Raw genomic sequence first — 56,096 nt, forward strand, 5'->3', positions numbered from 1 at the left:
CGGCTTCGCCGATTTCGACGTCGAAGCCGACGAGCTTGTTGCTGTCGTCATGGTAGGTGAAGGGCGCGTAGGTGCCTTCCGTGCCGATCTTCAGGACGCCAGCCGACTTGATGGCGGCGAGGTTTTCGCCAGCGTGAGCTGCGAAGGCTGCTGCGGAGATCAGGGCTGCGGCGGCAATGGTCTTCAGGATTTTCATTTTTCTGTTCCGTAAGGGGAGGAAATTCAATGCTGCATAGATCGCAGAAAATAGGGCGTGGCGAAGCGTAGAAAACTGCAAAGAAAATCGGCAACTGCGAATATTTTTCTCATTTGCCGCGTTTTTGGCGCGGCTTGTTTCAGAGCGTCAATAAACGTGTGCCGCACCCGCTATTGCACGCCTGCGATTATATGTTTATGCACGTTTCTATCTGTTTGTGCCGATTATTGTCTGGAGCAAGGATGAACGTGAACGAAATGTTGCTGCGCGAGCGGCAGGGAATGATTTCCGTCAAGCTGGAGACGCATGGACGCGTGCTGGCGGCTGAACTTGCGAGCGAATTCGGGGTGTCCGAAGATACAATCCGCCGGGATTTGCGCGAGATGGCCGCGGCCGGGCTTTGCGAGCGCGTCTATGGCGGCGCTTTGCCGGTTTCGCCGGCGGGCGGCAGCCTGAAGCAGCGAATGAGCGTCGCCTTCGAGCGCAAGCAATCGCTAGCGCAGGCCGCGGTTTCGCAGATCAAGGCGGGATCGACGGTGTTCTTCGATGCCGGCAGCACCAATCTGGCGATCGCCAATGCGCTTTCGCAGGACATGGCGCTGACGGCTGCGACCAATGCCCCGGCGATTGCCGCGGCTCTGCTCGACAAGGCGGGCGTCAACGTCATCCTGATCGGCGGCCAGATCGACCGCCAGGTCGGCGGGGCGCTTGGCGCCAAGGCGCTGCGCGACATGGAGCAGTTGTCACCCGATCTCTGCGTGCTCGGCGCCTGCGGCGTCGATCTGGAAGCGGGTGTCACAACCTTCGGGTTCGAGGATGCCGAGTTCAAGCGGTTTGCCGCCTCGAAAAGCCGCCGGGTGCTGGTGGCGGCGACATCGGAGAAATTCGGCACGGCTGCGCCGCATAGCGTGCTGCCGGTTGCCCACTGCGAATGCCTTGTCGTGGAGCATGATGCCGACGAGACCCTGCTTGCCGCCTATCGCGAGCGGGGTGCCGGACCGTGCAGGCGGCGGCGAACTGAATATGGAACGGCCTGCTGGCATGCAGGCGGTAATGGGATGAGACGGGATAATGGATAATCAACTACATGCGGCTGCTCAGGCGCAGCGCGGCTTCTTTCCGAAAAGCCGGATCGCGGTTTCGCTGCTGTTTCTCATGAATGGCTTCCTGGTCGGCTGCTGGGCGCCGAAGATTCCGGAATTTGCAGAGCGGCTTGCGATCACCAAGTTCGAGCTCGGACTGATGATCCTGGTCTTCGGTCTGGGATCGCTGACGATGATGCCGATCGCCGGGGCGAAGATCGCCAAGCATGGTTCGCGCGTCGTGACATTGGCCATGGCCGTCTGCCTGCTGCCGATCCTGCTCGCCTTGACCGTGGCGCCGAATGTCATCACCGGCGGTATCGCGCTCTTCCTGTTCGGCGGTTTCGTCGGCGCCATGGACGTCGCTATGAATGCCAATGCGGTTGCTGTCGAGAAGTCGATGCGCCGGGCGATCATGTCGTCCTGCCACGCGTTCTGGAGCCTCGGCGGCCTGATCGGCTCGGGGCTTGGCGGTCTCTTGATCTCCAAGATCGGCGTGCTCGGTCATGCGGGTCTTGCGACTGCTCTTGCGGTTGCCTTCCTGGCGATTGCCTGGCCGATGGTGCTTTCCGATCCGCCGCATCCGGATGAGAAGAAGGAAAAAACCCGGCTGCCGATGGTGCCGCTGCCCTGGCTGCTCGGCCTGATGGCATTGTTCTCGATGGTTCCGGAAGGTGCCGTTCTCGATTGGGGCGCGCTCTATCTGCGCCAGGAAATGGGCGCTTCCGTTGCGCTCTCCGGCTTCGGCTTTGCCGCCTTCTCGCTGACCATGGCCGCCATGCGCTTTGCCGGCGATATGGTGCGCGACCGCTTCGGCGGTGTGAAGACGCTGCGGGTCTGCACGCTGTTTGCGATCACGGGCATGCTGATTGCCGGTTTTGCGCCGAGCGCCGAGCTTGCCATTGTCGGCTTCGCTTTCTGCGGCATCGGCATCTCGAACATGGTGCCGATCGCCTTCTCGGCGGCCGGCAACGTGCCCGGGCTTAAGCCGGGGATCGGCATCTCTGTCGTCACCACGATGGGCTATTCGGGCATGCTGGTGGCACCCTCGGCGATCGGCTTCGTTGCCGAGCATGTCGGCTTCTCCACGGTGTTCCTCGCGCTGCCGGTGCTGCTCGTCGTCGTGCTGATCTTTTCGAAGCTGGCACGTTATGCCGACGGTGCTTCGGGCGGCGGCCACTGAGGCCGCCAAGCAAAAGTGAAGCGCGGGGCGGTTGACAAGGCAGCGGGCATGATCCACCTGAAAGGCACGATTTCCAAAGGGTTCAAGAGCTCTATCCATGTCTTCAGCTACGGATTTTGATCCGAAACCGCGCCGCGCCTCCGTTGCCGTCGATGTCGGTGGCGTCATTGTCGGGGGCGGCGCGCCCGTCGTCGTCCAGTCGATGACCAATACCGATACGGCCGATATCGATGCGACGGTCGCCCAGGTTGCCGCGCTCTTCAAGGCTGGTTCGGAAATGGTGCGCATCACCGTCGATCGCGACGAAAGCGCTGCCGCCGTTCCGAAGATCCGCGAGCGCCTGCTGCGTCTCGGCATGGACGTGCCGCTGATCGGCGACTTCCACTATATCGGTCACAAGCTGCTTGCCGATCACCCAGCCTGTGCCGAGGCGCTGGCGAAATACCGCATCAATCCGGGCAATGTCGGCTTCAAGGACAAGAAGGACAAGCAGTTCGCCGAGATCATCGAGATGGCGATCCGCTACGACAAGCCGGTCCGCATCGGCGTCAACTGGGGTTCGCTCGATCAGGATCTGTTGACGGCGCTGATGGACCAGAATGCCGAGGCGGGTTCGCCGCTTTCTGCCCGTCAGGTCACCCGCGAGGCGATCGTTCAATCAGCGCTGATCTCCGCCAATCTTGCCGAAGAAATCGGCCTGCCGCGCAATCGCATCATCCTGTCCGCCAAGGTCAGCCAGGTTCAGGATCTGATCGCCGTCTATTCCATGTTGTCGGAGCGTTCCGATCATGCGCTGCATCTCGGCCTCACCGAGGCCGGCATGGGCTCGAAGGGCATCGTCGCCTCGTCGGCGGCCATGGGCTATGTGCTGCAGCACGGTATCGGCGATACGATCCGTGTGTCGCTGACACCGGAACCGAATGGCGACCGGACGCGCGAAGTGCAGGTGGCACAGGAGCTCCTGCAGGTCATGGGCTTCCGGCAGTTCATTCCCGTCGTTGCCGCCTGCCCCGGCTGCGGCCGCACGACGTCGACGGTGTTCCAGGAACTGGCGCAGAATATCCAGAACGATATCCGCAAGAACATGCCGGTCTGGCGTGAGAAATATCCGGGAGTCGAGGCGCTGAACGTCGCCGTCATGGGCTGTATCGTCAATGGTCCGGGCGAGAGCAAGCATGCCGATATCGGCATCTCGCTTCCAGGCACCGGTGAAACGCCGGCCGCCCCCGTCTTTATCGACGGTCAGAAGGCGCTGACGCTGCGCGGTCCGAATATCGCTGCTGATTTCGAGGCGCTGGTGACGGACTATATCGAGAAGCGTTTCGGCCAAAAGACGGCCGCCGAATAGCCGCTAGATGCGGCTGGTCAGCAGCTTCAGACCCGCGAAGCAATAGAAGGCGGACATTGCGCCTTCTATCCAGCGGCGAAGGCTGTTGTAGATCCGGAGCGCGTGCGGCGTCGAAAACAGCACCGCATATCCCATGAAGATCGCAAAGCCCGTCGTCAGGCAGATGGCGACGATGAGCACGGCCACCGAGCCCGGTGCGCCCTGCGGCATGCCGAGCGCGATGATGGCGAGCCAGGCAAAGATCGCCTTCGGATTGGTGACGTGGATGCCGTAACCCTTCAGCAGCAGGGCGCGCGTCGAAAGCGGCTGGACATCCTTCGCCTGCGCAAGCTCGTTGCCTGCACGCATCGCCTTGAACGCCTTGTAGGCAAGATAGAGCAGATAGAGCCCGCCGAAGACCTTCAGAATCTCAAGGGCGATCGCGTAAGTATGCAGCAACGTTGCAAGGCCAAGCGCTGCAGCGCAGGCCCACGTGAACGAGCCACCGAAAATCCCGACACCGATCGTCATGCCCGCCTTACGGCCCTGCGTCATCGACGTCGCGACGATCGCCAGAATGGCGGGGCCAGGGCTGATGACCGCGATCACATAAGCGATATAGGCGGGCATGATGGACGGGAGATAGGATAGCGTATCGTGCATGGGGCTGCTCTTTGGCGGGAAAGCCTGAACCTGTCAGAGTTTTCGTCTGCTGTCACGCCGTCTCGATATTGTTTTCGGCGAGAGCCTCATCGGCCGCTGGCGCCGGACCTTTCCGGCGCTCTCCGTCAGCTCTTGCGGTTTGCAACGAAGCGCGCGGTGGCGGACAGCGTTGCTGCGGTGTTGCCGTAGGGCTCGAGCAGCGCCGTCGCGTCTTCGACGTGGCGGCGCAGTTCCGTTTCGGCCCATTCGATGCCGTTGAGGGCGACCAGCGTGCCCTTGCCGCGGCCGGCGTCCTTGCCTGTCGCCTTGCCCATGGTCTCGGCATCGGAGGTGATGTCGAGCAGGTCGTCGGCAAGCTGGAACGCCAGGCCGATCTTCTCGCCGAAAGCCCGCAGACGCTTGCGGTCTTCCTCGCTCGCGCCGGCAACGATGGCGCCTGCCTCGCAGGCGAAGCGAATGAGCGCGCCGGTTTTCATAGCCTGCAATGTAACGATGCCGGAGGCATCGGGTCCTGCCTTTTCGGCCGCGAGATCCAGCGCCTGGCCGCCGGCCATGCCGCCCAGGCCCGCGCCGCGGGCGAGCGCCAGGATCAGCGCGGTCTTTCGCGCGTCCGGCAGGGCGGTTTCGGGGGCTGCGATGATGTCGAAGGCGTAGGTCAGCAGGCTGTCGCCGGCAAGGATCGCCGTTGCCTCGTCAAAGGCGATATGGACGGTGGGCTTGCCGCGGCGCAGATCGTCGTCGTCCATGGCAGGCAGGTCGTCATGGACGAGCGAATAGCAATGTACGCATTCCAATGCGGCGCCGACGCGCAGTGCTGCCTGGCGGTCGCCGCCGAGAAGCAATGCGCTCTCGACGACCAGGAATGGACGCAGGCGCTTGCCGCCATTGAGCACGGCGTAATGCATGGCCGAGCGCAGGCTTTCGGGCCTGGCGATCTCGTCGGCCAGAACCGGCTTCGCAAGCAGCGCCTCGAGCAACGCTTCGATCTCTCGGGCGTTGATTTTCAACCGTTCGTCAAATGCAGCGGGGCTCTGGCTCATGGCCGCTGTTTGGCATGAGCAAAGCCCGAGGCGCAACGGAATTGTAGATGACGCGCCCAAGATTCCTTTGTGCTCTGGCCTTGGCCCTGCGCAAACGGTAAGGAGAACCAAGGGAACAGGTCTGGGCCAAACGTTGGACATCGCGCCGGAGAGAGAGGAAAGCATCGCCATGCCGGCTCATCGGCGGATGTATGCGTGGCTGCGCGGCCGCTCCTTGCTGGCGCGCATCGTGCTTGGCATCCTGGTGCTCTGCGTGCTGCCTTATGCGCTGATCTTCCTCTATCTCATTCCTTTCATCCATCCGGTCTCGACGCTGATGCTGCGCGATCTCGTGCTGTTGCGCGGCTATGATCGGCAATGGGTGTCGCTGGACGATATCTCGCCTGCGCTGGTGCAGTCGGTGATGATGTCCGAGGATGGGCAATATTGCTTCCATGGCGGCGTCGACTGGGGTGAGATGCGGATGCTGATCGAGGATACGCTCGACGGTGCCTCGACACGCGGCGGCAGCACGATCCCGATGCAGACGGCGAAGAACCTGTTTCTCTGGAATAGCCGTTCTTTCGTGCGCAAGGGGCTGGAGCTTCCTCTTGCTGTCGCCTCTGATTTCGTCTGGACCAAACGGCGGCTGATGGAGATCTATCTCAACATCGCCGAATGGGGCCCGGGCATTTACGGCATCGAGGCGGCGGCGCGCTATCACTTCAAGGTTCCGGCCTCCAAGCTGTCGCGGCGCCAGGCGGCGTTGCTTGCCGTTTCGCTGCCGAACCCGATCGACCGCAATGCCGGCAAGCCCGGCCGCGGCTTGCGGCGGCTGGCAGCGGTGATCGAGCGCCGTGCACAGGGCGCCGGCGACTACATCAAATGCATTTATGATTGAGGCCTGAACAATTCATTGGTGAGCCAAGCCCGCGGCCGGTAGAGAGAAAGCCTCACACAGCGGATGGATCGGACCATGGACAAGCTCACCCTCTATATCGGCAACAAGAACTATTCGTCCTGGTCGCTGCGGCCATGGATCGCCATGGAGGCGACGGGCATTCCCTTCGAGGAAGTCGTCGTGCCCTTCGATTTCGAGGCGGGCAATCCGCGCTTCAGGGAGTTCTCGCCGACCGGCCGCGTGCCGATGCTGCATCATGGCAGCGTCCGCGTCTGGGAATCGCTGTCGATCATCGAATATGTCGCCGAGCTCTATCCTGAGGCCGGTCTGTGGCCGAAGGACCGGGCGAGGCGGGCCATTGCCCGCTCGGTGTCGATGGAGATGCTCTCGGGCTTCCGGGCGATCCGCAATGCCTGCCCGATGAACATCCGCCGCCCCAAGGGCAAGATCGCGCTTGCCGATGGCGTCATGGCCGACGTCGTGCGCATCGAGACGATCTTCCACGACTTGCGCGAACAATCCGGCGGTCCCTTCCTGTTCGGCGGCTTCTCGGCTGCCGATGCGATGTTTGCGCCCGTCATCAATCGCTTCGATGTTTATGACCTCGTGACATCCAGCGAGACGCTGAGCTATATGGCCGCTGTGAAGGCGCATCCGGCCTGGGTGAAGTGGGAGGAGGCTGCCCGCGCCGAGCCCTGGGTCGTCCCTCACGACGAGGTTTGAGACAGGAATCAAAGGATTCTCAAAAAATGCGTTTGGGGACTGGTCAAGGCCATCCAAGGCATGTATAAACGCGCAAAATTTCCGAAATCGCGACATGTCCGTTTCGGCCGCCAGTCTGGCCGGGAATGTGTTGCCTGTGAAGTGGAGTACGAGAAATGGCTGTACCGAAGAGAAAAACGAGCCCGTCCAAGCGCGGTATGCGCCGTTCTGCAGACGCACTGAAGGCTCCGACCTACGTTGAAGACAAGAACTCCGGCGAACTGCGCCGTCCGCACCATATCGATCTGAAGACCGGTATGTATCGCGGCCGTCAGGTTCTGACGCCGAAGGAAAGCGCATAAGCTTTCCTGCTTCTGGTTTTCCCAGATCGAAGAGACCGGCCGCGCGCCGGTCTTTTTGCGTTTGCGCATGATTATATTCGCAAATGTCTTGAAGTGGCACGGTCATCTACGGCAGTATTCTACTGATCGAGGGAGAATAGACCGACATGCTCGCTGCAATGCCGCTGATGATCATTCCATTTATTCTTTACAACATGGCAATGCTCGGACTGATGGGAAGCGGCGGCATACCCGCGCTTCAGCATGACATTATTGTTCTCTCGATGATTTCAGGGGCGATCTGGAGCATGGCGCTCGGCGATCTCTTCATCGTCGTGGCGCTCGTCATTCTCTTCGTCGAAATATTGAAGGCGACCCGCAATGGCTCGGGCAGCCTGGTCAATCACATGCTGTCGATGCTGGTGTTCATTGCCTTCCTGGTCGAGTTTCTTCTCGTCCAGGATGCAGCTACGCAGGTCTTCTTCATTCTGATGACGGTGGCGCTGATCGATGTGATCGGCGGCTTCGCCGTGTCTATCCGGACGGCGGGCCGCGATGTTTCGATCGGTCTCTAGAGCGTTTCTGGAAACGCTCGGAGATCAGAGATTGTCGAGCTTGTTCTGAAGGGCGCGCAGCTGTTCCTTCAGCTCGTCGATATCCTTGGCTTCGGCCTTCTTCGTCTCCTTGGCGGGAGGCGTCATGAAGGGCGAGAACATCTGCATTGCCTGCTGGAACATCTCGGTGTTGCGGCGAACCTGATCCTCGACCATCTGCATCGGAAGCTGCAGGTTCTTGCCGAGCGGCGTTTCGCCGAAGGCCCGCGTCACCTGCTCGCGCATCTGCGACTGCTGCTCGGTGAACGCCTTCATCGAGTGCTCGAGAAAGCTCGGAACGACCATCTGCATCTGGTCGCCGTAGTAGGTGATCAGCTGGCGGAGGAAGGAGATCGGCAGCAGCGTGTTGCCGGTCTTCGATTCCTGCTCGAAAATAATCTGGGTCAAGACCGAGTGGGTGATGTCATCGCCGGTCTTGGCATCCTGGACCGTGAAGTCCTCGCCCTTCTTCACCATCTCTGCCAGGTCTTCCAGCGTCACATAGGTGCTGGTGCCCGTATTGTAGAGTCGGCGGTTGGCGTATTTCTTGATGACTATCTGACCCTCATTCTTCGCCATATCAGTCTCCTGAACCCCGTCTGATTATGTGGAATTTCCTCCAATATCGAATGTAGACGCAAAAGAACGCCGGTGACAATCTCTTTGTGCGATGCGGCAACCCCTTTTATTAGCGGCATAATTCCGCTCTTCGTAACTGCGGCCTAAAATTGCTCTGTGACAGTCTTGCCGTTTGACTCGGGCTAAAAGCTTTGCCAGTTTCGCCTTATATAGAGTGGTGAAAAAGCGAGGAGGCTTCCCATGAGCAACACATCCATCGTCATCGCCAGCGCGGCCCGTACAGCGGTCGGCTCGTTCAACGGCGCATTCGCCACTGTCCCCGCGCATGAACTCGGAGCGACTGCGATCAAGGGCGCGCTGGAGCGCGCCGGCGTCGATGGCGCCGAAGTCGACGAGGTCATTCTTGGCCAGGTGCTGCAGGCAGGCGAAGGGCAGAACCCGGTGCGCCAGGCAGCCATGAAGGCAGGCGTTCCCAAGGAGGCGACGGCCTGGGCCGTCAACCAGCTCTGCGGCTCGGGCCTGCGCGCCGTCGCGCTCGGCATGCAGCAGATAGCGCTTGGCGACGCCAAGATCATCGTGGCTGGCGGTCAGGAATCGATGTCCATGGCGCCGCATGCCGCGCATCTGCGCGGTGGCACGAAGATGGGCGACATGAAGATGATCGACACGATGATCAAGGACGGCCTGACCGACGCTTTCTACGGCTACCACATGGGTATCACCGCCGAAAATATCGCTCGTCAGTGGCAGCTTTCGCGTGACGACCAGGACCAGTTTGCCGTGTCCTCGCAGAACAAGGCCGAAGCAGCGCAGAAGGCCGGCCGCTTCAAGGATGAGATCGTGCCCTTCACCATTCAGGGCCGTAAGGGCGATACGATCGTCGATGCCGACGAATATATCCGCCACGGCGCGACGATGGAGGCGATGGGCAAGCTGCGCCCGGCTTTCGACAAGGACGGTTCGGTAACCGCAGGCAATGCCTCGGGTCTTAACGATGGTGCCGCCGCTGCCGTGCTGATGAGCGAAGCGGAGGCTTCGCGCCGCGGCATCCAGCCGCTCGTGCGCATCGTTTCCTGGGCAACGGCCGGCGTCGACCCGCAGGTCATGGGCACAGGCCCGATCCCGGCATCGCGCAAGGCGCTGGAGAAAGCCGGCTGGTCGGTCGGCGATCTCGATCTCGTCGAGGCCAACGAGGCCTTCGCCGCGCAGGCCTGCGCCGTCAACAGGGATCTCGGCTGGGATCCGGCGATCGTCAACGTCAATGGCGGCGCAATCGCCATCGGTCATCCGATCGGCGCGTCCGGCGCTCGCGTTCTCAACACGCTGGTTTTCGAAATGAAGCGCCGCGGCGCCAAGAAAGGTCTGGCAACACTCTGCATCGGCGGCGGCATGGGCGTCGCGATGTGCCTCGAAGCACTTTAAATAGCATGCGATCCATGCCTTAATGGCTTGCGATTGAAAGCGAAAACAAAGGGGAGCGAAACATGAGCAGAGTGGCTTTGGTCACCGGTGGCACACGTGGCATCGGTGCAGCGATTTCGATGGCGCTCAAGAACGCTGGCTACAAGGTGGCGGCGAACTATGCCGGTAACGACGAGAAGGCGCAGGCCTTCCACGGCGTAACAGGCGTTCCCGTCTTCAAGTGGGATGTTTCCGACTACGTTGCCTGCGGCGAAGGCATTGCCAAGGTGGAGGCGGAGCTCGGCCCGGTCGAGGTTCTCGTCAACAATGCCGGCATTACCCGCGACGCGATGTTTCACAAGATGACCCGCAGCAGTGGCACGAGGTCATCAACACCAATCTCACCGGCCTCTTCAACATGACACATCATGTCTGGGGCGGCATGCGCGACCGCAGTTTCGGCCGCGTCGTCAACATTTCCTCGATCAACGGCCAGAAGGGCCAGATGGGGCAGGCGAATTACTCGGCTGCCAAGGCTGGCGATCTCGGCTTCACCAAGGCGCTGGCTCAGGAAGGTGCTGCGAAGAACATCACCGTCAACGCCATCTGCCCCGGTTACATCGGCACGGAAATGGTGCTCGCAGTGCCGGAGAAGGTTCTGAACGAGCGGATCATTCCACAGATCCCGGTGGGCCGCCTCGGCGAGCCCGAAGAGATCGCGCGCTGCGTGGTGTTCCTTGCATCGGATGATGCGGGCTTCATCACCGGCTCGACCCTGACCGCCAACGGCGGCCAGTTCTTCGTCTGAAAGGCTAGCGGCCGCTGCGGTGATGGCCGTGGCTGCCATAGTTGTTAGGAAAGTTGCCGGCGTCATAGGGATTGGCGCTGGCGCTGAAGGTTGCGACGGCAACGGTTGCTGCGGCGATGACGATAATCTTGCGCATGGATAAATCTCCATTGTTCCCTGCCTCATTGGGCTGGGGTGTGAGGTCTTGCGAGTTGTTGAGCTGGGATCAGCGGGACGACGGGCGACGCTTCGCCTTGACCGGGACTTTCTGCATGGCAGCGCCACGATCACGGATGGCGGCGAGCGCTGTTGTCAAAGAGAGTGCTGAGATCAGGGTGGCGGCAGCGGAAGACAGAATGAGCTGAACCATCGGACATTCCTTTCTGGCCGGAAAGAAGCCGGCTTGTTGATAGGAATGTGGGGAGTGTCCTGGCGGTTCGCCAGATCGGCTTTGGGAACCGAGCGTCAACGCGGCGTTGACGAGGAGCACAAATAAAAACGGGCGCCGAAGCGCCCGTTGGCCTTATTCCGATCTTAACGGCAGCGTGCCCGGTAGGGGCCACGAGAATCGCGGTACCAGCAAAGACCGTTGCCTGCGTACTGGCCTTGGTAATAGCGGCCAGCATAGCGACCATTGCGCTGATCGACCGAGTTGCCGACTGCAGCACCAACCAGGCCGCCTGCAACGGCGCCGACGGCTGCGCCGCCCCAGCTGTTGGAAACCGCACCGCCAATAAGGGCGCCAGAGCCAGCGCCGATGGCGGTGCCCTGCTCAGTTGCCGTGCACGATGCGAGCGCACCTACGAGTGCTGCAACGAGAACAACTTTCTTCATCATGACTTACAACTCCCCAGTTACATGGCCTTTAGATGCGGCCCATCAGGACAAGGATAATGATAATAACGAGAACTAGCCCTAAACCGCCAGAAGGTCCATAGCCCCAGCCGCGGCTATAACCCCAATTCGGCAGTGCGCCGATCAAAAGCAGAATAAGGATAATGAGAAGTATCGTGCTAAGCATGTTTTCCGGTCCTTCAACTCACGCCGAGTTTCGAATGGACAATAAACACGCGTCCCGGGTTTTTGTTCCCGGCTAAACTTATTTATGTACGTGAACGGATTTCGCCTTATTTGCGATTGCAGATTTTATATTGGACGAAAAGATAATAACGCGGAAGCTAGGAAAAAGTTCCGTGCCTCGCTCTGTTTTTTAACAGGCAGTAAAATTGCGCCGGAAAACGTTAATGCGATCGGCCGCTACGAAAAAATATCTACGCGAGGCTTTCCGCATATAGTCGCTTGCCGCATCCGGCATCAACATCTAGCGGCGAACAAAGCACGAAACCTCGGAGGTCGGTGATTCGTCTGTGATTCGTTCCGGCTTTGGCCCGAAGGTTAATTTTCGCGGATTTTGCAAATTTCTTTGTCGGGCAATTGACAGGCGATTCTCGGCTAATGGGCCGTGGGCCCGGGTCAAAGTGCCTCCTGAACCGCCGGATTCAGCATCTAGTGGGAAAAACTGATTCAAAACCAATACTTAGCCGTGAACAAAAGCTGAATCAGCGCGAGTCAGCGATTCGTCGCCGATTCGTTCTCAAGCTGTTCCGAATCTAAAAACAGAGGCTTAGCGGCCGTCCTTGAATCAAAATAGCAGCGCATATCGGCGGCCCGGCTCTTGCGTTTGGTGGCCCGCCTGTCCATGTGTTGTCTGCCGACTTGACCCTGAGGCTCCCCCGCCTCACTTGCATGGACCATGACACAGAATTCGCAGCCCATGATCCTGAGCGGACGCGGCGTTACCGCGGTGCTCGGACCGACCAATACAGGCAAGACGCATTATGCCATCGAGCGCATGGTTGCGCACGGTACCGGTGTGATCGGTCTGCCGCTGCGCCTTCTGGCGCGCGAGGTCTATACGCGGCTGGTCGAGAAGGTCGGTGCGCATAATGTTGCGCTGGTGACAGGCGAAGAGAAGATCTCGCCGCCGAATGCCCGCTTCTCCGTCTGCACCGTCGAGGCGATGCCGCGGGAAACCAAGGCCGCCTTCGTGGCGATCGACGAAGTGCAGCTCGCCGGCGATCTCGAACGCGGGCATATCTTTACCGACCGCATCCTGCATCTGCGCGGCCGCGACGAAACCCTGCTTCTCGGCGCCGGGACGATGCGTCCGATCCTGCAGCAACTGTTGCCGGGGATTACCGTCGTCGAGCGGCCTCGCCTGTCACAACTCCTCTACGCGGGCCAGAAGAAGATTACCCGGCTGCCGCAGCGCTCGGCCATCGTCGCCTTCTCGGCTGACGAGGTCTATGCGATCGCCGAACTGATCCGCCGCCAGCGCGGCGGTGCTGCAGTCGTTCTCGGGGCACTCAGCCCGCGCACCCGCAATGCGCAGGTGGCGCTCTATCAGGCGGGCGATGTCGAATATCTGGTGGCGACCGATGCGATCGGCATGGGTCTGAACCTCGATGTCGATCATGTCGCCTTTGCGCAGGACCGGAAATTCGACGGCTACCAGTTCCGCAATCTCAATCCGGCCGAGCTCGGCCAGATCGCCGGCCGCGCCGGCCGCCATGTCCGGGATGGCACCTTCGGGGTCACCGGTCAGGTCGCGCCGTTTGACGATGAGCTGGTGCAGAGGATCGAGTCGCACGAGTTCGACAACGTCAAGGTTCTGCAGTGGCGGACCAAGGAACTGGATTTCACATCGATACAATCGCTGCGGGCAAGTCTCGAAAAGCCGCCGAGCGTCCAGGGTCTGACGCGGGCGCTGCCGGCCGTCGATCAGCAGGCGTTGGAACATCTTTCACGATATCCGGAAATTATTGACCTTGCGACAAAGCCCGAAAGGGTTGAAAAGCTCTGGGAGGCTTGTGCGCTGCCCGATTACCGGCGCATTGCACCGGCCCAGCATGCCGATCTGATCTCGACGCTCTTTTCCGATCTTGTGCGCTATGGCACGGTTAACGAGGATTTCCTCGCGGAGCAGGTGCACCGTGCGGACCGCACGGACGGTGAAATCGACACGCTTTCGGCGCGAATCGCGCAGATAAGAACCTGGACCTATGTGTCGAACCGGCCCGGCTGGCTTGCCGATCCGACACACTGGCAGGAAAAGACGCGGGAAATCGAAGATCGATTGTCCGATGCGTTACATGAAAGGTTGACGAAACGCTTTGTTGATCGCAGGACATCTGTGCTCATGAAGCGCCTGAGAGAGAATGCGATGCTGGAAGCTGAAATCAGTGTGAATGGTGATGTCTTTGTGGAGGGGCATCATGTGGGTCAGTTGAGCGGATTCCGCTTTACGCCCGTCGGTGGGACGGATGGACCGGACGCCAAGGCCGTACAGGCTGCTTCACAGAAGGCGCTTGCTCTGGAATTCGAAGCGCGCGCGGCGCGCATGCATGCCGCTGGCAATGGCGATCTGGCGATCAGCGCCGATGGCCTGATCCGCTGGCTCGGCGATCCCGTTGCCCGCCTGTCCGGCAGCGACCATGTGATGCGTCCGCGGGTGATCCTGCTCGCTGACGAGCAGCTGACCGGCAATGCGCGCGATCACGTCGCCGCCCGCGTGGAGCGCTTCGTCAATCATCACATCAGCACGGTTCTGAAGCCGCTCGACGATCTGTCGCGCGCCGAAGACCTGCAGGGCCTGGCCAAGGGTCTGGCGTTCCAGCTCGTCGAGAATCTCGGTGTTCTGTTCCGCCGCGACGTTGCCGACGACGTCAAGTCGCTGGATCAGGATGGTCGTGCCTCGATGCGCCGCTATGGCGTGCGTTTCGGCGCCTACCACATCTTCGTCCCGGCACTCTTGAAGCCGGCTCCGGCCGAGCTCATCACGCTGCTCTGGGCGCTCAAGAACGACGGCCTCGACAAGCCGGGTTACGGCGACCTCATTCCAGTGCTTGCCGCCGGACGCACGTCTGTCGTCACCGATCCGAGCTTCGAGCGCACTTTCTACAAGCTTGCCGGTTTCCGGTTCCTCGGAAAGCGTGCCGTCCGTATCGACATCCTCGAGCGGCTTGCCGACATCATCCGTCCGCTGCTGCAGTGGAAGCCGGGTCAGGCAAACCGTCCGGAAGGCGCTTACGACGGCCGCCGTTTCACGACGACGACTGCGATGCTGTCGATCCTCGGCGCGACGTTGGAAGACATGGAAGAGATCCTCAAGGGTCTCGGCTATCGCGCCGACGCCGTGAAGGCTGAGGAAGCGGCTGCTCATCTGGCTGTGCAGGACGCTTCGGCGGCACCTGCTGCAGCCGCCGAGCCGGCAGCAGAAGATGCTTCCGAGAAGGCCGATCACGACGACGCCGACCAGGCTGACGAAGCAACGGCTGAAACGCCGGCTGCCGAAGCGGCACCGGTCACGGTTGAGGTCGCTGCCGAGGCTGCTCCGGCCGCCGCAGACGGCGAACCCACCGAGCCGAAGCCGGTTCTCCTGTGGCGCCTTGGCGGCCGCAACGACAACCAGCGTCAGGCCCGCAATCATGGCGGCGAACGCCGTGGCGGTGGCAACAACGAGCGTCCGCAGGGCAACCGCCGTCATGGTGGTGGCGAAGGCGGCGAGAACCGTGAAGGCCGCGACAACCGCGACGGCAACCGCCAGCAGCGTGGCCGCGATGGCGGTAAGCCGCATCAGGGCCGTGGCGACCGCAACGACCAGCGTGGCGATCGTCAGGACCGTGGTGACCGCAAGGATCGCAACGACCGTAACAACAACCGCAGCGGCGCCCAGCCGCTGCGCTTCGAGGCCAAGCCGCCGCGCAAGGAAAAGCCGATCGATCCGGATTCACCTTTCGCAAAGCTCGCTGCCTTGAAGGAGCAGATGAAGAAGTAACCGATGGGCGGGGAGACACAGCCAGCAAGCGGTTCGCGTCAGCGTCTCGATAAATGGCTGTTCTTCACGCGCATGGTGAAATCCCGCTCCCTGGCTCAAAGCCATATCCAATCGGGACACGTTCGCATCAATGGCGAACGTGTTTCCCAGCCCAGCCAGACCGTGAAAATCGGCGACCGTATCGAGCTGCAGCTCGAGCGGCGTGACGTCGTCCTGGTGGTCAAGCAGCCCGGCGAGCGGCGTGGCCCGTTTGAGGAAGCCAAGCTGCTTTACGAAGACCTGACGCCGCCTGCGGATGAGACCAAACGCCTCACCCCCTATGAGCAGGCGATCCGCGCAGCGGGCGCAGGGCGGCCCACGAAGAAAGAGCGCCGTGCAATCGACAAGCTCCAGTCGGGCGAGGATTAGAAAACTCTATCCAAACCGGCCGCTTTTGAAGATCGATTATCCTTGAAATCGGCCTGTAAAGCCGGTAGGTCACATCAACTCGCCGGATAGCGTTCTAGCCTCCCAAGCCAGTACACGCTGCCCCTCCGGCTCAGGGAAAGACGCGACGTTCCAGGTTGGTCTGCCCCGCTCGCGTGAAATCCTGGAGTTCTTCATGACCTATGTCGTGACCGACAATTGCATTCGCTGCAAATATACCGACTGCGTGGAAGTCTGCCCGGTCGATTGCTTCTATGAGGGCGAGAATTTCCTCGTCATCCACCCTGATGAATGCATCGATTGCGGCGTTTGCGAGCCGGAATGTCCTGCCGAGGCGATCAAGCCGGATACTGAGCCGGGTCTCGACAAGTGGCTCAAGATCAACGCCGAATATGCCAGCATCTGGCCCAACATCACCGTCAAGAAGGACTCAATGCCCGAGGCCAAGGAGATGGATGGTGAGACCGGCAAATTCGAGAAGTACTTCTCCGAAAAGCCCGGCTCAGGCGACTGAGACCAAGCTGCTGAAATCCGCTTGAAATCGGGTTCAGATGGCGCTTAAACGTTTCAAGTGATGCTTCTCTAATATGTGAGCCATGTGTTGCCCGCATGACTCACACGCACCAAATTATTGATTTCCTCATATTTTTGTGATAGGTTCTGAACACTGACCCATTTGAGGCACGAAGCGTGCCCAAAACCATCACGAAAGCAAATAAAATCCGTACGCGGTTCCCGTGACATATCAACATCTTGAGCTGTCCGATCGTTGATCGCGCGCATGAATTTCTTTTGCTTCTGTCTGGTGGGACCAGAGTGAAGTCACCCGACGGTAATCAACCGTCTCATCCGGGCCTGACTGACCCGGCTCCGGCCGCCGCCGGAAGCGTAACAGGGAGTTTTTGATTAGAATGACGACCCAGCAGAAAAAACCTTCAGCAGCTCGCCACGGCTTCAAGACCGGTGAATCGATCGTCTACCCCGCTCATGGGGTCGGTACCATCAGCGCTATCGAAGAGCAAGAAGTTGCCGGCATGAAGCTTGAACTTTTCGTAATCGATTTCGAAAAGGACAAGATGCGCCTGAAGGTTCCGGTCGCAAAAGCGATGAGCATCGGCATGCGCAAGCTGTCGGAGACCGATTTCGTTGAGCGCGCGCTCAAGGTTGTCCAGGGCAAGGCACGCGTCAAGCGCACCATGTGGTCGCGCCGTGCGCAGGAATACGATGCCAAGATCAATTCGGGCGACCTGATTTCGATCGCGGAAGTCGTACGCGACCTCTACCGCGCCGAAAACCAGCCGGAGCAGTCCTATTCCGAGCGTCAGCTCTATGAAGCTGCCCTCGACCGCATGGCCCGCGAAATCGCCGCCGTCAACAAGATGTCGGAAACCGAAGCCGTCCGCCTCGTCGAGACCAACCTGAACAAGGGTCCGAAGCGCGGCAAGGCCATCGAAGAAGACGACTCTCAGGACGAAGCCGCATAATAGCGCTTTGTTTTTCCTTGCAAAAAACCCGGCCTTCGAGCCGGGTTTTTTATTGGAACTTTTTCCGCGCTGACGCGTTTAAACCTCGTAAGTGCGGACAAAAGCCAGGTGAACCCACCGATCGTCCGCTGTTGTAAACGTTCGATGAGGAGTGGGTCATGACTTCCACATATTGCCAGAGCGGCAACGTGAAGAAACAGATCCTGCTTTACCGTCTGACCGGTACTTGATGAAGAGATAGGGCCTCGTCCTGAAAAGTCCAGGAGCGGGGCCTTTTGCATTCGAGAGCTGAATTTGATCCGGACGGCGACGTTCCGGAAACGAACCTTCATTGTTTTTGTTTTGGGCGCGAGGCCTGATTTTAGGAGACCGATATGAAGAACATGTCTGCAGACCGGCGCATGATCAAAATAGCGATGGCGGCTCCCTATCTCGCCCGCGAGGAAGAACATGAACTGGCGATCCGCTGGAAGGACAATGAAGACCGCGGCGCCCGCAACCAGATCGCCATGGCCCATATGCGCCTCGTCATCTCGATGGCCGGCAAGTTTCGCAATTTCGGTCTGCCGATGAGCGATCTCGTGCAGGAGGGCTATGTAGGTCTCCTGGAAGCCGCTGCCCGTTTCGAGCCGGAGCGTGAAGTTCGTTTCTCCACTTACGCCAGCTGGTGGATCCGTGCGTCGATCCAGGATTATATCCTGCGCAACTGGTCGATCGTCCGCGGCGGTACGAGTTCCGCGCAGAAAGCGCTTTTCTTCAATCTTCGCCGCCTTCGCGCCAAGCTTGCCCGCGGCGATACGCAGCTGACCCTGCAATCCATTCATCAGGAAATCGCCGCAGCCCTCGGCGTCAGCCTTGCCGACGTTCAGACGATGGATGCGCGGCTTTCCAGCAACGATGCGTCGCTGCAGGCGCCGTCCGTCTCCGGCGACGCCGACAGTGCCGAGAAGATGGACTTCCTCGTCAGCGACGATCCCCTGCCCGATGAGCAGGTCTCCAACATGATCGATGGCGAGCGCCGCCGCGTGTGGCTCGCCTCTGCGCTGACGCATCTCAACGAGCGCGAGATGAAGATCATCAGCGCCCGCCGTCTCGCTGAGGATGGAGCGACGCTCGAAGAGCTCGGCGCCGATCTCGGAATTTCCAAGGAGCGTGTGCGCCAGATCGAAAGCCGGGCGATGGAGAAGCTCCGCAGCGCGCTCGTGAGCGCCGACCCGCACATGGCCGCCTACGCCTGAACGTTCTTACTCCCAGCAGCACAGACTGGCCCGGTTCATCCGGGCCTTTTTTATTCGGCGATGATTTTGACGCGGTCGCCGGGGGCGACGGTGGCGCCTGTCGGCAGCGCATTGATGAGCTTGAAGAGATCGAGCTTACGATCGGTGCCCATCATGCGGGCGGCAAGCGTCGTGATGTTGTCGCCCGGGCGGACGGTGACGACGCGGATGCGCAGCGGCTTCAGCGACGACATCTCATCCGGGGTCATGCGGCGGAAGCTGGCGCGCAGGACATCCGCCGTCTGCTGCAGGGCCGTGCTGCCCTTCGGAACGGCGGTCAGGAACCGGAAGATCTGCTGATTGTTGCGGATGACCGTGACGTCGAAATCCCAGCGGTCGGCACTGGCGCGGGCGGTTGCCGCTTCCATGCCGTTGATCGTCGTCGCCTGGATCGTCGAGGGATCGAGGCCGGTGACCCAGCCGCTCGAGATATAGTTGGTCAGGCTCTGGTTGTTGCTGTCGGCCACGCCATCGAAACGGATGGCGATATCGCCGGGGCCGGTCGCCATGACGGCTTCGACCTTGTTGTCGATGGTGAAATCGGGCGGTACGTCGAAGCGGATGCCGAGACCGCCATGCAGGAAGGTCTGGCCGCGCACATAGCCCTCTTCCGGGCTGTCGCCGTAGAGCAGACCGTCGATGCCGTCGAGATAGTAATCGCGGCCCTTGTCGCCGACCTTGCCTTCCTGGCCGAAGGCGCGGGCGTGGTCGCGGGCCAGTTCGATGCGCTGCGCGGAATTCGGATGGCTGGACAGGAAGTCCAGGCTCTGGTCGGCATCCGGATCGGCCGACATGAAGCGGCTGTATGCGGCCATGCTGTCGAGGAAGCGGCCAGCAGCATAGGGGTCGTAACCGGCTTCGCCGAGCATACGTACGCCGATGACGTCGGCCTGCAGCTCCTGCTGGCGGGAGAAGGCGGCGAGGCGCAGCTTGCCGCGGGCGAGCGCCTGCTTGCCGGCGATATCGCTGGAGAGAACTTCGGCAACAACGCGGCTGGCGATGACTTCGGCTTCTTCGCGCTTCTGGCGCTCGATGCCGTGATTGGCCGTCACGTGACCCATTTCGTGCGAGAGCACGGCGGCAACCTCGGAGGCATCATTGGCAAGCGCCAGCAGGCCGCGTGTCACGTAGAGATAGCCGCCCGGCAGCGCGAAGGCGTTGATCGCCGGCGAATTCAGGATTGTGATGCGATAGGACTGGCTCGGATTTTCCGAAACGGCCGTCAGCGCGCCGGCAATGCGGGCAACGAGGCGTTCGGTCTTGGCGTCCTTGTATTCACCGCCATAGCTCGCGACGATGCGCGGGTGTTCGCGGGCGCCCATCGCGGCGCGCGGATCGTTCTTCTGCACTTCATCGACGATCTGCGGATTGGACGAGGGCGAGACGGTCGGCTGGTAGGATTGCTCGATGATCGACTGGCAGCTGTTAAGCGCGACTGCGGCAGCAGTCAGCAGCAGCGCATGCCGTCCCCGGTGGCGCAAAGCGGAAAGCATAGTCCTGGAGGGCGCGGGTCTCGTCCACGTCTTCATGCTGTCCAGTCTGGCTCTCCGAGTCATCTTGCTTTTCAGCCGGTTCGCCGCTTTATCGATCCGGCCACTTCCAACGGGGTTCAACAGGCGCCCATCCTGGCTCTCGCAGTGCACAACGGATGGATACAGGTCATTGCTGTAGCTGATTTCCGCATCGGTTGCATAGCGAGACTCTGCTTAATTGTGGCGCCGTTGTAATTTAGCAAGCTTGGCGTGGTTAAGGAGTTCTTTCGCTCGGATGAAATTGTGGCGAAAGTGCCATCGCACCCTGCAGATTCGTCAACCGCGCAGAAATTGCCGCAATGCGGGCATATCTTTTCGCGCGAGATATTCATCGATCGGCGCGGCAAGCGCGATCGCGCCATGGTCGATGAAGACCCCATAGCTGGCGATGCGGCGGACTTCGTCCGGGTCATGCGAGACGACGATCACGGTGCTGCCGGTCTCGCGCTGCATCGTCGTCAGAAGCTCCACCATGCCGCTGCGCAAACCGGGATCGAGGGCAGCGAAGGGTTCATCGAGAAGCAGGATCGGGCGATTGCGGACGAGGGCGCGGGCGAAGGCGGCGCGTTGGCGCTCGCCGCCTGACAGTGTCGCCGGAAGCCGCTTCTCGAAGCCTGCAAGTCCGACCTGCGCCAGCGCCGCCGAGATGCGGCTACGGTCCGCCTGCGTGAGCTTCAGGGCCGGATTGATGCCCAGCCCGATATTGGTGAAGATATCGAGATGGGCGAAGAGATTGTTGTCCTGGAAGACGAGCGAGACCGGCCGCTCTGACGGATGGACGCCGGTGACGTCCCTGCCATCAAGCAGCACCTGGCCACTCTCCGGTATCTCGAAGCCTGCCAGCAGATTGAGGAAGGTCGATTTTCCGGCGCCCGAGGGGCCGGTCACGGCGATGATCTGGCCGCCGGGGAGTGCGCAATCGAAGTGAAAAGCATGGCTGCCAAGTGTCAGGCGGACGTTCTGCATAGCGATATCAGCGGCCGTCATCGGCACCATGTCCTCGCACCTGGCCGGATGTTCCGGCGATTGTCAGCAACAGGCATATCACGCCGAGGATCAGCGCAAAGCCATCGGCATCATTGGTTCTGTAGCTTCCCATGCGGCTATAGACTAGCCACGGCAGGGTGATGAAACCATCTGACCCAAAAAGAGCAACGGCGCCGAGATCACCGAGCGACAGCGCCATAGCGAAAGACAGGGCGGTGAGGAACGGCCTGCGCAGCCCCGGCCAATCGATAAGCCGCAGCCGCGCGATGCCGGCGATCCCGAGGCTTGCCGATAGCCGCGCCGTACGGCGCTGATGGACGAGATAGGCCGGTTCGAGCACGCGCATGACGAAGGGCAGCGCCATCAGCATGTTGATCAAGACGACGAGGGCAGGCGCGAAAATTTCTGCATCTCCGAACGGTCGCAGGGTCATGAACCATCCTGTGGCAAGCACGACCGGCGGGGCCAATAGCACCATCGAAGATGCGCCGCCCATCGTGGCGAAGAAGGCGCGGTTGCCACGGCCGGACTGCTTGCTGGTGGCGATGGTCTGGCGGGCGCGGATCAGGGCTGCCGATACCAGCAGCGCCAGTGTGGCGGCGGAGATGGATATACCGAAGCTCATCGCCGCGGCCTGCCAGAAGACGGGTTCGCCAAGCAGTTTCGGCAGGTCGGCTTTCAGGCCGGCGACGACGACCGAGAGAAGTGGCGACAGGAGAAAGGCTGCGACGACGATCAATAGCAGGCTGTCCAATAGCCTCGCTGTGGGCTTCCTGCCATCGAAACGCATTGCTCGTTGGCCCGTCGTCAGCCCCTCGTCAGGGCTCGCTGGCAGGAGCGACATGGCGGCGAGGACGAGGCCGGTCAGCGCGATCTGCAGCAGGGAAAGTGCGACGGCGCGGCCGGGATCGAAATCGAAGCGAAGCGACTGGTAGATCGCCACCTCGACCGTCGTTGCCGCAGGACCGCCGCCGAGCGTCAGCACCAGCGTGAAGCTGGTGGCACAGAGCATGAAGATCAGCCCCGCGATACCGGGGATCAGGCCGCGGATGGCGGGCCATTCGATGAAACGGAAGATGGCGCGCTGACGCATGCCGAGATTGCTCGCCATCAGCCAGTATTCAGAGGGCAGCCGTTCAAGACCGGCAAGCATCAGCCGGCAGGCGAGCGGCAGGTTGAAGAAGACGTGGGCAAGCAGAATGCCGGTCAGGCCATAGATGCTGACGGGTTCGGCGAGGCCGAGTTTCGTCAGCGCGCTGTTGAGCAGGCCCTGCCTGCCCCAGATGCCGATCAGGCCGAGCGCGCCGATCAGGACCGGCAGTCCCATCGGCACCGCCATCAGCCGGATGATCCAGATGCGGCCGGGAAATTGCGGCTGGCGGGCGAGCGACCGCGCGACAGGGATCGCCAGGAAAACCGATAGCAGCGTGGAGAGGACTGCCTGCAGCAGCGTGAAGCGCAGGACGCGGAGGATATAGGGATCGGAAATGATCCCGGCAAAGGCAGCGCCCCCGCCGGAGGCGGCAAGCGAAACGGCAGCGATACCGATGAAAAGCAGGATGGCGGCGAGCGCAATTGCGCCGCCCGCCAATGCATTTCGCCGTTCCGCCGCCGTCTGCAGCATCAGTTCATGCTCATCGCCGCAAGCCACTCGTCGATCCAGGCCTTGCGGTTCTTGGCGACGTCATCCGGCGACATCAGGAAAGTCTTGGAGGGGTTGACGAGCTTGCCGAAAGCATCCGGCAGGGGCGTGGATGTCGCCGAGACCGGCATCATCCAGTTGTTGGTCGGGATCGTGTCCTGGAAGCCGGGGGTGACCATGAACTTCAGGAAGTCGCGGGCAAGATCCTTGTCTGGCGCGTTCTTCAGCAGGCCGGCGACTTCGATCTGGATATAGTGGCCCTCGGAGAAGGCGGCCGCCTGATAGCGGTCGGTGTTTTCAGCGACCATGTGGTAAGCCGGGGACGTCGTATAGGAGAGCACCATCGGCGCCTCGCCCTTGGTGAACAGGCCATAGGCCTCCGACCAGCCGGGCGTGACCGTCAGGATGCGGTTCTTGAGCTTGGCCCAGGCTTCCGGCGCCTTGTCGCCGTAAACGGACTTCACCCAAAGCAGCAGGCCGAGACCCGGCGTAGAGGTGCGCGGATCCTCGATGACGATCTTCTGCGACGGGTCGCCGTCGACCAGTTCCTGCATGCTTTTCGGTGGGTTCTTTACCGTCTGCGTGTCGTAGATGATGGCGAAGTGGCCGTAGTCATAGGGAACGAAGACATCGTCCTTGAAATCGCCGGGTACCTTCAAGGCGCTGGTATCGACGCCGCTGGCGTCAAACAGGCCCGTATCCTTGGCTTCGGTGATCAAGTTGGTGTCGATGCCGAGCACGACGTCGGCCTTCGTCGAGGCGCCCTCGAGCTTGAGGCGTGAGAGAAGGGCGACGCCATCGGCGACGCTCACGAAATTGACGGTGCAGGCGCAGGTCTTCTCGAAGGCTTCCTTCACCTTGGGGCCAGGACCCCATTCGGAGGTGAAGCTTTCGTAGGTATAGACCGTCAGCGTCTTGTCTGCGGCCTGGGCCGGAGCGATGGCCGAGGTAACGGCGAGAAGCGCCGTGGCGAAAATTGCGATCAATGGTTTGCGGCCGGGCATGGCGCGCCTCCTCCTATACAAGTTGTTTCACGGGAAAAGGGCGGTGCCTGGTGTCACGCGCGCATCTAATCCCTCCGCCGGTGTTAACCGGATCAGGTTCCGCGGGTTGGCTTGCAGCCTCTCAGCCAGATGTCCTTTCGGACACAGGCACCCCGTTAGAGCGTTGGCAGATGTATAGCGATGACGGCTTTATGACAAGGGCGAAGCTCGCCCTCATCAGGTCACTCGGCTGCTTCAGCTGCAGCCGCAGAATTCTTTGCCTCGCCGTGGCGCGGCAGCTGTACCGGCTTCAGCAAAAACGCCGCGATCAGGCCGATCAGGGCGAAGGCGCAGGACGTCATGAAGAGCGGCGTGAAGGCTGCCGAATAGGCATCGGCCACCGCCTGGCGGCTGGCTTCCGGCAATGCCGCCATCATCTTCGGCGTCAGCTGTTCGATATCGGCGACACCCGGGATGGAGACGCCGACCTTGGCGAGTTGCGAGCCGATGATCGCGCCGTAGATCGAGATGGCGATCGAGGCGCCGCCCATGCGCGACAGCGTCACCGAACCCGTTGCAGCACCGACGTCACGGGCCGGAGCCGCGTTCTGAACGCCGATGATAGGCACCTGCTGTGCAAGCCCGATGCCGATGCCGTGCAGAGCCATTAGCAGGCCGATGATGGGCAGAGGGGTACCCGCATGAACCTGTGTCAGGAGCGCGAAAGCGATGGCGCTGCAGGAGAGGCTGGCGATGGCGAAGGGCTTGTAGCGGCCGGTGCGCGAGATGGTGCGGCCGGCAAACAACGAACCGCAGACAAGGCCGCCGGTCAGCATGATGAAGAGCAGGCCGGCATGCGAGGGCGAGAGGCCTGTTGTCGTCTGCAGGAAGAGCGCGAAATAGTTGGCCATGCCGATGGCGATCCCGCCGCCAGTAATCGACATGATCAGGAGAAGCGGGAAGGTCGGGTTGCGGAACAGCGACAGCGGTACGATCGGTTCGGCGGCGCGGCGCTCGACGAAGACCCAGGCGATGGCGCAGACAACGCCTGCGGCGATGATGCCAAGGCTCTGCGGCGCAAGGATCGAGCCAAAGAGCTCGCTGCCATCGGCCATCAGCACGATGCTGGTGGTGGTCATCGCCAAGAGCAGGGCACCGGCATAATCGATCTTCGGGCGGCGATGCGGTTTGCGGTAGGGCAGCATCAGCGCCAAGCCGATAAGCACGACGAAACCGATGGGGACGTTGACGAGGAAGATCGAACGCCAGCCGAACAGATCGCTCATCATGCCGCCGAGAACGGGGCCGATGGCGCTGGAGGCCATCAGCACGAGGCTGGAATAGCTTTGGTAGCGGGCACGCTCCCGCGGCTCGAAAAGGTCGGCATTGACGGCGAAGATCGACACCATGATGCCGCCGCCGCCGAGGCCCTGCAGCACGCGGGCGGCAATCAGCGTGTTCATCGAGATGGCCAGACCGCAGACAGCCGAGCCGACGGTGAAGATCGCGATCGCCGTCATCATCACATATTTGCGGCCGAAGAGGTCGCCGAGCTTGCCATAGACGGGCATCACGGCGCTGAGCGACAGGAGATAGGCCGAGCCGATCCAGCCGAAGCGCTCGAGATGGCCGAATTCGCCCACGATCGTCGGCAGCGCCGTCGAGACAATCTGATTGTCCAGCGTTGCCATGAACATCGCGGTCATCAGAAACAGGAAGAGAATAAGCCTGCGGCGGGGATCCGTCACGAGCGGCTGGGAGGCAAGCTGCATATCCATGAAGACAGTTCCGATCTTGATCGCCAATTTATGTGACAAAAGCATATAAATGTCAATGACACTTGAATGACGCAGGCATGTTTCCTTCCCGCAAGCCTTCTGTTATGCTCGCCGCATGAACGAGAAACCCGCCCGAATTCACGAGCTCGATCCCCTGTCGCTGGAAAGCGAAAGCGTCTTGAGCATTGGCCAGAGCATGACCCGCATGAAGCTCATGACGGGCCGCAGGCTGATCGGGCGCCTTGCGATCCAGAGCGTTGCGCCGGATCTCGAACTATCGCATCTCGATGTGCTCGATGCCGTACGCCGCGCGCAGCCGGCTGACGAAGTGACGGTCGGGACGATCGCGGAGATGCTGCGCATCGATCCGTCACGCGCCAGCCGCGTTGTTGCCGACATGGTCAGCCGCAACATTCTTCGCCGCGCGGCATCGCAGGCCGATGCGCGCCGGATCGTCGTGGTAATGACGCCGATCGGCCAGCGGCTGCTTGCTGAAATCCGTGCGCAGAAGATGGCGCTGATCGGCGAAATCCTCGACGGATGGAGCGAAAAGGACGTCGATGCCTTCGCCGCACTCTATGAGCGCTTCATCGACGGCTATGAAAAAGCCTTCGAACGGCGCGACAAGGGTACGCCCGGCTGAACCCTGCCCCTTTCCCTCGACCCCTGCTTTGCGCTATGGGCAATGCCCATGACGGAAACCACCTTCACCATCCTGCTTGGCGGCGAGCTGACGCCGACGGAACGGCTGCGCAGCGCCGTTGCCGGTAGCCGCTTCATCGCGGCCGATGGCGGCATGCGGCATGCGGCCGAGCTCGGCGTCGTGCCGGAGCTCTGGGTGGGCGATTTCGATTCCACGGCGCCTGATCTCGAAGGCGCCTTTCCCGATGTGCCGAAGCAGCCCTACCCGGCCGCCAAAGCCTCGACGGATGGCGAGATCGCCGTCTCGGAAGCCATTGCGCGTGGGGCGAAGAGGCTGATCCTAGCTGGTGCCCTGGCGGGCGAGCGCTCCGACCATGCGCTTCAGCATCTGCTTTACGCCGTCAGCCTTGCAGAAGAGGGTTTCGACCTGCTGCTCACCTCAGGGGTGGAGGAAGCGGTTCCGCTTCTTGCCGGAACCATCGAGCTTGATCTGCCGAAGAACAGCCTGTTTTCCGTCCCCGGGTTCAGCGAGCTGCGCGGGCTCTTCATCGAGAATGCCCGCTATCCGCTCTCGGATTTCCATTTGCCTTTCGGCTCATCGCGTACCATTTCCAATGTGGCGGAAGGCAAGGTCCGGTTCACGCTCGGCAGCGGCCGCGCGATCATCCTTGCCCGCCCTTATGATCTTTCCGGAGTCTGATTCTTGGCGCCTCCCATTCTCAAACTGGACGACATCTTCCTGAGCTTCGGCGGCACGCCGTTGCTGGCGGGCGCAAGCCTGCAGGTGGAGCCCGGCGACAAGATTTGCCTCGTCGGCCGCAACGGTTCCGGCAAGTCGACACTGCTGAAGATGGCTGCCGGCATTGCCGAGGCGCAGTCCGGCGAGGTGTTCCGCCATCCGTCGTCGACCGTGCGTTATCTTGAGCAGGCGCCCGATTTCGCCGGCTTCTCGACCGTGCAGGCCTATGCCGAAGCCGGGCTCGGGCCGGGCGACGATCCCTATCGTGTCACCTATCTGCTGTCGCATCTCGGCCTGACCGGCGAGGAAGACCCGAAGAACCTTTCGGGTGGCGAAGCCCGCCGCGCGGCCCTTGCCCGCGTCATGGCGCCAGAGCCGGATATCCTGCTGCTCGACGAACCGACCAACCATCTCGACCTGCCCACCATCGAATGGCTGGAAGGCGAGCTTCAGAAAACGCGGAGCGCCCTGGTTCTGATCTCGCACGACCGCCGGTTCCTGGAGAAGGTCTCGACGGCAACGGTCTGGCTCGATCGCGGCACGTCGCGGCGGCTTGACCGCGGCTTCGGTCATTTTGAAGCCTGGCGCGATCAGGTTCTCGAAGCGGAAGAGCTGGAGCAGCACAAGCTCGGCAAGGCGATCGAGCGCGAAGAGCACTGGCTGCGCTACGGCGTCACCGCCCGCCGCAAGCGCAACATGCGCCGTCTCGGCGAATTGCAGACGATGCGCTCGCAATATCGCGGCCACAAGGGTCCGCAGGGCACGGTGCAGGCGAGCGTTTCGGATGCGCAGGAATCCGGCAAGCTGGTCATCGAGGCCGACAAGATCACCAAGACTTACGGCGACCGGCCGATCGTCGCGCCGTTCTCGATCCGCGTTCATCGCGGCGACTGCATCGGTCTCGTCGGTCCGAACGGGGCTGGCAAGACGACGCTTCTGAAGATGCTGACGGGGCAGCTGGCGCCGGACGCTGGCACGGTGAAACTCGGAACCAATCTCGAGATCGCAACGCTGGACCAGAAGCGCGAAGACCTCAATCCCGAGGACACGCTTGCCAATTACCTGACCGATGGCCGCGGCGAGAACCTGCTGGTCAATGGCGAGCAGCGGCATGTAACCGGCTACATGAAGGAGTTCCTGTTCCAGCCGGAGCAGGCCCGCACGCCGATCAAGAATCTCTCCGGCGGCGAGCGCGCGCGGCTGATGCTGGCGCGCATCCTGTCGCGCCCGGCCAATCTTCTCATCCTCGATGAGCCGACGAACGATCTCGATATCGAGACGCTCGACCTGCTGCAAGAAATTGTCGCAGGGTTCCCCGGCACGGTCATCCTCGTCAGCCACGATCGTGACTTCCTCGACCGCACTGTGACCTCGACCATTGCACCGGCCGTTCCCGATGCGCCTGATGGTCGCTGGATCGAATATGCCGGCGGCTATTCCGACATGCTGGCGCAGCGCAAGGGCGCGATGGAGGAAAAGCGCAGGGCGGAGAAAGCGGCCGAAAAGCCGAAGGCCGAGGCTTCAGCACAGGCTGACGCGCCGAAGGGCAAAGGCAAGCTCTCCTTCAAGCAGAAGTTCGCGCTCGACAATCTGCCGAAGGAAATGGCGAAGGCTGAAGCCGAGATCGCCAAGCGCGAAGAGAAGATGGCAGATTCCAACCTCTTCACCAAGGATCGCAAGACCTTCGACAAGCTTGCCGCGGAAATGGAAAAACTGCGCGACAGCCTGACCAAGATGGAAGAGGAATGGCTCGAGCTCGAAATGCTGAGGGAAGAGCTCGAAGGCTGAGTTTCACGTTTCCTTGATTCGCCGGTGTCCCGGTGCGGCTCTACATTCCGCCACGGCAGCCGGGGATATGCCTGCTATCGTGGCGACAAGGAATAGTCATATGTCTCGCAAGCTTTCTTCCGCATTTCTGACGGCGCTCGCCGCCGCAGCCATCACCTTTTCAGCCGTTCAGTCCAGCCGGGCCGACGATACGCAGCGCGTTCGCATCCGCGGGATCGTCGAGAGCCTCAATGGCGACGTGCTGACGATCAAGACCCGCGACGGCAGCGATCAGTCGATCGCCATGCAATCGGGCTTCAAGATCGGCGGTATCCAGCGGGCATCCGTCGATGACATCAAGCCGGGCGATTTCGTCGGCGTTGGCTCGATGCCGAAGGGCAGCGGCCCCAATGATGCACTGCAGGTGATGATCTTCCCGGCCTCGATGAAGGGCACCGGCGAGGGCAATCGCCCCTGGGATGCCAAGCCGAATACAGAGATGACCAATGCGACGGTCAGCACCTCCGTCAAGGCGGTCAACGGCAAGACGATCACGCTCACCTATCAGGGCAAGGAAAAGACGATCGCCATTCCCGATGGCACGCAGATTGTCACCATCGCGTCGGCTACCAAGGATGATCTGAAGCCGGGTGCTGCCGTCATCGTCACGGCCGAGAAGGCCGCCGATGGCAGCGTTTCGTCCAAGCAGGTTTCCGTCGGCCTCAGCGGCGTCCAGCCGATGTGATGACTGCTAGAGCACCGGAGCCGCCGCCGGGCGGCCGGTGCCGGCTTTCGGCGGTGCGGGTTCTTCGGTCTTCGAAGCGATCGCTTCGAGGTGCAGCACCCGCGGCTTCAGCACTTCCATATAGGTCTCGGAGCGGCCGATATAGATCATCGCCGTATCAGGCAGCGCCGTCAGCAGGTTGGTGAGCGTCGTCTGCCACTCCGGTTCGAGACCTTCGAGCACTTCGTCAAAGACCACCCAGCGCGGCCGCACGAGCAGAAGCCGGGCAAAGCCGATGGCCTTCTGCTCGTCGGAATCCAGCACCTTGTCCCAGCGCGCACGCGTATCGAGACGGCCGATGAGCTGACGCAGCCCGGCCTTCTCCATCGCAGCTTCGATATCTTTGTTCTTGTAGGAACCGGCAGGTTCGGGGAAGCAGAGCGCCTCGCGCAGCGTGCCGCCGGGGATATAGGCGACCTGCGGGATGAACAGCATGTCGTCGGATGGCGGCAGGCCCATCGTGCCGCTGCCGCAGGGCCACAGACCGGCCATTGCCTGGAACAGCAGCTTGCGATTGACGTTGTGATCGCCGTTGATCATCACCTTCTCGCCGGCCTTCAGCGTGACGTCAGGCTCGTGCACACGGAAGCCGCCGCACTGGTCGACTTCTTCGCCGAGCTTTGCGGCGATCGTCACGTTCTTCATCACAAGCCTGTCCGCGGCAGTGTCCTCGTAGGCGATGACATTCTTCGGGTTCATCGCGTCATCCATGTGCTGAAGCGCATGGCGGAAATCGGTGACGCGGTTCAGCGTTGCGCGCCATTCGGCGATCGGGCCGAAATTGGCGACGTACCAGCGCAGCGCCGTGTTGACCTGGTTGAAGGCGCCGACCGACATCATCAGCTCACCGAAGGTCAGGCCGCCGGAGAAATAGGCAGGGGCAGCGACGATGATCGGGATAACGATGACGAGCCAGCCATAGCCGGCAGAGACCCAGGTGAGATTGGTATTCGCCATCGTCAGCCGCTTCAGGACGGCGAGAACGGTGCTGATATCGATATTGATGCGCTGGCGCTCGTTTTCCTCGCCCTTGGCAACGGTGATCGCCGGCATGTTCTCGTTTGCATGCATCAGCGAGAAACGTAGCTCGGCTTCCTTCGAGAAGCGCTCGGCATTGATCGGCACCAGCTTGCGGCCGACGATCTGGCTGAGGATCGATGCCGAGGCGGCATAGAAGACCGCGGCCCAGACCATGTAGCCGGGGATGGCGAAGGAATAGGTGCTGAAGTGGAAGACGAAGCCGCTCGACAGTTCCCAGAGAACGCCGATGAAGCTGACGAGCAGGATGGTGGACTGAATGAGCCCGAGAACGAGGCCGGTGGTGCTTTCCGCCAGGTTTCGGGCGTCTTCATGCAGGCGCTGGTCGGGATTGACGCCGATCAGGCCGCTCGAGGCCAGCCGAAGGGCTCGCTTGCGCTTCAGCCATTGATCGACGAGATCGCGTGTCAGGCCCTCGCGCATGTAGAGCGCGGTCATCTGGTTCAGCCATGCCTGGCCGACATTGAGCAGCAGGAGGGAGCCGGCGATCAGGCCGAAGACCTGCAGCTGGTGGAAGAATTCGGTGACATCGCGCCGCTGCAGCGAATCGTAGAAGGGTGCGTTCCAGCGGTTCAGGACCACCTGGCCATAGGCCGTCGCCAGGATGACGGCGAGCAGAATCGCCGCGAGCGACAGGATCTTGCCGCGCACCTTGGAGGCCCAGAAAGCCTGAAACATCAATTTAAGGCGGTAGCCGAGGCTCAGGTCATATCCGACCCGGTCTTGCCGCTGACCGCCAGCCGCGCCTTTGGCGTCGTCCGTCATCACGCATTCCCGTACAGCATCGCCCCTGATTAACATGGTAGCGCGCACTGTCCATCAACAGATTCTACCAGTCATTAATGCGTGAGTTACCTTGCGCCAAGGCGCCGCATGCGAATCCTCATTGATTCGCGCCGCTGTCAGCGCTATCTAGGAGACCTCGTGGTGATTTGGCCGGCCGGCTTGCAGCCACGTTAAATAAGTCGCTAAAGGGCCGCGTGCGGACCGGTAGCGATTCTTTCGTTGCCGGTTTTTTATTTGCCGGTTGTTCTGTTCGATCGAGTGAATGCGATGCCCATCAAGATTCCTGACACGCTCCCCGCTTTCGAAACCCTCGTTCAGGAGGGGGTTCGGGTGATGACCGAAACGATGGCTATCCGCCAGGATATCCGTCCGCTGCAGATCGGGCTTCTCAATCTCATGCCGAACAAGATCAAGACCGAGGTGCAGATGGCGCGCCTCGTCGGCGCCTCTCCGCTGCAGGTCGAGTTCTCGCTGGTGCGCATCGGCAACCACAAGGCCAAGAACACCTCCGAAGACCATCTGCTCGCCTTCTACCAGACCTGGGAAGAGGTGAAGCACCGCAAATTCGACGGTTTCATCATCACCGGCGCGCCGATAGAGCTGATGCCCTATGAAGACGTCACCTATTGGAAGGAGATGCAGGACATCTTCGAATGGACGCGCACCAACGTGCATTCGACGATGAATGTCTGCTGGGGCGCGATGGCGGCCATCTACCATTTCCATGGGGTGCCGAAGCATGAGCTCGGCGAAAAAGCCTTCGGCGTCTATCGCCACAAGAACCTGAAGCCCTCTTCCGTCTATCTCAACGGTTTCTCCGACAATTTCGAAATCCCGGTCTCCCGCTGGACCGAGGTTCGCCGTGCCGATATCGAAAAGGCATCGGGTCTGGAAATCCTGATGGAATCGAACGAGATGGGCGTCTGCCTGGTTCAGGAAGAAGCGGCCAAGCGGCTCTATATCTTCAATCACGTCGAATATGACTCGACGTCACTGTCGGACGAGTATTTCCGCGACGTGAATGCCGGCGTGCCGATCAAGATGCCGCATAACTATTTCCCGCATAACGATCCAGCCCTTCCGCCGCAGAACCGATGGCGCAGCCACGCGCATCTGCTCTTCGGCAACTGGATCAATGAAATCTACCAGACGACGCCCTACGAGCTCAGCGAGATCGGCACGAAAATCTGAGGGCTTATCAATCTGTTGACGTTGCGCCGCTGGCCTTGATGCCGCGGCGCTTCTTTTTTGCCTTTGGCAGTTGCGGTTCGTGGAAAATGGGGGCAGGTTCGCTGCCGGAAAGCGAACAGATTTCAGGACGATGGATAGATGGCTGAACAGCTGAAGCGGGAAGTTTTCGGAACGACGAAGGATGGCGAGACCGTCTATCGCGTCGAGATCAAGGGCGGCGGTCTGACGGCCAAGATCATGACCTGGGGCGCGGTCATCCAGGATCTGCGGCTCGACGGCCATGAGGCGCCGCTGCTGCTCGGCTTCGACAATTTCGCCGACTATCCGGCCTATTCCTCCTATTTCGGCGCAACGCCCGGCCGCTGCGCCAACCGTATCGGCGGCGGCAAGTTTACGCTCGACGGCAAGGCCCACCAGCTGGAGCTCAACGAGAAGGGTGTCTCGCATCTGCATGGCGGCAGCGACAATATCGCCAAGCGCAACTGGACGATCGTCGAGCATGATGTCGATCGCGTCGTGCTGAAGATCGTCGATCCCGATGGCCGCGCCGGCTATCCGGGCAATTGCACGATCCAGGCGACCTACCGGGTCCATGGCAACGGCGAGTTCTCGATCGTCTATGAATCGACATCGGATCAGCCGACGCTCGCCAATGTCTGCCAGCACGCCTATTTCAATCTCGATGGCCGTGACGATGCACTCGGCCACGACATCATGATCGCCGCCGACCATTATCTGCCGACCGACGAGCGGCAGATCCCGACCGGCGAGCTGCGCCCGGTCGACGGCACCGCTTTCGACTTCCGCGAAATGACCTCGATGAAGCGTTTCGAGGGCTCCGAGCAGGCGCTCTACGACCATAATTTCTGCCTGTCGAAGGATCGTGTCGCCAAGCGCTCGGTCGTTCTGGCGCGCAGCGTCAATTCCGGCGTGTCGCTGGAAGTACGCACGACCGAGCCCGGCGTGCAGTTCTATGCCGGCTTCAAGCTCAATGTCGCGGTGCCGGGTCTCGATGGCCGCAAGTATGGCCCGTTTGCCGGTTTCTGCCTGGAAACGCAGGTCTGGCCCGATGCGATCAATCACGAGGGCTTCCCCAATGCCGTGCTGCGGCCGGGTGAGGCGCTGCGTCAGGAAACGGACTATATCTTCAGCAAGAGCTAAGCCGCTTCAGCATCGCCGTTTTCGAAACCCTCGTGACCCCGTCACGAGGGTTTTGTGTTTTTGGCGTAAATTCATCTTGAAGAGTGGTTCTAGATAGGTTCTAATCACTTTCCATGGATAGAACCAGTCTGATAGCAGAGCTGAATGCGCGCGGACTGCGCGACGAGGCGTCCACCGGCCCGCTTTACAAGCGGCTGGCGCTGGCCTTGACCGGTCTCATTCAGGAAGGGCTGTTGAAGCCCGGCGCGGCATTGCCGGGCGAACGTGATCTTGCCGAAGCGCTGAAGCTCGGCCGTGTCACCGTCAGGACCGCCTATCGCGACCTGATGTCGTCGGGTGCGCTGGAATCGCGCCATGGCAGCGGCACGTTCGTCTCGGCGCGGGTCGAACGCATGGAGCAGCCGCTCTGGCGTCTCTCGTCCTTCTCGGCCGATATGCGCTCGCGCGGCCGCTCACCTGCTGCAAAAATTCTGTCGAGACAGATCAACCAGCCCTCGCCGGAAGAATCCTTTCTCCTAGGTCTCAGTCAGGACGAGCCGGTGCTGCGGCTTGACCGACTGCGCCTAGCCGATGGCCTGCCGCTCGCGATCGAGCGCGCCGTCGTTCCGGTGAAGTTCGTCGGCGAGCATGCCGGTGGCGAGGGATCGCTTTACGATGCGCTGGCTGCCAGCGGACACAAGCCGGTGCGGGCGCTGCAGCGCCTGACGGCGGTGACGCTCGACCCTTCTTCGGCCGCGATGCTGAACGTCAAGGCCGGTGCGCCTGCGCTGCTGATCGAGCGGATTTCCCGCCTCGAAGACCAGCGCGTCGTTGAATATACCCGCTCGCACTATCGTGGCGATGCATATGATTTTGTTGCAGAATTGAGAATTGGAGATGAGCTATGAGTGAGAACAAGTCGCTGATGTTGCAGGAGGCGGGTCAATCGCCGGACGTGGTGGCGACCCTCCTCGAAAAGGAAAAGCCGGGCTTCGCGGAGATCGCCAAACTGTTCTCCTCGGCCCGGCCGAGCGTGGTGACGACGGCAGCGCGCGGGTCCTCCGACCACGCGGCGACCTTCTTCAAATATCTTTTCGAGATCAGCTGCGGCGTACCGGTTGCTTCGGTCGGCCCGTCGATCGCTTCGGTCTATGGCGCGCCGCTGCATCTGAAGGGTGGCATTCACTTCACGGTTTCGCAGTCGGGCGCCAGCCCTGACATCGTCGCCCTGCAGGAAGCAGCCAAGAAGGGTGGCGCAACGACGATCGCCGTCGTCAACGTCACCGACAGTCCGCTCGGCAATCAGGCCGATATCGTGGTTGGCCTGAATGCCGGACCCGAAAAGAGCGTCGCCGCGACCAAGTCGTTCATCGCTTCCGTTGCCGCACTGGCTGGTGTTACCGCTGCAATCGGCGGCAAGGCCGATCTGCAGGCTGCCCTGCAGAAGCTTCCGGAGGCGTTGTCTGCGACTTCCGGCATCGATACGGCCGCCGCCGAAGACGTGCTCTTCAACGCGAGCTCGCTCTATACGGCAGGCCGCGGTCCGGCTTTCGCGATTGCGCTCGAAGCTGCGCTCAAGGCTAAGGAAACCTCCGGCCTGCATGCCGAGGCTTTCTCGCTCGCCGAGCTGATGCACGGCCCGATGCGCCTCGTGCAGCCGGGCTTCCCGATCGTCGCCTTCGCGCCTGACGATGCCGCCTATGCCAATAACGTCCAGGCGCTGGAGCGCCTGCAGAAGCTCGGCGCGACGACAGTTCCGTTCTCGGCGCAGCCGCTTGCCGGCGTCAACCTGCGTGTGCCGACGACCGGCAACGGTCTGCTCGATCCGCTTGTCTCGCTGCTCGTCTACTATCGCCTGATCGAGTCTGTTACCCGCCGCAAGGGTTTTGATCCTGACAAGCCGGCAAACCTGCTCAAGGTCACGGAGACCGTCTGATGTCCCGGAAGATTTTCACCGGCGCGCGCATCTTCGATGGCGAGCGCTTTCATGACGAGCGGGCGCTCATCGTTTCCGATGGGCGCATCGAGACGATCGCTGCGCTCAACGATCTACCCGAAGGCGAGCGGGTCGTGCTCGACGGCGGCGTTCTCTCCGCCGGGTTCATCGACGCGCAGGTGAATGGCGGCGGCGGCCGGATGCTGAATGATGAGCCGTCGGCCGGCTCCATGTATATCATCGCCGACGGTCACCGCCGCTACGGCACGACGGCCCTGCTGCCGACGCTGATCACCGATACGGCCGATGCGACCAAGGCGGCGATCGAGGCGGCCAAGGACGCCGTGAAGACCAACCGCGGCGTCGCCGGTCTGCATCTGGAAGGCCCGCATCTGGCGCCGGCCCGCAAGGGTGCTCATCTCGCCTCGCTGATGCGGCCCGTCGAAGACAGCGACGTCAAGGCGTTCATCGCGGCACGCGAGGCGATCGGTACGCTGCTGGTTACCATGGCGGCGGAGCAGGTTTCCGTGAAGCAGGTGCGGGAACTCGCCGAAGCAGGCGTCACCGTCAGCATCGGCCATTCCGACTGCACCAGCGAACAGGCCGAAGAGCGTTTCGATGCCGGTGCCCGGGGCGTCACGCATCTCTTCAATGCCATGAGCCAGATGGGCCATCGCGCACCTGGCCTCGTCGGCGCGGCGATCGATCATCCGGCGACCTGGTGCGGCGTGATTGCCGATGGTCACCATGTCGATCCCAAGGCTCTGCGCACGGCGCTTCGCGCCAAGCGCGGCGAGGGCAAACTGTTTCTGGTCAGCGATGCGATGTCGCTTGTCGGCTCCGACAAGGACAGCTTCACGCTGAATGGCCGCACGGTCCATCGCGAGAGCGGCAGCTTCTGCTCCAAGGTGGTTCTGGCCGACGGCACGCTGGCCGGCTCGGATGTCGATATGGCCTCCAGCATCCGCTACTGCACGACCTATCTCGACCTGACGCTGGCGGAAGCGTTGAGGATGGCGACACTCTATCCGGCCCGCTTCCTGCGCCTCGAAGGCTACGGACAGCTTCTGCCGGGATACCGCGCCGATGTGGTTCACCTCAACGACAAGACCGAAGTGACGGCGGCCTGGATCTCCGGCGAGAGGAAGTAGCGATGACGGCGATTACCGACGCCTATTTCTCCAACCTGATCGCCCGTCTCGGCAAGCTGCAGTCCGCTCTTGACGATCCGATGCAACAGGCTGCGGCGGCTATTCTGGACGCGGCACGCCATGACCGGCGCGTCTATGTCTTCGGCACCGGCCATTCGCATATGCTGGCCGAAGAGGTCCATTACCGCGCAGGTGGTCTTGCCTTTACCGTGCCTGTTCTCGTCGGTTCCGCAATGCTGCATGAGGGGGCTGTCATCAGCTCGGTCTACGAGCGGACGCAGGGTCTGGTGCGGCCGGTTCTGGAGCGCTACGGCATGCAATCCGGCGACGTGATCATCATCGCGTCAAACTCGGGCGTGAATGCCGCACCGATAGAGGCGGCGGATTACGGCCATGAGATCGGCGCCAAGGTGATCGCCATAACCTCGGTCGAATATTCGAGCGCCATTGCCAACGGCCGCCGCCGCCTGGCCGACGTCGCCGATATCGTCCTCGACAACGGCTTGCCACCCGGCGATGCGGTGATCGAGATCGAAGGCAGCGGCCTGAAGGTCGGCCCGGTTTCGACGGCGATCGGTGTGACGGTTCTCAATGCCATCTTCGCCGAGGTCGCCTCCGAGCTCGCGAAAGCCGGCGATGCGCCTGTCTATCTGAGTGCCAACATGCCAGGTGCCGCCGATGTCAATCAGCGGCTGGTCAGGCGCTACCGGCCGCGCAATCCGCATCTCTGAAACGAAAAAAGCCGGCGTCTCCGCCGGCTTTTTTGTTCGGTCCCTGAGGGCCAATCAGTTCTTGGCGCGCTCGACGTAGGAATTGTCTTCCGTCGCGATGACGACGCGGGTGCCGGCATCGATATGCGGCGGAACCATCGTGCGAACGCCGTTCGAGAGCATTGCCGGCTTGTAGGAAGAAGAAGCCGTCTGGCCCTTGACGACCGGCTCGGTCTCGGTGATCTCCAGCGTGACGTGACGCGGCAGCTCGAGCGCCAGCGGGATGCCTTCGTGAATCGACAAGATGCAGGTCATGCCTTCCTGCAGATAGGCCTTCTGGTCACCCATCGTTTCGACATCGACGACGACCTGGTCATAGGTCTGCGGGTTCATGAAGTGGAAGCCTTCGCCGTCTTCATAGAGGAACTGGAAGTTGACGTCTTCGACGAAAGCGCGCTCGACCTGTTCGGTCGTGCGCCAGCGCTCGGACACCTTCACGCCATCGACGATGCGGCGCATGTCAACCTGCGTGACCGGCGTGCCCTTGCCCGGGTGGAAGTTGTTGGCAGTGAGAACGACGTAGAGCTTGCCTTCCACTTCGAGAACGTTGCCCTTGCGGACGGAGGAGGCGATGACCTTGACCATAAGACTTCCTTGTAACTCAGGCTTCGGCGTCGTAGAGGACTGTCGCAATAGCCCCGGAGACGCGATTGATTTTCCTTTGGGGCGGCAACTAACGTAAAATCCGGTGAAAAGCCAGCCCTCGCGTTGGTCCTTGCAGTGAAGAAGCGGAGAATGACCCTGACGAGCGCCAAAGCCTCGCCCTGGTGGACGCCTGATGTTCATGCGGATCGCCGCCCGTTCCTGATCGGGCGCAATGCGATCCAGGCGGCTCTGCGTCTTTACTTTGCCAAGGAAGACTTCATCGAAGTCGATACATCGGCTCTACAGGTCTCCCCCGGCAACGAGGCGCATCTTCATGCCTTCGCGACCGAAGCGCTGACGACCGACGGGCAGTCCGCACCCTTCTATCTGCACACGTCGCCGGAATTCGCCTGCAAGAAGCTGCTCTCGGCCGGCGAGCAGCGCATTGCCTGTTTCGCGCATGTCTATCGCAACCGCGAGCGCGGGCCGCTGCACCACCCTGAATTCACCATGCTGGAATGGTACCGGGCGGGCGAGAGCTACGAGACGCTGATGATGGACTGCGTGCGGATGGCCGCACTCGCCGCCGAGACCGTCAAGGCATCCAAGCTCACCTATCGCGGCGCCGAGGCCGATCCCTTTGCCGGGCCGGAACGGATTTCCGTTGCCGAGGCTTTCGATCGCTACGCCGGCATCGATCTGCTCGCCTCCGTCGCCACCGATGGTTCGACCGATCGCGAGCATCTGGCGGCCGAGTTGCGCCGCAACGGCCTGCGCGTTGCAGAGGACGATGGCTGGGCCGATCTCTTCAGCCGGGCGCTGGTCGAAAAGATCGAGCCGCATCTCGGCTTCGGCCGCATCACCATTCTCGACGAATATCCGGTTTCGGAAGCTGCATTGGCGCGACCCTCGGCCGGCGATCCCAGGGTTGCCGAGCGCTTCGAGGTCTATGCCTGCGGAGTCGAGCTCGCCAATGGTTTCGGCGAACTGACCAACGCTGCCGAGCAGCGCCGCCGTTTCGAGATCGAGATGGCCGAGAAGGCGCGCATCTATGGCGAGCGCTATCCGCTGGACGAGGATTTTCTCGACGCGTTGCAGATCATGCCGGAGGCAAGCGGTATCGCGCTCGGCTTCGACCGGCTGGTGATGCTGGCGACGGGTGCCACGCGCATTGATCAGGTGCTCTGGGCGCCTGTCGCGGAGTATGGCCGATGAATATCGTCCGGCCGATCAAGAGCGTCGATGACCTGTCGAGCGCCGGCCTGATCGCCGAGGGTGACCGGCTGGCTCTCGAAGAGGTCGCGGCCCGCTATGCGATCGCGCTGACGCCTTCAGTCGCGGCGTTGATCGATCGCGATGATCCGACCGATCCGATCGCGCGCCAGTTCGTACCTGTCGGCGACGAACTGCGGATCCTGCCGGAAGAGCGCGCCGACCCGATCGGCGATATCGCGCATAGCCCTGTCGAAGGCATCGTGCATCGCTATCCAGATCGCGTGCTGTTGAAGGCCGTGCACGTCTGCCCGGTCTATTGCCGCTTCTGCTTCCGCCGCGAGATGGTCGGCCCTCAGGGGCTGGGCACGCTGGAGCCGGAGGCGATGAAGGCCGCCTTTGATTATATCCGCCTGCACGATGAAATCTGGGAAGTCATTATGACGGGTGGTGATCCGCTGATCCTGTCGCCGCGACGCCTCGAAGAGATCATGCGGGAACTGGCGACGATCGATCACGTCAAGATCGTCCGTTTCCATACTCGTGTTCCGGTGGTTGAGCCGCGCAAGATCGATGCGGCGCTGATTGCGGCGCTGAAGGCCAGCGGCAAGACCGTCTACGTCGCACTGCATGCGAACCACCCCCGTGAATTCACCGACGAGGCCCGCGCTGCCTGCGCCCGCCTCGTCGATGCCGGGATCGTCATGATCAGCCAGTCGGTGCTGCTGAAGGGTGTCAACGACGATCCGGCCGTGCTTGCCGACCTGATGAAGCGGTTCGTCGAGAACCGCATCAAGCCCTACTACCTGCATCATCCGGATCTTGCCCCGGGCACCAGTCATTTCCGGCTGTCGATCGAAGAAGGGCAGAAGATCGTCGCCGCCTTGCGCGGGCGCATCTCCGGGCTCTGCCAGCCTGCCTATATTCTCGATATCCCCGGCGGTCACGGCAAGACGGTGATCTCGGAGAGCGGGTTGCGCAAGACGGCGGACGGCTGCTTTTCGGTCTCCGATTATCGTGGCGGCGAGCACGTCTATCCGCCGGTGGGTTGACGGTTTTGCGTTTCATTTCTGCACTGCAGGCTTGAACGCCAATTTCGGGTATTTCGGCAGATCGTTGCCGCAAATCGCTGAAATCAAATATAAAACATCGATCGCTTTCGAATATCCGATAAAACTTTAAGTATGAACCTTGCTCATATTTAACCAGACCAATTAGCGGAATGTTGTTTTTTCCGGCCTAAAAGAACGCTCATGATTTAGGCGATGACTGCCTGCTCAGGATCATGACAATCTTGGAGATGCTAGGATGAACACGACAATCCGCGACCTTATAGCCAAGTTCGGCAAGCTTCCGGTGGCGGTCGACCAGATCGCCGATGATGCCGATCTCTATGCGGCGGGTCTTACGTCCTTCGCCTCCGTGCAGCTGATGCTGGGCATCGAAGAAGCCTTCGACATCGAGTTCCCCGACAATCTGCTCAACCGCAAATCTTTCGCCAGCATTTCGGCGATCGAGAAGACCGTCGATCAGATCAAGGATAGCCGGAAGGTCGCCTGATGAACTTCCAGGTCAAGATTGCCGAAGAGAGTTTTGCGGCACGGGCCGCGCGCGTCGCCGAGATCGCTGCCAAGCACGCCGATACGGTCGATGCGGAAGGCCGCTTCCCGCGCGAAGCTGTCGATGCGATGAAGGCTGAGCGGTTGCTCGGCATCCAGGTCCCCCGCCATCTCGGTGGCGAGGGTGCGACGACGACCGAAATCGCCGAACTCTGCTCCATTCTTGGCCAGGCCTGTGCCGCAAGCGCCATGGTCTTCGCCATGCATCACATCAAGCTTTCGAGCCTGGTGGAACACGGCACTGAAAGCGAATGGCATGCAGGCTTCATGCAGCGGCTTGCTGCCGAACAGCTGCTGATCGCCTCGGCGACGACGGAAGGCGGCATCGGCGGCAACCTGCGCAACAGCATCTGCGCCATCGAGGTCAGCGGCGGCATCTGCCGTCTCGAAAAGGACGCGACCGTCATCTCCTATGGCTCGCATGCCGATGCGATCCTGATTACCTCGCGCAGCAATCCGGAAGCCGCTTCCTCCGACCAGGTTCTGACGGCCTTCACCAAAGATCAGTACACGATCGAGCGGACCCATGTCTGGAACACGCTCGGCATGCGCGGCACCTGCTCGGACGGGTTCCTGTTCAAGGGCGAGGCGCCGGCGGTCCAGATCCTGCCGAAGCCGTTTGCCGAGATCGCGGCGCAGTCGATGCTTGCCTCCTCGCACCTCCTCTGGAGCGGCGTCTGGTATGGTATCGCCGTCGATGCTGTCTCGCGCGCTCAATCCTTCGTGCGTGCTGCTGCGCGCAAATCTCCCGGCGCCCCGCCCCCAGGCGCGCTGCGGCTCGCGGAAGTTTCCAACCTTCTGCAGATGGTCAAGTCCAATGTCGTTGCGGGCCTGAAGGCCTATGAGGACGCCAAGGCCGATCCCGACAAGCTGTCGTCGATGGGCTTTGCCGTTGCCATGAACAACGTGAAGATCGCCTCGTCGGAAACGATCCTCGAGATCGTCAACCACGTCATGCTGATCTGCGGCATCATGGGCTACAAGAATGGCACGCCCTTCAGCGTCGGCCGCCATCTGCGAGACGCGCATTCCGCGCAGCTCATGATCTCGAATGACCGCATCCTCGGCAACACGTCGAGCATGCTTCTCGTCCACAAGCAGGACACTAGCCTACTGGGGTGACTCACATGGATATGCAGACCTCGTTTCTGGACCGGCTTTTCGAATCCGGCCTGCTGATCGATACCGGCGTTGATGGTCTTTATGGCCGCAGCGGCCAGTTCGAAGACGTGATCACCGCCTTCGAGCGGCTGATCGACAAGTTCGGTGGCGCCGATGGCGCGGAGGCCATGCGCTTTCCGCCGGGTATGAACCGGGCGATCTTCGAAAAGAGTGGTTACATGAAGAGCTTCCCGCAGCTGGCCGGTACCGTGCACAGCTTCTGCGGTGCCGAGCTCGATCACATGAACCTGCTGCAATGCATGGAAGTCGGCGACGACTGGACCAAGGGCCAGGAAGCGACCGAAATCGTGCTGACGCCGGCAGCCTGCTATCCGCTCTATCCGACTGTTGCCAAGCGCGGCAATCTGCCGGCAAACGGTGGTCTCTACGATCTGCAGTCCTATTGCTTCCGCCATGAACCTTCCAAGGATCCGGCGCGCCAGCAGCTGTTCCGCATGCGCGAATATGTCTGCATGGGCACGGAGCAGCACGTGACGGAATTCCGCCAGCGCTGGATGGATCGCGGCGTGGAGATGATGAAGCAGGTCGGCCTCGACGTCGTCATCGATGTCGCCAACGACCCGTTCTTCGGCCGCGCCGGCAAGATGATGGTCAACAACCAGCGTGACCAGAATCTCAAGTTCGAGCTGCTGATCCCGATCACCTCGACTGCCAATCCGACGGCCTGCATGAGCTTCAACTATCATCAGGATTCGTTTGGTCTGAAGTGGGGCCTGAACCTCGAAGACGGCAGCGTCGCGCATACGGCCTGCGTCGGCTTCGGTCTTGAACGCATCGCGCTCGCGCTCTTCCATCACCACGGTCTCGACGTGAAGGAATGGCCCGAAAACGTTCGCAAGGCGCTCTGGGGCTGAGATCTCGGATGAACGCCGTCTTTCCAGCCATCCGTCCCGATGGCTACGCCAGGCATGCGCTCCATTCCAGTGAGCGCATGTGGCCTGAAACCAATTGCTACATCGATCTCTGGATCGAAGTGCTGAACGCGCTTCGCCTGCCGCCGGAAGCCATGCTCGGCTTCACGATGACGCAGGATTTCGAGGGCGATCAGTTCACCTTCTTCAAGGTGCCGCTCGAGGATCTCGAAGCGCTGTTCGGCATCCGCGTCAGCGAGCTGGCGATTTTCGATGCGGTGGAAAGCCATATCCAGACGCAGATCGGCCGCGGCCGTCTCTGCTTGATCGAGATGGATTCCTATTTCATGCCCGATACGCAGGGCACCGTCTATCGCACCGAACACGGCAAGACGACGGTGGCGATCAACCGCCTGGACATGGCGGCAAAGCGCGTCGAATACTTCCACAATGCCGGCTTCTTCTCGCTCGAAGGCGAGGATTTCGACGGGCTGTTCCAGCTGCATCTGACCGAATCCGATGCGCCGTTCCTGCCCTATACGGAATTTGCGAAATTTCCGGCGATGCTTCCCGGCGATGCCGATATCCGCAAGGTTTCCGGCGAGCTCTTCCGCAAGCATTTTGCGCGCCGCCCTTCCACAAATCCGATCCGGGCCTTCGCTTCGGTTTTCCCGCAGCAGGTCGAGGCGGTTGCCGAGCGTCCCTTCGGCTTCTTCCACAAATATGCGTTCAACACGTTGCGCCAGTTCGGCGCCAATTTCGAGCTCGCGGCCGATCATCTTGCCTGGCTGGCGCCCGGCCGCTTCGCCGATGCCGAAGCTAGCGCGCGGCAAATTTCCGAGACTGCAAAATCGGTGCAGTTCCAGCTGGCGCGCGCCGTCATCCGCAAGAAATTCGAGCCGTTGCAGACCGCGCTTGATCCGGCTGCCGATGCATGGGATTCCATGATGGCTTCGATTTCCGAGCGGTTGTGACACCGGAGAGTTGAGCATGCGGGGGAGGTTGGCAAGCGTCGCGGCAGAGGAAGTTCTGCTTTCGGAAGGATGGAACCTCGTCCTGACCGAACCGGATGCCTATGCGACGCCGCACGATATTCCGCCGACATCGCAGTTCATCGCCGCACCCGTGCCGGGTACGGTGGCAGCGGCACTCGAAAAGGCCGGATTGTTCGACCGCGAAAATCCGCAGCCGCTGAACACCCGCGATGCTTGGTATGTCTGCCGCCTGTTCGATGCCGAGCCGGGCGACTGGGTACTGCGGCTCGAAGGGCTGGCGACGCTCTGCCATGTCTTCGTCAACGGCAAGGAGATGCTGTTTTCGGAGAGCATGTTCACCGCACACGAGATTCCGGTGACGCTCGCTGGCGGCGATGAGCTCGCGCTTTGCTTCCGCGCCCTGGCGCCGAAGCTTGCCGAACCCGGACCGCGGGCCCGCTGGCGCCCGCAGATGATCACGCCCCCCGGTCTCAAGAATATCCGCACCACCGTGCTCGGCCACATGCCGGGCTGGTGCCCTGAAATTCATGCTGTCGGCCCCTGGCGGGCGATTTCGCTGGTGCGCGGCAGCCCGGTCTCGATCGACAATGTCTCGATCCGCGCGGTTCTCGACGAGGATGGTGCCGGGCGCCTCAGCGTGTCGCTCTATTGCGATGCCGAGGAGCCGGTGCTGCAGCTGCGCTGCGGCGAGCATGAAGCGTCCTTCGAGAAGGTTGGCGACAACCATTATTCGGCGATCCTGAAGATCCCCGACGTGACGGCCTGGTGGCCGCATACGCATGGCACGCCGCATCTCTACGATCTGACGCTTCTCTCCGACGGGATCGCATATCCGCTCGACAAGACCGGTTTCCGGCGGATCGAGCTGGATCGGGGTGTCGATGGCGATGGTTTTGGTCTTGTCATCAACGGCGAGCGGGTGTTCTGCCGCGGGGCGGTCTGGACGACGGCCGATATCGTGCGGCTGCCTGGAGATCGCAGCGCCTACGAGCCGTTCCTGCGGCTTGCGGCGGAAGCCGGTATGAACATGATCCGCATCGGCGGCACGATGGCCTACGAGACGCCGGAGTTTTTCGCGCTGTGCGACGAGCTCGGCCTGCTCGTCTGGCAGGACTTCATGTTCGCCAATTTCGACTATCCGCGAAACGACAAGGCTTTTGCCGGTCATGTCCATACCGAGGTCGAAGGCTTCCTGCATGGCGTTCAGGCGTCGCCGTCGCTTGCCGTGCTCTGCGGCGGCAGCGAGGTGCACCAGCAGGCGGCAATGCTCGGCCTGCCGCGCGAATTCTGGGGCGGCCCTTTCACCGACGAGGTGATTCCAGCGATTGCTTCCCGCCTGCGGCCCGATGTGCCCTATGTGCCGAACTCTCCCTATGGCGGCGCGATGCCGTTTTCGCCGAATGCAGGGGTGACCCACTATTACGGTGTCGGCGCCTATATGCGCCCGCTTGAGGACGCGCGTCGGGCGGATGTGCGTTTTGCCGCCGAGAGCCTCGCCTTCGGACATGTTCCGCAGCAATCGACGCTGCAGCGGCATCTCGATGTTCCCGCCGTCCATAGCCCGCTCTGGAAGGCGCGAGTGCCCCGCGATCGCGGCGCTTCCTGGGATTTCGAGGATGTCCGTGATTTCTATCTCGGCCTTCTCTACGACACTGACCCGGCAAGCCTTCGCCGCGAGAACCCGGAGCGCTATCTCGAGCTCTCCCGCGCCGTCACGGGAGAGGTGCTGACCGAGACCTTTGCCGAATGGCGCCGCACCGGTTCGCGCTGCGACGGTGCGCTTGTCTGGACACTGCAGGACCTGCTCCCCGGCCCGGGCTGGGGCGTGATCGATTCCACGGGTGAGCCCAAGCCGGTCTGGCATGCGATGCGCCGTGCCTTCCAGCCGCTGCAGGTGCTGCTGACCGACGAAGGCACCAACGGGCTCGACATTCACGTCGTCAACGAGACGGCGGACGATCTAGCGGCCGAGCTCGAGATCATCTGCTTCCGTGACGGCCGGCAGCAGGCGGCGAGCGGTAGCCACAGCCTGGCGCTTGCTGCGCGCAGCAAACAGAAGATCGCCGCGACCGAGCTTTTCGGCGCATTCTTCGACACGACCTACGCCTTCCGCTTTGGGCCGCCGTCGCATGACGTCACGGTCGCGCGGCTTCGCTCCGTCGATGGCGAATTGCTGGGCGAAGCGTTTCATTTCCCGCTCGGGCGCGCCAAGGCCTGCCATGACGCCAGCATCGACGTCAGGCTCGTCGAGGATGCCGGTCATTGGGCCGTTGATCTGACGACCGATCGCTTTGCGCAGTCGGTGCATGTCGAAGCTGCCGGTTACCGTCCGTCGGACGACTGGTTCCATCTCGCGCCGGGCATCCAGCGGCGCATTCGTTTGACGCCGATGACGGCAGACGCGGGCGAGCCTCAGGGCGAGGTGCTCTGCGCTGGAAACATGCGCCGGTTTGCCTTCAGCGCCGGTGGTTAAGGACAAGATGTCGATCCGATCGCTTTACCGTGCCTTTCGCTCCCATGTTCTGCAGCGGCTGATCCCGAAATCGCGTGTTGCGTTCGATCCGGCGCGTCCGGTCGAAGTCGCCGGTTATCTCTCGATGATGGCAGGTGTGGGCGAATCGGCGCGGCTCTGTGCCGACGCCCTCGTCTCGGCGGGACGGACGATTTCGCTGCGCGATGTCAGCACGCATGCTGGCGAGGGATCGTCGGTCGAGTGGACGGCGGCTGCGCAGTCTTCGGCGAAGCCCGGCACCCGCATCTGGCACCTCAATCCGCCGATGCTGCCGCGCGCCGTGCTCAGCACCGGTCTCGGCGAATTCGCGCGTGCTTACAATATCGGCTATTGGGCCTGGGAGTTGGAAGTCGTTCCCGCCGAATGGCGCAATGGTGCGCGCTATGTGAATGCCGTCTTCGTACCCTCCGAATTCACCCGCAAGGCGATCGCGCCGTTGACGTCGGCGCCCGTTATCGTCGTGCCGCATCCGGTGACAGAGAAGCCCGCTGCCGACGGCATGCGCGCAAAGTTCGGGATCGAGGACGATGCCTTCCTCGTCAGCTTCATCTTCAGCGCGGGATCGTCTATCAACCGGAAGAACCCGCAGGCGGTGATTGACGCCTTCAAGATTTTCCAGGCGCGCTGCCCGAAGGCATTCCTGCTGATGAAGGGCAGTGGCGATCCGGCGAAGGATGCCGGATTGGCCGCGCTTTATCGCTCCGCCGAGGGCAATAGCCGGATTCGGATCGTCACCGACAAGCTGGCAAGCAGCGAGATCAACGGACTGATCCGCGATTCCGACGCCTACATCTCGCTGCACCGCTCGGAAGGCTTCGGTCTCACCGTTGCCGAGGCGATCATCCACAATACGCCTGTCGTGAGCACGGGCTGGTCGGGCACGGTGGATTTCTGCGATCCGAACAACACCTGGAACGTCGCGCCGTCGCTGATCTCCGTCGTCGATACGCATCCGGAATTTGCGGCACTTGACGGTGCGGTCTGGGCCGATCCATCGCCTGAAATCGCCGCCGGATATCTGGCAGAAATCCATGCCGATCCGGAAGCCGCCAAGGCGAAAGCGGCGCGGGCGAAGCGTTTCCTGATCGCCTATCTCGAGGCCAATACCTACGAGAAAGCGCTGCAAACACTGGCGAGCGCTGACCGTTAACCGAAAACTTCGGGCCTTATTTAACGGTTTCACTTTAGGAATGGCTGAGAAAGCAACGGAACGGGACTGATGTCGAACGGGATCATAGCAAACTCGGTGATGAACGCTGCGGCCGGCATGCTGCTGCTTGCCACCGGCTTCGCCTCGTCGATCATCACCGCGCGCCTGCTCGGCCCCGAGGCGAACGGCATCGTCGCCTTCTCGCTGTGGCTCGTCGTCACCGGCGCTTCGATTGCCGAACTTGGCTCCAGCATCACGCTGCTGAAAACCCTGCCGCAGCTCAGCGCTCAGGGTTATGACAGCAGGAGGCGCATGGGCTTTGCGTCGATCCTCGTCACCTTCATGGTATTCTCGACGGTGGTGCTGCTCGGGCTCTACGCGATCTTCTTCCTGTCGTCGGAGGAGATGCATTGGGCCGAAACCGCGCCGTCAGTGGCACTCGTTACCGGCGCGCTGTTCTTCATTCAGGCGATCGGCTCCTTCGTCAAATTCTACCTGATCGGCGAAAAGCGGCTCGGAGACTTCTTCAAGCTGACGGTTGGCGTGTCGATCCTGCAGCTCGGCGGTGTTGCCATTGGTGCCGTCCTGCATGGCGTCGAGGGGGTGCTGATCGGTTATGCGCTCGGCCAGCTGGTGTTCTTCGTCGCGACCATGCCGATCCTCTTCGCCAAGCGGGACAAATGCGGTATCGCCTTCGGTGCGCTGGCCTCGTCCTCGGTGATCATCTCGACGCAGTTCCTGATCGATTCCGTCTTCATCAATCGCCTCGAACTGCTGTTCCTGCAGCAGTTCTGGTCGGTGGAGATGGTCGGCTATTATGCGATCGGCCTGTCGGTCGCCAATATCGCCCTGCAGCTGCCGATCCAGATGACCGGGAGCTTGTTGCCCTATTATTCCGAGCAGCGCCACAGCAGCAAGGATGCCACGCTTCCCGTCGAAGTCTTCGCCGCCGTCACTCGCAGCATGGCCTATATCATCCTGCCGATGAGCTTCGGGCTTGCCGCCATCTCGGGCGTGCTCGTCGTCAGTGTCTTCGGTGAGGCCTTCCGCCCGAGTGGTCCCGTCGTCATGCTGCTGGCGCTCGCCGCACCCGCCTACACCTTCATGCAGATCCTCAGCCTCTACCTCCTGTCGATGGACCGGGTGCGCGATCGCCTGAAGACCAGTGTGATTGGTGGCCTTGTGATGGTAGGCGGTTGTTTACTCCTGGTGCCTAGTTTTGCGGCGGAAGGTGCGGCACTCGTTCGCATCGGCGTTTTTGTCGTGATGTGCGTGATCATGATCAAACAGACCGGATTTGGCAGTCAGCTGTCGACCCTCTATGTCAGCCTCGCGAAGGTGACGGCTGCCGCAGTCCTCTGCGCACTGGCAGCGCTTGCCGTGCTTGAGGTCTTCCATAATCCAGTTGGGCTCGTCCTCGCGATAATCGCCGGTGGCATTGCCTATCTGCTGGCGCTGAAATTCCTCAAGGTCATTCCGCGGCAGGATGCGCTGGTCATCCGCTCGATCCTCGGCAAGGTTCCCTGGGCATTGCGTGGCCCCGCGCTGAAGGCCGCACAGTTCATCGCGCCGCTGCCACCTGAAAAGGACGGCGAAGCTTCTGACGCAGCGGTTCAGGAGCCCGCGGAAGGTGCCGGCCGCAGCGCTGCATTTCCGGTTGCCTTCGACGGAACGATCGGGCTTTTCATGCCTGAGAATCCTGCCGTCACCAAGCGTTCTTCGGCGGTGCTCTTCGTCAGCCCCTGGGGCTTCGAGGAAATGTGCAGCCGCAAGTTTTATCGCGTGGCCGCCGAGCATCTTTCGGATATCGGCGTTCCCAGCCTGCGTTTCGACTATCTCGGCACCGGCGATGCGCTCGATTTCGGCAGCGAGCCGGCGACGCTGGCAAGCTGGGAGAAATCGATCCGTGCAGCCGCCGAAGAGCTGAAGTCGCTCAGCGGCTGCGACCAGATCATTCTGGCAGCTCAGGGCATCGGCGCAGCACTCGTGCAGCGCATCGGCGCGACGATACCCGGTGTCAGTGGCGTCGCGCTTCTGGCTCCCGTATTGAGCGGCCGCGGGTATCTCCGCGAACTCAACATGTGGGCGAAGATCATTCACGCCGATCTCGGCCTCAGCAAGGAACATGCGCCTGCCGACCAGGTGACGATCGCCGGTCTATTCATGCCGGAAGCGATCGCCGCCGAAATCCGCAAGCTCAATCTGAGCACTCCGGAAAGCATTGCTGCTGCCAAGTATGTTCTCTTCGAACATCCGTCGCGCGCCGGCGATTCCGCCTTTGCCGAAGCCTTGCGGGCCCTTGGCGCCAGCGTCGATGAGAAGGTGTTCGAAGGCTACGAGGAACTGGCGACCAATCCGCTGTTTGCCAAGACGCCGATGGCCGTCGTCGCGGAGCTTGCCCGCTGGATCGAAGCGAACACCGTTCCCGATGCCACTGCAGCCAACTCGGTCGTTCCAGCCGAAAACCAGATCCTGCGCGGTGACGGTTTCGAGGAGATACCGGTTCGCTTTGGTGATCATCATCATCTCGTCGGCGTTCTCAGCCGCCCGATCGGTGAGTCCCAGGGCAATTCGGTGATGTTCCTGACCACCGCCTATGACCGTCATGCCGGCTGGGGCCGGACGATCGTCGATATGGCGCGTGATCTCGCCCGCCAGGGTGTCACGTCGCTGCGCTTCGATTCAGCCAATGTCGGCGACAGCGTTCCGCGCCCGGATGCGCCCGATCAGATTCTCTATTCAGCCACCCAGATCGAAGACGCCGTCTCGGCGCTCGATCTTCTGGAGGCGCATGTGCCGGGGCCGGTCATGGTCGCCGGGCGCTGCAGCGGCGGCTATGTCGCTTTCCGCGCCGGGATTGCCGACGAGCGCCTGAAGGCCGTCGTCTCGATCAATCCCTTCGTCTATTACTGGGATCCGGCGGTCCAGGTTGCCAAGGAGCACGTCGTTTCGGTGCCGCGCAGCGTCGATGACTACAGCCAGCGCCTGATGAATATCGAAACGCTGAAACGGCTGTTCCGCGGCCAGGTCGACGTGAAGGCCGCGTTCCAGAATTTCTTCATCGCCGTCGGCCGCCGCGTCTCCTACCGCTTCGCGCCGCTGATCGAGCTTCTGCCGCACAAGGGTCATGTCGCCCGCGAGGTGAAGCATGCCTTTGCCTCCTTCGGTAAGCGTAATGTGCCGCTGACGCTGATCTACAGCGAAGCCGATGTCGGCCTCGATCACATGTATTTCCACTTCGGCCCGGGTGGCCGCAAGCTGCAGCGCTATCCGAATGTGCGCCTCGTCATGCTTCAGGACGCCGACCATAACCTGACGCCGCTGGAATCGCGCCGGATCGTTCTGGAAGAGATCGCCAAGCTGGCGAAGGCTTAAGCGCTGGCTTTGAAAGCCGGGATGCCGAGCGACCGGTAGAGCTCGATATAGAGCCCGGCGACATGATCCCAGGAATAGGGGCGGGCTGCCGCTATCAACGCTTCACGCATGGCCGTCGGGTTTGCAGAGATCGCATCGAATGCCGCGCCGATCGCATCGGCTGCTGTCCCGGCGTCGCTGAAATCCGTGATCGTCACCGGTGCCTGACGCTCCGCGAGGGCGCGGTAGGCTGCATTGCCGTTTAGAACGGGATAGAGCCCGGCGCTCATGGCCTCTAGTGCGACGAGGCCGAAGCCTTCGTATTCCGAGGCGGAGGCGAAGAGCGAGGCACCCGAGACCAGTGCCCGGATGGCCTCGTTGTCGATGCCGACATGCAGGCCGACCGATTGGTCGAGATTGCGCGCGGTGATTTCGGCGCGCAGATCGCCGGCCTTGAGATCGGATTCCGAGCCGACGATATCGAGATGCCAGGACGTGTCGCGGCCCGTCAGCACCCGCATGGCGTCGAGGAGATGATCCAGACGCTTGTTTACCGAGAAGCGGCCGATGGTGACGATCCGGCGAAGCGGGGTGCGCGATGCGCTATCGGCGAACTTGCCGATATCGACGCCGTTCTCGATCAGCACCGTATTCGGGGCGATCTGCGAGAACTGGGCGATATCCGAGGTGCTGCAGCCGATGACACGGCGGTAATTCATCGCCGACAGCCGCGTCAGCGTCTGGAACCAGACCTTCTTCAGTGCGGCGTATTTCTGCGTATGGAAGAAGCCGCCATGGGTGGTCACCACCATCGGCTTTCGATGCAGGATCCGGCCGATCGCCAGCGCATCGAAGAAGAAGTCGATGGCGTGAACATGCACGAGATCGGCATCGCCGAGATGGCGGAAGACCTGTGGGGCGATCGGGTAGCGCGTGCTGCCGGACCAGGGAATGCGGACGACCTCGATACCGTCGATGGTTTCGCGCGGCGGCAGCTTGCGGTCGCGGGCGGTAAAGAGCGTATCGAGCGTTACGACGCGGACGCGGAAGCTGCGTCTTGCGGTTTCACGCGCCAGATTGGCGACGACGTCTTCGAGGCCGCCGCGGTTCGGCAGGAACTGGCGCACGACATGGACGATCAGCGGCGCGTTTGTCCTCTGCGCATTCGTGGTCATGCCTGCCGTTACTTCCAAAGCAATACTCCTGACCCGCGCGGCCGTACAGCCGGACGAAATACCCGATCGCCTTAAAGCCGGGTTTACGGTGCTGCGCACGGCTGGAAATCTTGCGAAGACGGTTAATCGCCGGACGGCTCAGAAAGCCTTGAAAGTCAGTGTCGTCAGCGAACGGACGATGCCCGGGATATTGGCGATGTTGTCGTTGATGAACTTGCCGATATCCTGGCCTTCTTCGATATAGACCTTCAGCAGCAGATCGTAATCGCCGCTGGTCGAATAGAGCTCAGAAACACGTTCCGTCTGGTAGATGGCGTCGGCGACTTCGTAGGTCTTGCCGGGGGCGCACTGGAGCTGGACGAAAATGGGCTTCATGGGACTTTCCTGCGGATCGGATGCTGTTGGCGCGCATAATGCGCGAAAGCTCTCCCTGGATGCAAGCTCAAGACTTGGCTTCTGCCTCTATCCACTCGCGAAAGGCGGCAAGCGGGGCGTAATCGGCGCGTTCGGAGGGGTAGGCGAGATAGTAGCAGTCGCGGCTTTCGATCTCCCGGTCGATCGCGGCGACGAGATCTCCGCGCTTCAGTTCGTCCTGGATCAGGAAGGTCGGCAGCAAGGCGACGCCGAGGCCGGCGACGGCAGCCTGTGCTGCGGTGGCGAACTGGTCGAACAGCATGCCGTGAAGGCTCTGGAAGGCGACGCCGTTTTCGGCAAACCAGATCTCCCAGGCGTCCGGCCGCGTCGTCAGATGCAGTAGCGGCAGGTCCAGCAGGTCCTCCGGCTTGCTGATCGCATGCTCCCTCAGGAACTGCGGGCTGCAGGCCGGAACCGTCTTCTCCGACATCAGAAAGGTCAGCTCGGCACCCGGCCAGTGCGGGTGACCGAAATGGATCGCGGCATCGATGGCATCGAGGCGGAAATCGAAGGAGGAGAGCCGGGTAACGAGATTGATCGTGACGCCCGGATTTTTGCGCAGGAAGCCTCCCAACCGCGGCGCCAGCCAGCGCGTGCCGAAGGTCGGCAGGATCGCCAGATTGAGCGTGCCGCCATGCGGGTTGGCCCGGAGGTTCAAAGAGGCGCTGGAAATGCGGCGCAACGCTTCCCGGATTTCTCGCGCGTAGCTGTCTCCTGCCAAGGTCAGCCTGACGGTCTGGCGTTCGCGCAGGAACAGTTCGACGCCGAGCTGTTCTTCGAGCGCCTTGATCTGCCGGCTGACGGCGCTCTGGGTGAGGTCCAGCTCGCGAGCTGCGGCGGTGACGCTGCCGGTGCGTGCCACCGCTTCGAAGGCGGCAAGCAGGGAGATCGATGGCAGAAAACGGCGTGATGCGAGCATATCTCATTCCATTTCAGAATGACCTGTTTCCGAAACGTCGATATTCACTCCAATAAGCGCTTTGTAAAGAATGGTTTGCCGCAATTTTGGAATGAACTGGCGCCGTGAAAGCCCTGCCGTCAGACGCTTTCGCAGGCCGTCCGGTAGCGGTAGATTAACCGCGATTTTGCCTTGGGATGGAACGACCGATGTTGAATGATCCGCGCTCGCACGGGCTCTGGGAAAAGACCGCTCCGCAACCGCCTGTCACCGTGCCGCTTCAGGGCGCAGTCGAGGCCGATGTGGTGATCGTCGGCGGCGGCTATACCGGCATCTCTTCCGGCCTGCATCTGGCGGAAGCCCGGACGAAGGTCGTTCTGCTCGAAGCCAAGGAGATCGGCTTCGGCGGCGCCGGCCGCAATGTCGGCCTGATCAATGCCGGCATGTGGGTGATGCCCGACGATCTTCCCGGCGTTCTCGGCGAGGTCTATGGCGAGCGGCTGCTCGATATGCTCGGCAATGCGCCGCGTCTGGTCATGGAGCTGATCGACAAGCATGGGATCGCCTGCGAGCTCGAAAAGAACGGCACGCTGCATTGCGCCGTCGGCGCCGAGGGCCTCAAGGAGATCGAGGACCGGGCGGAGCAATGGGGCAGGCGCGGTGCGCCGGTAACCTTGCTCGACGCGGCGGAAACCGCCCGCCGGATCGGCAGCGACGCCTATGCGGGCGCGCTGCTCGACATGCGCGCCGGCACGCTGCAGCCGCTCGCTTATGCGCGCGGGCTGGCGCATGCTGCCGTCAAGGCCGGCGTCTCGCTGCACACGGCAAGTCCGGTGACCGTCACCGAGCGCAAGGGCGCCAAATGGGTGGTGAAGACGGAAAGGGGGTCTGTTACCGCCGACTGGATCATCGTCGCCACCGACGCTTACAGCACCGGCCCCTGGGAGCAGGTGCGCACCGAGCAGGTCCATCTTCCCTATTTCAATCTCGCCACCACGCCGCTCAGCGACAATCTGCGCAAGTCGATCCTGCCCGGCCGCGAAGGCGTCTGGGATACCAAGGAGATCCTGTCGTCCTTCCGCATGGATCAGGCCGGCCGCCTCGTCTTCGGCAGCGTCGGGGCATTGCGTAATACCGGTATTTCCGTCCACAAGAACTGGGCGAAGCGCTCGCTGCGGAAACTCTTCCCGCAGATCGGCGAGGTCGAGTTCGAATGCGAGTGGTACGGTAAGATCGGCATGACCGACAATGCTCTGCCGCGCTTCCACAAGTTTGCCGAAAACGTCGTCGGTTTTTCGGGCTATAATGGCCGCGGCATTGCGCCGGGCACGGTCTTCGGGCGTACGCTGGCGCAGCATATTCTCGGCCAGATCAGCGAAGCCGAGCTGCCGCTGCCGCTGACCGACCCTCGCGAGCCGGGGTTCCGGGCAATCAAGGAAATGTGGTACGAAGCCGGCGCCCAAGTTGCCCACTTCGCCGATGCACGTTTTTAAGAACAAGAAGGTTGGAAACACATGACCATCGCTAGCCTCGATCTCGCAGCCGAAACGAAGAAGCTGCTTTCCGAACTCGGCGTCGATGCCGCCCGCTATACCGGCGGCACGCTGCGCGTCACCTCGCCCGTCACTGGCAAGGAAATCGGTGCACTGAAGGAAGATACCGTTGCCGACGCCAAGAAGGCGATCGATGCAGCACATAAGGCCTTTGCCGAATGGCGTGCCGTTCCGGCGCCGAAGCGCGGCGAGCTCGTCCGCCTGCTCGGAGAAGAGCTGCGCGCCGCCAAGGGCGCGCTGGGCCGTCTCGTCTCGATCGAAGTCGGCAAGATCACGTCCGAAGGCCTCGGCGAAGTTCAGGAAATGATCGACATCTGCGATTTCGCCGTCGGTCTTTCCCGTCAGCTTTACGGCCTGACGATCGCCACCGAGCGTTCCGAGCACCGCATGATGGAAAGCTGGCATCCGCTCGGCGTCGTCGGCATCATCTCGGCCTTCAACTTCCCGGTCGCCGTCTGGTCGTGGAATGCAGCGCTGGCGCTGGTCTGCGGCAATGCAACGGTCTGGAAGCCGTCCGAAAAGACGCCGTTGACGGCGCTTGCGACGCAAGCGCTGTTCGAGCGGGCGCTGAAGCGCTTCGTCGCCGAAGGCGGCAAGGCGCCGGCAAATCTCTCGACGCTGCTGATCGGCGGCCGCGATGTCGGTGAAGTCCTCGTCGACCATCCCAAGGTGCCGCTGGTTTCGGCAACCGGCTCGACCGCCATGGGCCGCGCCGTCGGTCCGCGCCTGTCGCAGCGGTTCGCCCGCGCCATCCTCGAACTCGGCGGTAACAATGCCGCGATCATCTGCCCGACGGCCGATCTCGACCTGACGCTGCGCGGCGTTGCCTTTTCCGCCATGGGCACGGCCGGTCAGCGCTGCACGACGCTGCGCCGCCTCTTCGTGCATGACAGCGTCTACGACAAGCTCGTTCCGCGTCTGCAGAAGGCTTA

General features: G+C 61.7%; 52 protein-coding genes, 1 pseudogene and 2 riboswitches (2 of these 55 cut by a window edge). Of the genes and pseudogenes, 35 read left to right on the forward strand and 18 right to left on the reverse strand.

Annotation, left to right across the window (positions count from 1 at the left end; genetic code table 11):
* On the reverse strand, positions 1-196 hold the 5' end (the start) of the coding sequence (locus F2982_RS09905) for an amino acid ABC transporter substrate-binding protein (RefSeq protein ID WP_112718217.1). The gene continues 575 nt to the left of window position 1, outside the view; 196 of the gene's 771 nt are visible here — the first part of the coding sequence; the start codon lies at positions 194-196; the stop codon falls past the left edge of the window.
* Between the two features lie 242 nt (positions 197-438).
* Here F2982_RS09905 and F2982_RS09910 point away from each other — a divergent pair, with 242 nt between their 5' ends.
* From F2982_RS09910 to ispG, 3 genes are all read left to right on the forward strand, one after another.
* On the forward strand, positions 439-1,275 hold the full coding sequence (locus F2982_RS09910; RefSeq protein WP_246777533.1) for a DeoR/GlpR family DNA-binding transcription regulator: 837 nt from the start codon (positions 439-441) through the stop codon (positions 1,273-1,275).
* The gene (locus F2982_RS09915; RefSeq protein ID WP_112718219.1) at positions 1,268-2,461 is read left to right on the forward strand and encodes an MFS transporter; all 1,194 of its coding nucleotides are present in this window, start codon (positions 1,268-1,270) and stop codon (positions 2,459-2,461) included. Before F2982_RS09910 ends, F2982_RS09915 begins: the two co-directional genes overlap by 8 nt.
* 97 nt (positions 2,462-2,558) lie before the next feature.
* Positions 2,559-3,809 (forward strand): flavodoxin-dependent (E)-4-hydroxy-3-methylbut-2-enyl-diphosphate synthase, encoded by a 1,251-nt coding sequence (ispG, locus tag F2982_RS09920; protein ID WP_130283090.1) that lies wholly within the window; start codon positions 2,559-2,561, stop codon positions 3,807-3,809.
* 3 nt (positions 3,810-3,812) lie between these two features.
* On the opposite strand, the gene F2982_RS09925 is transcribed toward ispG, so the two are convergent.
* Together F2982_RS09925 and F2982_RS09930 are read right to left on the reverse strand one after the other, a co-directional pair.
* Positions 3,813-4,451 (reverse strand): LysE family translocator, encoded by a 639-nt coding sequence (locus tag F2982_RS09925; protein ID WP_112718223.1) that lies wholly within the window; start codon positions 4,449-4,451, stop codon positions 3,813-3,815.
* A gap of 125 nt (positions 4,452-4,576) precedes the next feature.
* Positions 4,577-5,491, reverse strand: a complete 915-nt coding sequence (locus F2982_RS09930) for a polyprenyl synthetase family protein (protein WP_203429949.1) — start codon at positions 5,489-5,491, stop codon at positions 4,577-4,579.
* A 133-nt stretch (positions 5,492-5,624) separates the two neighbouring features.
* Here F2982_RS09930 and mtgA point away from each other — a divergent pair, with 133 nt between their 5' ends.
* The 4 genes from mtgA to F2982_RS09950 all read left to right on the forward strand — a co-directional run bounded on the left by mtgA (position 5,625) and on the right by F2982_RS09950 (position 7,989).
* A complete protein-coding gene (mtgA, locus tag F2982_RS09935) occupies positions 5,625-6,371 on the forward strand; it encodes a monofunctional biosynthetic peptidoglycan transglycosylase (RefSeq protein WP_203429950.1) in 747 nt (248 codons plus the stop codon).
* A 75-nt stretch (positions 6,372-6,446) separates the two neighbouring features.
* Complete coding sequence (locus F2982_RS09940; RefSeq protein ID WP_203429951.1) at positions 6,447-7,094, forward strand: glutathione S-transferase family protein; 648 nt, start codon at positions 6,447-6,449, stop codon at positions 7,092-7,094.
* A gap of 155 nt (positions 7,095-7,249) precedes the next feature.
* A complete protein-coding gene (rpmF, locus tag F2982_RS09945) occupies positions 7,250-7,435 on the forward strand; it encodes a 50S ribosomal protein L32 (protein ID WP_003543812.1) in 186 nt (61 codons plus the stop codon).
* 146 nt (positions 7,436-7,581) lie between these two features.
* Positions 7,582-7,989, forward strand: a complete 408-nt coding sequence (locus tag F2982_RS09950) for a hypothetical protein (RefSeq protein WP_112718233.1) — start codon at positions 7,582-7,584, stop codon at positions 7,987-7,989.
* A 24-nt stretch (positions 7,990-8,013) separates the two neighbouring features.
* On the opposite strand, the gene phaR is transcribed toward F2982_RS09950, so the two are convergent.
* Positions 8,014-8,586: a polyhydroxyalkanoate synthesis repressor PhaR gene (gene phaR / locus F2982_RS09955; protein ID WP_112718235.1), complete on the reverse strand. Its 573-nt coding sequence runs from the start codon at positions 8,584-8,586 to the stop codon at positions 8,014-8,016.
* Positions 8,587-8,826: 240 nt separating this feature from the next.
* Here phaR and F2982_RS09960 point away from each other — a divergent pair, with 240 nt between their 5' ends.
* Both F2982_RS09960 and F2982_RS09965 read left to right on the forward strand, forming a co-directional pair.
* Positions 8,827-10,008 carry an acetyl-CoA C-acetyltransferase gene (locus F2982_RS09960; RefSeq protein WP_203429952.1) on the forward strand — a complete coding sequence of 394 codons (1,182 nt, stop codon included), beginning with the start codon at positions 8,827-8,829 and terminating at the stop codon, positions 10,006-10,008.
* 62 nt (positions 10,009-10,070) lie between these two features.
* Positions 10,071-10,795 (forward strand): annotated as a pseudogene (locus tag F2982_RS09965) (beta-ketoacyl-ACP reductase).
* A 4-nt stretch (positions 10,796-10,799) separates the two neighbouring features.
* On the opposite strand, the gene F2982_RS32015 reads toward F2982_RS09965, so the two are convergent.
* The 4 genes from F2982_RS32015 to F2982_RS09980 all read right to left on the reverse strand — a co-directional run bounded on the left by F2982_RS32015 (position 10,800) and on the right by F2982_RS09980 (position 11,795).
* Positions 10,800-10,931, reverse strand: a complete 132-nt coding sequence (locus F2982_RS32015; protein ID WP_281438211.1) for a hypothetical protein — start codon at positions 10,929-10,931, stop codon at positions 10,800-10,802.
* A gap of 69 nt (positions 10,932-11,000) precedes the next feature.
* On the reverse strand, positions 11,001-11,144 hold the full coding sequence (locus F2982_RS09970) for a hypothetical protein (RefSeq protein WP_203429953.1): 144 nt from the start codon (positions 11,142-11,144) through the stop codon (positions 11,001-11,003).
* 164 nt (positions 11,145-11,308) lie between these two features.
* Positions 11,309-11,611, reverse strand: a complete 303-nt coding sequence (locus F2982_RS09975; protein WP_112718241.1) for a YMGG-like glycine zipper-containing protein — start codon at positions 11,609-11,611, stop codon at positions 11,309-11,311.
* 28 nt (positions 11,612-11,639) lie between these two features.
* A complete protein-coding gene (locus F2982_RS09980; protein WP_112718243.1) occupies positions 11,640-11,795 on the reverse strand; it encodes a DUF3309 family protein in 156 nt (51 codons plus the stop codon).
* A gap of 732 nt (positions 11,796-12,527) precedes the next feature.
* Between F2982_RS09980 and F2982_RS09985 the strand changes: the two genes are divergently transcribed.
* The 5 genes from F2982_RS09985 to F2982_RS10005 all read left to right on the forward strand — a co-directional run bounded on the left by F2982_RS09985 (position 12,528) and on the right by F2982_RS10005 (position 18,759).
* On the forward strand, positions 12,528-15,611 hold the full coding sequence (locus F2982_RS09985; RefSeq protein ID WP_203429954.1) for a helicase-related protein: 3,084 nt from the start codon (positions 12,528-12,530) through the stop codon (positions 15,609-15,611).
* Between the two features lie 3 nt (positions 15,612-15,614).
* Positions 15,615-16,019 carry an RNA-binding S4 domain-containing protein gene (locus tag F2982_RS09990; RefSeq protein ID WP_112718249.1) on the forward strand — a complete coding sequence of 135 codons (405 nt, stop codon included), beginning with the start codon at positions 15,615-15,617 and terminating at the stop codon, positions 16,017-16,019.
* 193 nt (positions 16,020-16,212) lie between these two features.
* On the forward strand, positions 16,213-16,551 hold the full coding sequence (fdxA, locus tag F2982_RS09995; RefSeq protein ID WP_112718251.1) for a ferredoxin FdxA: 339 nt from the start codon (positions 16,213-16,215) through the stop codon (positions 16,549-16,551).
* Between the two features lie 397 nt (positions 16,552-16,948).
* Positions 16,949-17,521, forward strand: a complete 573-nt coding sequence (locus tag F2982_RS10000; RefSeq protein ID WP_112718253.1) for a CarD family transcriptional regulator — start codon at positions 16,949-16,951, stop codon at positions 17,519-17,521.
* A 374-nt stretch (positions 17,522-17,895) separates the two neighbouring features.
* Entirely contained in the window at positions 17,896-18,759 is an 864-nt protein-coding gene (locus F2982_RS10005) for an RNA polymerase factor sigma-32 (RefSeq protein WP_112718255.1), read from the forward strand.
* A 50-nt stretch (positions 18,760-18,809) separates the two neighbouring features.
* Here F2982_RS10005 and F2982_RS10010 read toward each other — a convergent pair whose 3' ends face one another.
* The 5 genes from F2982_RS10010 to F2982_RS10030 all read right to left on the reverse strand — a co-directional run bounded on the left by F2982_RS10010 (position 18,810) and on the right by F2982_RS10030 (position 25,720).
* A complete protein-coding gene (locus F2982_RS10010; RefSeq protein WP_112718257.1) occupies positions 18,810-20,354 on the reverse strand; it encodes a M48 family metalloprotease in 1,545 nt (514 codons plus the stop codon).
* 252 nt (positions 20,355-20,606) lie between these two features.
* Positions 20,607-21,317 (reverse strand): ATP-binding cassette domain-containing protein, encoded by a 711-nt coding sequence (locus F2982_RS10015; protein ID WP_203429955.1) that lies wholly within the window; start codon positions 21,315-21,317, stop codon positions 20,607-20,609.
* Positions 21,304-22,941, reverse strand: coding sequence for a thiamine/thiamine pyrophosphate ABC transporter permease ThiP (gene thiP, locus F2982_RS10020; protein ID WP_203430047.1), 1,638 nt, complete (start codon positions 22,939-22,941; stop codon positions 21,304-21,306). Before thiP ends, F2982_RS10015 begins: the two co-directional genes overlap by 14 nt.
* Entirely contained in the window at positions 22,941-23,963 is a 1,023-nt protein-coding gene (gene thiB, locus F2982_RS10025) for a thiamine ABC transporter substrate binding subunit (protein WP_203429956.1), read from the reverse strand. The genes thiP and thiB overlap by 1 nt, the downstream gene beginning before the upstream one ends.
* A gap of 52 nt (positions 23,964-24,015) precedes the next feature.
* A riboswitch (TPP riboswitch) is annotated at positions 24,016-24,128 on the reverse strand.
* 56 nt (positions 24,129-24,184) lie between these two features.
* On the reverse strand, positions 24,185-25,720 hold the full coding sequence (locus tag F2982_RS10030) for an MDR family MFS transporter (RefSeq protein ID WP_203429957.1): 1,536 nt from the start codon (positions 25,718-25,720) through the stop codon (positions 24,185-24,187).
* A gap of 115 nt (positions 25,721-25,835) precedes the next feature.
* Between F2982_RS10030 and F2982_RS10035 the strand changes: the two genes are divergently transcribed.
* The 4 genes from F2982_RS10035 (at position 25,836) to F2982_RS10050 (ending at position 29,613) form a co-directional block, all read left to right on the forward strand.
* The gene (locus tag F2982_RS10035; RefSeq protein ID WP_112718263.1) at positions 25,836-26,363 is read left to right on the forward strand and encodes a MarR family transcriptional regulator; all 528 of its coding nucleotides are present in this window, start codon (positions 25,836-25,838) and stop codon (positions 26,361-26,363) included.
* A 42-nt stretch (positions 26,364-26,405) separates the two neighbouring features.
* Complete coding sequence (locus F2982_RS10040; protein WP_246777534.1) at positions 26,406-27,062, forward strand: thiamine diphosphokinase; 657 nt, start codon at positions 26,406-26,408, stop codon at positions 27,060-27,062.
* Between the two features lie 3 nt (positions 27,063-27,065).
* Positions 27,066-28,889, forward strand: a complete 1,824-nt coding sequence (locus tag F2982_RS10045; RefSeq protein ID WP_203429958.1) for an ABC-F family ATP-binding cassette domain-containing protein — start codon at positions 27,066-27,068, stop codon at positions 28,887-28,889.
* A gap of 100 nt (positions 28,890-28,989) precedes the next feature.
* Entirely contained in the window at positions 28,990-29,613 is a 624-nt protein-coding gene (locus F2982_RS10050; protein WP_199627939.1) for a hypothetical protein, read from the forward strand.
* Positions 29,614-29,619: 6 nt separating this feature from the next.
* Here the strand turns inward: F2982_RS10050 and F2982_RS10055 are convergent, their stop codons facing one another.
* Positions 29,620-31,455 carry an ABC transporter ATP-binding protein/permease gene (locus tag F2982_RS10055; protein ID WP_203429959.1) on the reverse strand — a complete coding sequence of 612 codons (1,836 nt, stop codon included), beginning with the start codon at positions 31,453-31,455 and terminating at the stop codon, positions 29,620-29,622.
* Between the two features lie 149 nt (positions 31,456-31,604).
* Positions 31,605-31,682, forward strand: a riboswitch (SAM riboswitch).
* A gap of 61 nt (positions 31,683-31,743) precedes the next feature.
* Here F2982_RS10055 and metA point away from each other — a divergent pair.
* From metA to F2982_RS10085, 6 genes are all read left to right on the forward strand, one after another.
* A complete protein-coding gene (gene metA, locus F2982_RS10060; protein WP_112718273.1) occupies positions 31,744-32,667 on the forward strand; it encodes a homoserine O-succinyltransferase in 924 nt (307 codons plus the stop codon).
* A gap of 138 nt (positions 32,668-32,805) precedes the next feature.
* Positions 32,806-33,828, forward strand: a complete 1,023-nt coding sequence (locus F2982_RS10065) for an aldose epimerase family protein (protein ID WP_203429960.1) — start codon at positions 32,806-32,808, stop codon at positions 33,826-33,828.
* A gap of 113 nt (positions 33,829-33,941) precedes the next feature.
* Complete coding sequence (locus tag F2982_RS10070) at positions 33,942-34,715, forward strand: GntR family transcriptional regulator (RefSeq protein WP_112718277.1); 774 nt, start codon at positions 33,942-33,944, stop codon at positions 34,713-34,715.
* Positions 34,712-35,743, forward strand: coding sequence for an SIS domain-containing protein (locus F2982_RS10075; protein WP_203429961.1), 1,032 nt, complete (start codon positions 34,712-34,714; stop codon positions 35,741-35,743). The genes F2982_RS10070 and F2982_RS10075 overlap by 4 nt, the downstream gene beginning before the upstream one ends.
* Complete coding sequence (gene nagA, locus F2982_RS10080; RefSeq protein ID WP_203429962.1) at positions 35,743-36,894, forward strand: N-acetylglucosamine-6-phosphate deacetylase; 1,152 nt, start codon at positions 35,743-35,745, stop codon at positions 36,892-36,894. Before F2982_RS10075 ends, nagA begins: the two co-directional genes overlap by 1 nt.
* A gap of 2 nt (positions 36,895-36,896) precedes the next feature.
* Positions 36,897-37,625 carry an SIS domain-containing protein gene (locus F2982_RS10085; RefSeq protein ID WP_203429963.1) on the forward strand — a complete coding sequence of 243 codons (729 nt, stop codon included), beginning with the start codon at positions 36,897-36,899 and terminating at the stop codon, positions 37,623-37,625.
* Between the two features lie 54 nt (positions 37,626-37,679).
* On the opposite strand, the gene efp is transcribed toward F2982_RS10085, so the two are convergent.
* A complete protein-coding gene (gene efp, locus F2982_RS10090) occupies positions 37,680-38,249 on the reverse strand; it encodes an elongation factor P (protein ID WP_112718285.1) in 570 nt (189 codons plus the stop codon).
* A 150-nt stretch (positions 38,250-38,399) separates the two neighbouring features.
* Between efp and epmA the strand changes: the two genes are divergently transcribed.
* From epmA to F2982_RS10135, 9 genes are all read left to right on the forward strand, one after another.
* Positions 38,400-39,464, forward strand: a complete 1,065-nt coding sequence (gene epmA / locus F2982_RS10095) for an EF-P lysine aminoacylase EpmA (RefSeq protein ID WP_203429964.1) — start codon at positions 38,400-38,402, stop codon at positions 39,462-39,464.
* Entirely contained in the window at positions 39,461-40,513 is a 1,053-nt protein-coding gene (locus tag F2982_RS10100; RefSeq protein WP_203429965.1) for a lysine-2,3-aminomutase-like protein, read from the forward strand. Before epmA ends, F2982_RS10100 begins: the two co-directional genes overlap by 4 nt.
* Before the next feature lie 256 nt (positions 40,514-40,769).
* Positions 40,770-41,021, forward strand: a complete 252-nt coding sequence (locus F2982_RS10105; protein WP_112718291.1) for an acyl carrier protein — start codon at positions 40,770-40,772, stop codon at positions 41,019-41,021.
* Positions 41,021-42,202 carry an acyl-CoA dehydrogenase family protein gene (locus F2982_RS10110; protein WP_112718293.1) on the forward strand — a complete coding sequence of 394 codons (1,182 nt, stop codon included), beginning with the start codon at positions 41,021-41,023 and terminating at the stop codon, positions 42,200-42,202. The genes F2982_RS10105 and F2982_RS10110 overlap by 1 nt, the downstream gene beginning before the upstream one ends.
* 5 nt (positions 42,203-42,207) lie before the next feature.
* Positions 42,208-43,116, forward strand: a complete 909-nt coding sequence (locus F2982_RS10115; protein ID WP_203429966.1) for an amino acid--[acyl-carrier-protein] ligase — start codon at positions 42,208-42,210, stop codon at positions 43,114-43,116.
* An 8-nt stretch (positions 43,117-43,124) separates the two neighbouring features.
* On the forward strand, positions 43,125-44,087 hold the full coding sequence (locus tag F2982_RS10120) for a DUF1839 family protein (RefSeq protein ID WP_203429967.1): 963 nt from the start codon (positions 43,125-43,127) through the stop codon (positions 44,085-44,087).
* Between the two features lie 16 nt (positions 44,088-44,103).
* Complete coding sequence (locus tag F2982_RS10125) at positions 44,104-46,581, forward strand: glycoside hydrolase family 2 protein (protein WP_203429968.1); 2,478 nt, start codon at positions 44,104-44,106, stop codon at positions 46,579-46,581.
* Between the two features lie 13 nt (positions 46,582-46,594).
* Positions 46,595-47,770, forward strand: coding sequence for a glycosyltransferase family 4 protein (locus tag F2982_RS10130; RefSeq protein ID WP_203430048.1), 1,176 nt, complete (start codon positions 46,595-46,597; stop codon positions 47,768-47,770).
* A gap of 69 nt (positions 47,771-47,839) precedes the next feature.
* The gene (locus F2982_RS10135) at positions 47,840-51,145 is read left to right on the forward strand and encodes a polysaccharide biosynthesis C-terminal domain-containing protein (RefSeq protein ID WP_203429969.1); all 3,306 of its coding nucleotides are present in this window, start codon (positions 47,840-47,842) and stop codon (positions 51,143-51,145) included.
* On the opposite strand, the gene F2982_RS10140 is transcribed toward F2982_RS10135, so the two are convergent.
* The 3 genes from F2982_RS10140 to F2982_RS10150 all read right to left on the reverse strand — a co-directional run bounded on the left by F2982_RS10140 (position 51,142) and on the right by F2982_RS10150 (position 53,632).
* Positions 51,142-52,299: a glycosyltransferase family 4 protein gene (locus F2982_RS10140; RefSeq protein ID WP_203429970.1), complete on the reverse strand. Its 1,158-nt coding sequence runs from the start codon at positions 52,297-52,299 to the stop codon at positions 51,142-51,144. The genes F2982_RS10135 and F2982_RS10140 overlap by 4 nt on opposite strands.
* 138 nt (positions 52,300-52,437) lie before the next feature.
* A complete protein-coding gene (locus F2982_RS10145; protein WP_016556708.1) occupies positions 52,438-52,674 on the reverse strand; it encodes an Lrp/AsnC ligand binding domain-containing protein in 237 nt (78 codons plus the stop codon).
* A 67-nt stretch (positions 52,675-52,741) separates the two neighbouring features.
* Entirely contained in the window at positions 52,742-53,632 is an 891-nt protein-coding gene (locus F2982_RS10150; protein WP_203429971.1) for a LysR family transcriptional regulator, read from the reverse strand.
* Between the two features lie 188 nt (positions 53,633-53,820).
* Between F2982_RS10150 and F2982_RS10155 the strand changes: the two genes are divergently transcribed.
* Together F2982_RS10155 and F2982_RS10160 are read left to right on the forward strand one after the other, a co-directional pair.
* On the forward strand, positions 53,821-55,104 hold the full coding sequence (locus tag F2982_RS10155; protein ID WP_203429972.1) for an FAD-binding oxidoreductase: 1,284 nt from the start codon (positions 53,821-53,823) through the stop codon (positions 55,102-55,104).
* A 21-nt stretch (positions 55,105-55,125) separates the two neighbouring features.
* Positions 55,126-56,096, forward strand: partial view of an aldehyde dehydrogenase family protein gene (locus F2982_RS10160; protein WP_203429973.1) — the 5' portion only. The gene runs 568 nt beyond the window's last position; the window shows 971 of its 1,539 coding nt (coding positions 1-971); the start codon lies at positions 55,126-55,128; its stop codon lies off the right edge, out of view.

The organism is Rhizobium sp. BG4 (assembly GCF_016864575.1).
GTDB lineage: Bacteria > Pseudomonadota > Alphaproteobacteria > Rhizobiales > Rhizobiaceae > Rhizobium.

What these genes read in the sequence shown, in the direction of transcription:
- F2982_RS09910 (WP_246777533.1), top strand. Translation starts at nt 439, where the DNA reads ATGAACGTGAACGAAATGTTGCTGCGCGAGCGGCAGGGAATGATTTCC.
- F2982_RS09915 (WP_112718219.1), top strand. Translation starts at nt 1,268, where the DNA reads ATGGATAATCAACTACATGCGGCTGCTCAGGCGCAGCGCGGCTTCTTT.
- ispG (WP_130283090.1), top strand. Translation starts at nt 2,559, where the DNA reads ATGTCTTCAGCTACGGATTTTGATCCGAAACCGCGCCGCGCCTCCGTT.
- F2982_RS09925 (WP_112718223.1), bottom strand. Translation starts at nt 4,451, where the DNA reads ATGCACGATACGCTATCCTATCTCCCGTCCATCATGCCCGCCTATATC.
- F2982_RS09930 (WP_203429949.1), bottom strand. Translation starts at nt 5,491, where the DNA reads ATGAGCCAGAGCCCCGCTGCATTTGACGAACGGTTGAAAATCAACGCC.
- F2982_RS09940 (WP_203429951.1), top strand. Translation starts at nt 6,447, where the DNA reads ATGGACAAGCTCACCCTCTATATCGGCAACAAGAACTATTCGTCCTGG.
- rpmF (WP_003543812.1), top strand. Translation starts at nt 7,250, where the DNA reads ATGGCTGTACCGAAGAGAAAAACGAGCCCGTCCAAGCGCGGTATGCGC.
- F2982_RS09950 (WP_112718233.1), top strand. Translation starts at nt 7,582, where the DNA reads ATGCTCGCTGCAATGCCGCTGATGATCATTCCATTTATTCTTTACAAC.
- phaR (WP_112718235.1), bottom strand. Translation starts at nt 8,586, where the DNA reads ATGGCGAAGAATGAGGGTCAGATAGTCATCAAGAAATACGCCAACCGC.
- F2982_RS09960 (WP_203429952.1), top strand. Translation starts at nt 8,827, where the DNA reads ATGAGCAACACATCCATCGTCATCGCCAGCGCGGCCCGTACAGCGGTC.
- F2982_RS32015 (WP_281438211.1), bottom strand. Translation starts at nt 10,931, where the DNA reads ATGCGCAAGATTATCGTCATCGCCGCAGCAACCGTTGCCGTCGCAACC.
- F2982_RS09970 (WP_203429953.1), bottom strand. Translation starts at nt 11,144, where the DNA reads ATGGTTCAGCTCATTCTGTCTTCCGCTGCCGCCACCCTGATCTCAGCA.
- F2982_RS09975 (WP_112718241.1), bottom strand. Translation starts at nt 11,611, where the DNA reads ATGATGAAGAAAGTTGTTCTCGTTGCAGCACTCGTAGGTGCGCTCGCA.
- F2982_RS09980 (WP_112718243.1), bottom strand. Translation starts at nt 11,795, where the DNA reads ATGCTTAGCACGATACTTCTCATTATCCTTATTCTGCTTTTGATCGGC.
- F2982_RS09985 (WP_203429954.1), top strand. Translation starts at nt 12,528, where the DNA reads ATGACACAGAATTCGCAGCCCATGATCCTGAGCGGACGCGGCGTTACC.
- F2982_RS09990 (WP_112718249.1), top strand. Translation starts at nt 15,615, where the DNA reads ATGGGCGGGGAGACACAGCCAGCAAGCGGTTCGCGTCAGCGTCTCGAT.
- fdxA (WP_112718251.1), top strand. Translation starts at nt 16,213, where the DNA reads ATGACCTATGTCGTGACCGACAATTGCATTCGCTGCAAATATACCGAC.
- F2982_RS10000 (WP_112718253.1), top strand. Translation starts at nt 16,949, where the DNA reads ATGACGACCCAGCAGAAAAAACCTTCAGCAGCTCGCCACGGCTTCAAG.
- F2982_RS10005 (WP_112718255.1), top strand. Translation starts at nt 17,896, where the DNA reads ATGAAGAACATGTCTGCAGACCGGCGCATGATCAAAATAGCGATGGCG.
- F2982_RS10010 (WP_112718257.1), bottom strand. Translation starts at nt 20,354, where the DNA reads ATGACTCGGAGAGCCAGACTGGACAGCATGAAGACGTGGACGAGACCC.
- F2982_RS10015 (WP_203429955.1), bottom strand. Translation starts at nt 21,317, where the DNA reads ATGACGGCCGCTGATATCGCTATGCAGAACGTCCGCCTGACACTTGGC.
- thiP (WP_203430047.1), bottom strand. Translation starts at nt 22,941, where the DNA reads ATGCTGCAGACGGCGGCGGAACGGCGAAATGCATTGGCGGGCGGCGCA.
- thiB (WP_203429956.1), bottom strand. Translation starts at nt 23,963, where the DNA reads ATGCCCGGCCGCAAACCATTGATCGCAATTTTCGCCACGGCGCTTCTC.
- F2982_RS10030 (WP_203429957.1), bottom strand. Translation starts at nt 25,720, where the DNA reads ATGGATATGCAGCTTGCCTCCCAGCCGCTCGTGACGGATCCCCGCCGC.
- F2982_RS10035 (WP_112718263.1), top strand. Translation starts at nt 25,836, where the DNA reads ATGAACGAGAAACCCGCCCGAATTCACGAGCTCGATCCCCTGTCGCTG.
- F2982_RS10040 (WP_246777534.1), top strand. Translation starts at nt 26,406, where the DNA reads ATGCCCATGACGGAAACCACCTTCACCATCCTGCTTGGCGGCGAGCTG.
- F2982_RS10050 (WP_199627939.1), top strand. Translation starts at nt 28,990, where the DNA reads ATGTCTCGCAAGCTTTCTTCCGCATTTCTGACGGCGCTCGCCGCCGCA.
- F2982_RS10055 (WP_203429959.1), bottom strand. Translation starts at nt 31,455, where the DNA reads ATGACGGACGACGCCAAAGGCGCGGCTGGCGGTCAGCGGCAAGACCGG.
- metA (WP_112718273.1), top strand. Translation starts at nt 31,744, where the DNA reads ATGCCCATCAAGATTCCTGACACGCTCCCCGCTTTCGAAACCCTCGTT.
- F2982_RS10065 (WP_203429960.1), top strand. Translation starts at nt 32,806, where the DNA reads ATGGCTGAACAGCTGAAGCGGGAAGTTTTCGGAACGACGAAGGATGGC.
- F2982_RS10070 (WP_112718277.1), top strand. Translation starts at nt 33,942, where the DNA reads ATGGATAGAACCAGTCTGATAGCAGAGCTGAATGCGCGCGGACTGCGC.
- F2982_RS10075 (WP_203429961.1), top strand. Translation starts at nt 34,712, where the DNA reads ATGAGTGAGAACAAGTCGCTGATGTTGCAGGAGGCGGGTCAATCGCCG.
- nagA (WP_203429962.1), top strand. Translation starts at nt 35,743, where the DNA reads ATGTCCCGGAAGATTTTCACCGGCGCGCGCATCTTCGATGGCGAGCGC.
- F2982_RS10085 (WP_203429963.1), top strand. Translation starts at nt 36,897, where the DNA reads ATGACGGCGATTACCGACGCCTATTTCTCCAACCTGATCGCCCGTCTC.
- efp (WP_112718285.1), bottom strand. Translation starts at nt 38,249, where the DNA reads ATGGTCAAGGTCATCGCCTCCTCCGTCCGCAAGGGCAACGTTCTCGAA.
- epmA (WP_203429964.1), top strand. Translation starts at nt 38,400, where the DNA reads ATGACCCTGACGAGCGCCAAAGCCTCGCCCTGGTGGACGCCTGATGTT.
- F2982_RS10100 (WP_203429965.1), top strand. Translation starts at nt 39,461, where the DNA reads ATGAATATCGTCCGGCCGATCAAGAGCGTCGATGACCTGTCGAGCGCC.
- F2982_RS10105 (WP_112718291.1), top strand. Translation starts at nt 40,770, where the DNA reads ATGAACACGACAATCCGCGACCTTATAGCCAAGTTCGGCAAGCTTCCG.
- F2982_RS10110 (WP_112718293.1), top strand. Translation starts at nt 41,021, where the DNA reads ATGAACTTCCAGGTCAAGATTGCCGAAGAGAGTTTTGCGGCACGGGCC.
- F2982_RS10115 (WP_203429966.1), top strand. Translation starts at nt 42,208, where the DNA reads ATGGATATGCAGACCTCGTTTCTGGACCGGCTTTTCGAATCCGGCCTG.
- F2982_RS10120 (WP_203429967.1), top strand. Translation starts at nt 43,125, where the DNA reads ATGAACGCCGTCTTTCCAGCCATCCGTCCCGATGGCTACGCCAGGCAT.
- F2982_RS10125 (WP_203429968.1), top strand. Translation starts at nt 44,104, where the DNA reads ATGCGGGGGAGGTTGGCAAGCGTCGCGGCAGAGGAAGTTCTGCTTTCG.
- F2982_RS10135 (WP_203429969.1), top strand. Translation starts at nt 47,840, where the DNA reads ATGTCGAACGGGATCATAGCAAACTCGGTGATGAACGCTGCGGCCGGC.
- F2982_RS10140 (WP_203429970.1), bottom strand. Translation starts at nt 52,299, where the DNA reads ATGACCACGAATGCGCAGAGGACAAACGCGCCGCTGATCGTCCATGTC.
- F2982_RS10145 (WP_016556708.1), bottom strand. Translation starts at nt 52,674, where the DNA reads ATGAAGCCCATTTTCGTCCAGCTCCAGTGCGCCCCCGGCAAGACCTAC.
- F2982_RS10150 (WP_203429971.1), bottom strand. Translation starts at nt 53,632, where the DNA reads ATGCTCGCATCACGCCGTTTTCTGCCATCGATCTCCCTGCTTGCCGCC.
- F2982_RS10155 (WP_203429972.1), top strand. Translation starts at nt 53,821, where the DNA reads ATGTTGAATGATCCGCGCTCGCACGGGCTCTGGGAAAAGACCGCTCCG.